The 57,671-nt window shown below is 65.7% G+C and carries 46 protein-coding genes and 2 tRNA genes (2 of these 48 running past the window's edge); 31 read left to right on the top strand and 17 right to left on the bottom strand.

Going from position 1 to position 57,671, the window contains the following annotated elements:
- From typA to ABIC50_RS04770, 6 genes are all read left to right on the top strand, one after another.
- Positions 1–877: the 3' portion of a translational GTPase TypA gene (gene typA / locus ABIC50_RS04745; protein ID WP_006752282.1), read on the top strand. The gene continues 950 nt to the left of window position 1, outside the view; only the last 877 of its 1,827 coding nucleotides appear in the window; the start codon falls outside the window, past its left edge; its stop codon occupies positions 875–877.
- 317 nt (positions 878–1,194) lie between these two features.
- Positions 1,195–4,059, top strand: a complete 2,865-nt coding sequence (locus ABIC50_RS04750) for a 2-oxoglutarate dehydrogenase E1 component (protein WP_006752281.1) — start codon at positions 1,195–1,197, stop codon at positions 4,057–4,059.
- Positions 4,060–4,194: 135 nt separating this feature from the next.
- Complete coding sequence (gene odhB, locus ABIC50_RS04755) at positions 4,195–5,472, top strand: 2-oxoglutarate dehydrogenase complex dihydrolipoyllysine-residue succinyltransferase (RefSeq protein ID WP_011656695.1); 1,278 nt, start codon at positions 4,195–4,197, stop codon at positions 5,470–5,472.
- Between the two features lie 81 nt (positions 5,473–5,553).
- The gene (gene lpdA, locus ABIC50_RS04760; RefSeq protein WP_126227628.1) at positions 5,554–6,984 is read left to right on the top strand and encodes a dihydrolipoyl dehydrogenase; all 1,431 of its coding nucleotides are present in this window, start codon (positions 5,554–5,556) and stop codon (positions 6,982–6,984) included.
- 99 nt (positions 6,985–7,083) lie between these two features.
- Complete coding sequence (zapE, locus tag ABIC50_RS04765; RefSeq protein WP_006752278.1) at positions 7,084–8,181, top strand: cell division protein ZapE; 1,098 nt, start codon at positions 7,084–7,086, stop codon at positions 8,179–8,181.
- Between the two features lie 144 nt (positions 8,182–8,325).
- On the top strand, positions 8,326–8,736 hold the full coding sequence (locus ABIC50_RS04770; protein WP_006752277.1) for a transposase: 411 nt from the start codon (positions 8,326–8,328) through the stop codon (positions 8,734–8,736).
- Positions 8,737–8,835: 99 nt separating this feature from the next.
- On the opposite strand, the gene ABIC50_RS04775 is transcribed toward ABIC50_RS04770, so the two are convergent.
- From ABIC50_RS04775 to ABIC50_RS04790, 4 genes are all read right to left on the bottom strand, one after another.
- Positions 8,836–9,297 carry a DUF2147 domain-containing protein gene (locus tag ABIC50_RS04775; protein WP_011656698.1) on the bottom strand — a complete coding sequence of 154 codons (462 nt, stop codon included), beginning with the start codon at positions 9,295–9,297 and terminating at the stop codon, positions 8,836–8,838.
- Between the two features lie 165 nt (positions 9,298–9,462).
- The gene (locus ABIC50_RS04780; protein ID WP_354161944.1) at positions 9,463–11,148 is read right to left on the bottom strand and encodes a ShlB/FhaC/HecB family hemolysin secretion/activation protein; all 1,686 of its coding nucleotides are present in this window, start codon (positions 11,146–11,148) and stop codon (positions 9,463–9,465) included.
- A 143-nt stretch (positions 11,149–11,291) separates the two neighbouring features.
- Entirely contained in the window at positions 11,292–12,563 is a 1,272-nt protein-coding gene (locus ABIC50_RS04785; RefSeq protein ID WP_354161946.1) for a collagen-like triple helix repeat-containing protein, read from the bottom strand.
- Positions 12,564–12,603: 40 nt separating this feature from the next.
- Positions 12,604–14,178 (bottom strand): collagen-like triple helix repeat-containing protein, encoded by a 1,575-nt coding sequence (locus ABIC50_RS04790; protein WP_354161949.1) that lies wholly within the window; start codon positions 14,176–14,178, stop codon positions 12,604–12,606.
- 663 nt (positions 14,179–14,841) lie between these two features.
- Between ABIC50_RS04790 and ABIC50_RS04795 the strand changes: the two genes are divergently transcribed.
- The 14 genes from ABIC50_RS04795 to ABIC50_RS04860 all read left to right on the top strand — a co-directional run bounded on the left by ABIC50_RS04795 (position 14,842) and on the right by ABIC50_RS04860 (position 28,452).
- A complete protein-coding gene (locus tag ABIC50_RS04795; protein ID WP_011656702.1) occupies positions 14,842–15,006 on the top strand; it encodes a Flp family type IVb pilin in 165 nt (54 codons plus the stop codon).
- An 80-nt stretch (positions 15,007–15,086) separates the two neighbouring features.
- A complete protein-coding gene (locus ABIC50_RS04800; RefSeq protein ID WP_105834283.1) occupies positions 15,087–15,587 on the top strand; it encodes an A24 family peptidase in 501 nt (166 codons plus the stop codon).
- A complete protein-coding gene (locus ABIC50_RS04805) occupies positions 15,584–16,054 on the top strand; it encodes a TadE/TadG family type IV pilus assembly protein (RefSeq protein ID WP_011656704.1) in 471 nt (156 codons plus the stop codon). The genes ABIC50_RS04800 and ABIC50_RS04805 overlap by 4 nt, the downstream gene beginning before the upstream one ends.
- Before the next feature lie 88 nt (positions 16,055–16,142).
- Complete coding sequence (cpaB, locus tag ABIC50_RS04810; protein ID WP_354161952.1) at positions 16,143–17,048, top strand: Flp pilus assembly protein CpaB; 906 nt, start codon at positions 16,143–16,145, stop codon at positions 17,046–17,048.
- A 64-nt stretch (positions 17,049–17,112) separates the two neighbouring features.
- Positions 17,113–18,447, top strand: coding sequence for a type II and III secretion system protein family protein (locus tag ABIC50_RS04815; RefSeq protein ID WP_126227634.1), 1,335 nt, complete (start codon positions 17,113–17,115; stop codon positions 18,445–18,447).
- Positions 18,448–18,492: 45 nt separating this feature from the next.
- A complete protein-coding gene (locus tag ABIC50_RS04820) occupies positions 18,493–19,773 on the top strand; it encodes a fimbrial protein (RefSeq protein ID WP_011656707.1) in 1,281 nt (426 codons plus the stop codon).
- A gap of 3 nt (positions 19,774–19,776) precedes the next feature.
- The gene (locus tag ABIC50_RS04825; protein ID WP_011656708.1) at positions 19,777–21,141 is read left to right on the top strand and encodes a TadA family conjugal transfer-associated ATPase; all 1,365 of its coding nucleotides are present in this window, start codon (positions 19,777–19,779) and stop codon (positions 21,139–21,141) included.
- Positions 21,134–22,117 carry a type II secretion system F family protein gene (locus tag ABIC50_RS04830; protein WP_354161955.1) on the top strand — a complete coding sequence of 328 codons (984 nt, stop codon included), beginning with the start codon at positions 21,134–21,136 and terminating at the stop codon, positions 22,115–22,117. The genes ABIC50_RS04825 and ABIC50_RS04830 overlap by 8 nt, the downstream gene beginning before the upstream one ends.
- A 4-nt stretch (positions 22,118–22,121) precedes the next feature.
- A complete protein-coding gene (locus tag ABIC50_RS04835; protein WP_175672053.1) occupies positions 22,122–23,135 on the top strand; it encodes a type II secretion system F family protein in 1,014 nt (337 codons plus the stop codon).
- Between the two features lie 24 nt (positions 23,136–23,159).
- The gene (locus ABIC50_RS04840) at positions 23,160–24,047 is read left to right on the top strand and encodes a tetratricopeptide repeat protein (protein ID WP_354161958.1); all 888 of its coding nucleotides are present in this window, start codon (positions 23,160–23,162) and stop codon (positions 24,045–24,047) included.
- Between the two features lie 23 nt (positions 24,048–24,070).
- The gene (locus ABIC50_RS04845; protein WP_126227640.1) at positions 24,071–24,403 is read left to right on the top strand and encodes a DUF3613 domain-containing protein; all 333 of its coding nucleotides are present in this window, start codon (positions 24,071–24,073) and stop codon (positions 24,401–24,403) included.
- An 11-nt stretch (positions 24,404–24,414) separates the two neighbouring features.
- Positions 24,415–26,280, top strand: a complete 1,866-nt coding sequence (locus ABIC50_RS04850) for a TadG family pilus assembly protein (protein WP_354161960.1) — start codon at positions 24,415–24,417, stop codon at positions 26,278–26,280.
- A 17-nt stretch (positions 26,281–26,297) separates the two neighbouring features.
- Positions 26,298–27,689: a sigma 54-interacting transcriptional regulator gene (locus ABIC50_RS04855; protein ID WP_011656714.1), complete on the top strand. Its 1,392-nt coding sequence runs from the start codon at positions 26,298–26,300 to the stop codon at positions 27,687–27,689.
- 55 nt (positions 27,690–27,744) lie between these two features.
- Positions 27,745–28,452, top strand: coding sequence for a DUF2968 domain-containing protein (locus ABIC50_RS04860; RefSeq protein WP_175697030.1), 708 nt, complete (start codon positions 27,745–27,747; stop codon positions 28,450–28,452).
- Positions 28,453–28,535: 83 nt separating this feature from the next.
- Here ABIC50_RS04860 and hfq read toward each other — a convergent pair whose 3' ends face one another.
- On the bottom strand, positions 28,536–29,126 hold the full coding sequence (hfq, locus tag ABIC50_RS04865; protein WP_126228807.1) for an RNA chaperone Hfq: 591 nt from the start codon (positions 29,124–29,126) through the stop codon (positions 28,536–28,538).
- Positions 29,127–29,421: 295 nt separating this feature from the next.
- Here hfq and ABIC50_RS04870 point away from each other — a divergent pair, with 295 nt between their 5' ends.
- Entirely contained in the window at positions 29,422–29,703 is a 282-nt protein-coding gene (locus ABIC50_RS04870) for a hypothetical protein (RefSeq protein ID WP_354161963.1), read from the top strand.
- A 27-nt stretch (positions 29,704–29,730) separates the two neighbouring features.
- Here ABIC50_RS04870 and ABIC50_RS04875 read toward each other — a convergent pair whose 3' ends face one another.
- The 4 genes from ABIC50_RS04875 to ABIC50_RS04890 form a co-directional block, all read right to left on the bottom strand.
- Complete coding sequence (locus tag ABIC50_RS04875; protein ID WP_354161966.1) at positions 29,731–30,654, bottom strand: DUF1571 domain-containing protein; 924 nt, start codon at positions 30,652–30,654, stop codon at positions 29,731–29,733.
- 29 nt (positions 30,655–30,683) lie between these two features.
- Positions 30,684–32,438 carry an AMP-binding protein gene (locus ABIC50_RS04880; protein WP_011656719.1) on the bottom strand — a complete coding sequence of 585 codons (1,755 nt, stop codon included), beginning with the start codon at positions 32,436–32,438 and terminating at the stop codon, positions 30,684–30,686.
- A gap of 192 nt (positions 32,439–32,630) precedes the next feature.
- On the bottom strand, positions 32,631–33,449 hold the full coding sequence (locus ABIC50_RS04885; protein WP_354161969.1) for a TetR/AcrR family transcriptional regulator: 819 nt from the start codon (positions 33,447–33,449) through the stop codon (positions 32,631–32,633).
- Positions 33,450–33,665: 216 nt separating this feature from the next.
- Complete coding sequence (locus ABIC50_RS04890) at positions 33,666–34,892, bottom strand: MFS transporter (RefSeq protein ID WP_354161972.1); 1,227 nt, start codon at positions 34,890–34,892, stop codon at positions 33,666–33,668.
- 290 nt (positions 34,893–35,182) lie between these two features.
- Between ABIC50_RS04890 and ABIC50_RS04895 the strand changes: the two genes are divergently transcribed.
- From ABIC50_RS04895 to ABIC50_RS04905, 3 genes are all read left to right on the top strand, one after another.
- A complete protein-coding gene (locus ABIC50_RS04895; protein ID WP_105834299.1) occupies positions 35,183–35,725 on the top strand; it encodes a GNAT family N-acetyltransferase in 543 nt (180 codons plus the stop codon).
- Between the two features lie 139 nt (positions 35,726–35,864).
- Positions 35,865–36,491 carry a ParB-like protein gene (locus ABIC50_RS04900; protein WP_011656723.1) on the top strand — a complete coding sequence of 209 codons (627 nt, stop codon included), beginning with the start codon at positions 35,865–35,867 and terminating at the stop codon, positions 36,489–36,491.
- 24 nt (positions 36,492–36,515) lie between these two features.
- Positions 36,516–38,234, top strand: coding sequence for a SulP family inorganic anion transporter (locus ABIC50_RS04905; RefSeq protein ID WP_354161975.1), 1,719 nt, complete (start codon positions 36,516–36,518; stop codon positions 38,232–38,234).
- A gap of 40 nt (positions 38,235–38,274) precedes the next feature.
- Here ABIC50_RS04905 and ABIC50_RS04910 read toward each other — a convergent pair whose 3' ends face one another.
- The 7 genes from ABIC50_RS04910 to ABIC50_RS04940 form a co-directional block, all read right to left on the bottom strand.
- Complete coding sequence (locus ABIC50_RS04910; protein ID WP_175728411.1) at positions 38,275–39,225, bottom strand: carbohydrate kinase family protein; 951 nt, start codon at positions 39,223–39,225, stop codon at positions 38,275–38,277.
- Between the two features lie 127 nt (positions 39,226–39,352).
- Positions 39,353–40,297, bottom strand: coding sequence for an ABC transporter substrate-binding protein (locus ABIC50_RS04915; RefSeq protein ID WP_175699900.1), 945 nt, complete (start codon positions 40,295–40,297; stop codon positions 39,353–39,355).
- An 85-nt stretch (positions 40,298–40,382) separates the two neighbouring features.
- Entirely contained in the window at positions 40,383–41,420 is a 1,038-nt protein-coding gene (locus tag ABIC50_RS04920) for an ABC transporter permease subunit (protein WP_006751041.1), read from the bottom strand.
- Positions 41,421–41,460: 40 nt separating this feature from the next.
- On the bottom strand, positions 41,461–43,014 hold the full coding sequence (locus ABIC50_RS04925; RefSeq protein ID WP_354161977.1) for a sugar ABC transporter ATP-binding protein: 1,554 nt from the start codon (positions 43,012–43,014) through the stop codon (positions 41,461–41,463).
- Positions 43,001–44,248: an ROK family protein gene (locus tag ABIC50_RS04930; protein ID WP_011656729.1), complete on the bottom strand. Its 1,248-nt coding sequence runs from the start codon at positions 44,246–44,248 to the stop codon at positions 43,001–43,003. The genes ABIC50_RS04925 and ABIC50_RS04930 overlap by 14 nt, the downstream gene beginning before the upstream one ends.
- Before the next feature lie 461 nt (positions 44,249–44,709).
- A tRNA-Leu gene (locus ABIC50_RS04935) sits at positions 44,710–44,796 on the bottom strand.
- 239 nt (positions 44,797–45,035) lie between these two features.
- Positions 45,036–45,122, bottom strand: a tRNA-Leu gene (locus ABIC50_RS04940).
- A 648-nt stretch (positions 45,123–45,770) separates the two neighbouring features.
- Here ABIC50_RS04940 and ABIC50_RS04945 point away from each other — a divergent pair.
- The gene (locus ABIC50_RS04945) at positions 45,771–48,089 is read left to right on the top strand and encodes an ATP-binding protein (RefSeq protein ID WP_354161980.1); all 2,319 of its coding nucleotides are present in this window, start codon (positions 45,771–45,773) and stop codon (positions 48,087–48,089) included.
- Between the two features lie 452 nt (positions 48,090–48,541).
- Here ABIC50_RS04945 and ABIC50_RS04950 read toward each other — a convergent pair whose 3' ends face one another.
- Positions 48,542–51,400: a glycosyl hydrolase family 18 protein gene (locus tag ABIC50_RS04950; RefSeq protein WP_354161983.1), complete on the bottom strand. Its 2,859-nt coding sequence runs from the start codon at positions 51,398–51,400 to the stop codon at positions 48,542–48,544.
- Positions 51,401–51,721: 321 nt separating this feature from the next.
- On the opposite strand from ABIC50_RS04950, the gene gbpA reads away from it, so the two are divergent.
- The 6 genes from gbpA to ABIC50_RS04980 form a co-directional block, all read left to right on the top strand.
- Positions 51,722–53,182 (top strand): N-acetylglucosamine-binding protein GbpA, encoded by a 1,461-nt coding sequence (gene gbpA / locus ABIC50_RS04955; RefSeq protein WP_011656732.1) that lies wholly within the window; start codon positions 51,722–51,724, stop codon positions 53,180–53,182.
- A gap of 271 nt (positions 53,183–53,453) precedes the next feature.
- A complete protein-coding gene (gene gspG, locus ABIC50_RS04960) occupies positions 53,454–53,894 on the top strand; it encodes a type II secretion system major pseudopilin GspG (RefSeq protein WP_354161986.1) in 441 nt (146 codons plus the stop codon).
- Complete coding sequence (locus ABIC50_RS04965; RefSeq protein WP_354161989.1) at positions 53,869–54,381, top strand: lytic transglycosylase domain-containing protein; 513 nt, start codon at positions 53,869–53,871, stop codon at positions 54,379–54,381. The genes gspG and ABIC50_RS04965 overlap by 26 nt, the downstream gene beginning before the upstream one ends.
- A gap of 2 nt (positions 54,382–54,383) precedes the next feature.
- Positions 54,384–55,565 (top strand): type II secretion system F family protein, encoded by a 1,182-nt coding sequence (locus tag ABIC50_RS04970; RefSeq protein WP_354161991.1) that lies wholly within the window; start codon positions 54,384–54,386, stop codon positions 55,563–55,565.
- Positions 55,566–55,619: 54 nt separating this feature from the next.
- Entirely contained in the window at positions 55,620–57,254 is a 1,635-nt protein-coding gene (locus ABIC50_RS04975) for a GspE/PulE family protein (RefSeq protein ID WP_354161994.1), read from the top strand.
- Positions 57,235–57,671, top strand: partial view of a hypothetical protein gene (locus tag ABIC50_RS04980; protein ID WP_354161997.1) — the 5' portion only. It continues 331 nt past the right edge of the window; 437 of the gene's 768 nt are visible here — the first part of the coding sequence; the start codon lies at positions 57,235–57,237; the stop codon falls past the right edge of the window. Before ABIC50_RS04975 ends, ABIC50_RS04980 begins: the two co-directional genes overlap by 20 nt.

Here is a 57,671-nt window from a genome sequence, read left to right on the forward strand (position 1 = left end):
GCCGCTGGCCGGCCGCGAAGGCAAGTTCGTCACGAGCCGCCAGATCCGCGATCGCCTGATGAAGGAACTGAACCACAACGTCGCGCTGCGCGTGAAGGACACGGGCGACGAAACGGTGTTCGAAGTGTCGGGCCGCGGCGAACTGCACCTGACGATTCTCGTCGAAAACATGCGCCGTGAAGGCTATGAGCTGGCCGTGTCGCGTCCGCGCGTCGTGATGCAGGAAATCGACGGCGTGCGCCACGAGCCGTACGAGCTGCTGACCGTCGACGTCGAGGACGAGCACCAGGGCGGCGTGATGGAAGAGCTCGGCCGCCGCAAGGGCGAAATGCTCGACATGGCGTCGGACGGCCGCGGCCGCACGCGTCTGGAATACAAGATCTCGGCGCGTGGCCTGATCGGCTTCCAGAGCGAATTCCTGACGCTCACGCGCGGCACGGGCCTGATGAGCCACATCTTCGACTCGTACGCACCGGTCAAGGACGGCTCGGTCTTCGAGCGCCGCAACGGCGTGCTGATTTCGCAGGACGATGGCGCGGCAGTGGCATACGCACTGTGGAAGCTGCAGGATCGCGGCCGCATGTTCGTGAAGCCGGGCGACGCGCTGTATGAGGGCATGATCATCGGCATCCACAGCCGCGACAACGACCTCGTCGTGAACCCGATCAAGGGCAAGCAGCTGACCAACGTGCGTGCGTCGGGTACCGACGAAGCCGTGCGTCTCGTGCCGCCGGTCCAGATGTCGCTCGAATACGCGGTCGAATTCATCGACGACGACGAGCTCGTCGAAGTGACGCCGCAGTCGATCCGCCTGCGCAAGCGCTTCCTGAAGGAGCACGAGCGTCGCCGCGCGAGCCGCGAAGGCGCGGTCGACTAAGCATCGATCGTTCCCGTGCATGACGAAAAAGGCTGCCTTCGGGCGGCCTTTTTTGCATCTTCGCGCGGTGCAACCGGAGCGGTTGCAAAACACTGTTCCCCGGTGTCATGGCAATCGGGCAAAACCCCGTCGTACGGTGCTTCCGGGCGCATCTCGCCGTGAACTTCGGTATCGGTTCTGTGATATGCTGCGCGCACGCAAGTTTTAGGTCCTTCCAAGCAAGACTTGATTCGCAATCCGCTAAACGGTCAGGCCGTGTCGCGGAAGGTTGAGTAACCCGCTATTTCTCGAGAAGCTCGAAGAAAGGTGAGCGTAAAATGTCAGATGTAATGAAGCAGTTTCAGCTGAACTCCTATCTGTTCGGCGGCAATGCTTCGTACGTTGAAGAACTGTACGATGCATACCTCAACAATCCGGCATCGGTGCCGGAGAACTGGCGAGAGTATTTCGACGCGCTGCAGAACGTGCCTGCAACCGACGGCTCGACCGCCAATGACGTCGCTCATTTTCCGATCGTCGAATCGTTCGCCGAGCGTGCGAAGGCCAATGCCTTCATCCCGCGCGAAAGCACCAGCAATCTGGCGACCGCGCGCAAGCAGGTCCACGTCCAGTCCCTCATCAGCGCCTATCGCTTCCTCGGCTCGCAATGGGCCAATCTGGATCCGCTGAAGCGTCGCGAACGTCCCGCCATTCCCGAGCTCGAACCCGCGTTCTACGACTTCTCCGAAGGCGACCTCGACCAGACCTACAGCGCAAGCAACCTGTATTTCGGTTTCGACCAGGCTTCGCTGCGCGACATCGTCAAGGGCTTGCGTGACACGTACTGCGGCACGATCGGCGCCGAGTTCATGTACATCAGCGATCCGGAGCAGAAGCGCTGGTGGCAGGAGCGCCTGGAATCGACCCGCGCGACGCCGGCCTTCTCGGTCGACAAGAAGAAGCACATCCTGAATCGCCTGACGGCGGCGGAAGGCCTCGAGCGCTATCTGCACACCAAGTACGTCGGCCAGAAGCGCTTCTCGCTCGAAGGCGGCGAAAGCTTCATCGCGGCGATGGATGAAGTCGTCCAGCACGCAGGCAAGAGCGGCGTGCAGGAAATCATCATCGGCATGGCGCACCGCGGCCGTCTGAACGTGCTGGTCAACACGCTGGGCAAGATGCCGGCCGACCTGTTCGCCGAATTCGAAGGCAAGCACGTCGACGACCTGCCGGCCGGCGACGTGAAGTATCACAAGGGCTTCTCGTCGGACGTGTCGACCGAAGGCGGTCCGGTCCACCTGTCGCTCGCATTCAACCCGTCGCACCTCGAAATCGTGAACCCGGTGGTCGAAGGTTCCGCGAAGGCGCGGATGGACCGTCGCGGCGACGAAGACGGCCTGCAGGTGCTGCCGGTGCAGATCCACGGCGACGCGGCCTTCGCCGGCCAGGGCGTCGTGATGGAAACGCTGAACCTCGCGCAGACGCGCGGTTACGGCACGCACGGCACGCTGCACATCGTCATCAACAACCAGATCGGCTTCACGACGTCCGACCCGCGCGACGCGCGCTCGACGCTGTACTGTACCGACGTGGTCAAGATGATCGAGGCGCCGGTGCTGCACGTGAACGGCGATGATCCGGAAGCCGTCGTGCTCGCGATCCAGATCGCGATCGACTACCGGATGCAGTTCCACAAGGATGTCGTGATCGACATCGTCTGCTTCCGCAAGCTGGGTCACAACGAGCAGGACACGCCGGCCGTCACGCAGCCGCTGATGTACAAGAAGATCGCGCAGCACCCGGGCACCCGTGCGCTGTACGCTGAGAAGCTCGTGCAGCAGGGCGTGATCACCGCCGAAGACGCCGACAACTACGTGAAGGCGTACCGCAAGGCGATGGACGACGGCCACCACACCGTCGATCCGGTCCTGTCGAACTACAAGAGCAAGTACGCGGTCGACTGGGTTCCGTTCCTGAACCGCAAGTGGACGGACGCAGCCGATACGGCCGTGCCGCTCGCCGAACTGAAGCGCCTCGGCGAACGCATCACGACGGTCCCGGAAAACTTCAAGGTTCACCCGCTCGTCGAGCGCGTGATCAACGACCGCCGCAACATGGCGCGCGGCGACCAGCCGCTCGACTGGGGCATGGGCGAACACCTCGCATTCGCGTCGCTCGTCGCATCGGGCTACTCGGTGCGCCTGACGGGCCAGGACTCGGGCCGCGGCACGTTCACACACCGTCACGCGGTGCTGCACGACCAGAACCGCGAGCGCTGGAACGACGGCACGTACGTGCCGCTGCAGAACATCGCCGAAGGTCAGGCGAAGTTCACGGTGATCGACTCGGTGCTGTCGGAAGAAGCGGTGCTGGGCTTCGAATACGGTTACTCGACCGCCGAGCCGAACACGCTCGTGTTGTGGGAAGCCCAGTTCGGCGACTTCGTCAACGGTGCGCAGGTCGTGATCGACCAGTTCATTTCGTCGGGTGAAGTGAAGTGGGGCCGCGTGTCGGGTCTGACGATGCTGCTGCCGCACGGCTACGAAGGCCAGGGTCCGGAACACTCGTCGACCCGTATCGAGCGTTTCCTGCAACTGTGTGCCGATCACAACATGCAGGTCGTTCAGCCGACGACGCCGGCGCAGATTTTCCACCTGCTGCGTCGCCAGATGATCCGTCTGTTCCGCAAGCCGCTGATCGTCGCCACGCCGAAGTCGCTGCTGCGCCACAAGGAAGCGGTGTCGGATCTGTCGGAACTCGCGAAGGGTTCGTTCCAGCCGGTGCTGGGCGAAACCGACGGCGGCATCGACGCGAAGAAGGTCAAGCGCGTGCTGGCATGCTCGGGCCGCGTGTATTACGACCTCGTCGCACATCGCCGCGAAGCGAAGGCGAACGACGTCGCGATCATCCGTATCGAGCAGCTGTATCCGTTCGCGCACAAGCAGTTCGAAGCCGAAATGAAGAAGTACGAGAACGCGACTGAAGTGGTCTGGGTGCAGGACGAGCCGCAGAACCAGGGCCCCTGGTTCTACGTCGAGCACCACCTGAAGGAAGGCATGAAGGAAGGGCAGAAGCTGGCATACAGCGGCCGTCCGGCTTCGGCCTCGCCGGCGGTTGGCTACTACGCGAAGCACTACGAGCAGCAGAAGGCACTGATCGAAGGTGCGTTCGGCCGCCTGAAGAGCGCATCGATCGCGAAATAACCGACGGAAGCGAAACGGGAAGGCGCGCGGCGCTTTCCCGTCTCTTTTGGCCCGCCGGGCGCGTCGCGCGCCGCTCCGGCCGAAGGAATCGCACGAACCTCGTCATTACCCAGATTAAGCATCCAGGAAAATCACATGGCTATCGTAGAAGTCAAAGTCCCCCAGCTTTCGGAGTCGGTGTCGGAAGCCACCATGCTGCAGTGGAAGAAGAAGCCGGGCGAAGCAGTCGCGCAGGACGAAATCCTGATCGAACTCGAGACCGACAAGGTCGTGCTCGAAGTGCCGGCACCGGCCGCGGGCGTGCTCGCGCAAGTGCTGCAGAACGACGGTGACACGGTCGTTGCCGACCAGATCATCGCGACGATCGACACCGAAGCGAAGGCAGGTGCTGCCGAAGCCGCGGCAGGCGCCGCAGAAGTGAAGCCGGCAGCAGCACCTGCTGCAGCCGCACCGGCAGCCCAGCCGGCTGCCGCTGTCGCATCGAGCTCGGCTGCCGCATCGCCGGCCGCGTCGAAGCTGCTGGCCGAGAAGGGCCTGTCGGCAGGCGACGTCGCAGGTTCGGGCCGCGACGGCCGCGTCACGAAGGGCGACGCGCTCGCAGCAGGCAGCGCACCGAAGGCGGCTCCGGCCGCTGCACCGGCGAAGACCGCCGCTGCGAAGCCGGCGCTGCCGGAAGTGAAGGTGCCGGCGTCGGCAGCGACGTGGCTGAACGACCGTCCGGAACAGCGCGTGCCGATGTCGCGCCTGCGTGCGCGTATCGCCGAGCGTCTGCTCGAGTCGCAGCAGACCAACGCGATCCTGACGACGTTCAACGAAGTGAACATGGCTCCGGTCATGGAACTGCGTAACAAGTACAAGGACAAGTTCGAGAAGGAACATGGCGTGAAGCTCGGCTTCATGTCGTTCTTCGTGAAGGCGGCCGTGCACGCGCTGAAGAAGTTCCCGCTGGTGAACGCGTCGATCGACGGTAACGACATCGTCTATCACGGCTACTTCGACATCGGTATCGCGGTTGGTTCGCCGCGCGGCCTGGTCGTGCCGATCCTGCGCAATGCGGATCAACTGAGCCTCGCCGAGATCGAGAAGAAGATCGCCGAATTCGGTCAGAAGGCGAAGGACGGCAAGCTGTCGATCGAGGAAATGACGGGCGGTACGTTCTCGATCTCGAACGGCGGCGTGTTCGGCTCGATGCTGTCGACCCCGATCATCAACCCGCCGCAGTCGGCCATCCTCGGCGTGCACGCGACGAAGGAGCGCCCGGTTGTCGAAAACGGCCAGATCGTGATCCGTCCGATCAACTACCTGGCGCTGTCGTACGACCACCGGATCATCGACGGCCGCGAAGCCGTGCTGTCGCTCGTCGCGATGAAGGATGCGCTGGAAGATCCGGCACGCCTGCTGCTCGATCTGTAAGCCGAGTCTCACTGCATTGACCCGCTTCGCACGCTCGCGCCATCGCGCGAGCGTGCGGACGTACAAGTAGAAAGGATTGTCATGTCCAAGGAATTTGACGTCGTCGTGATCGGCGCCGGCCCCGGTGGCTACATCGCCGCGATTCGCGCCGCGCAGCTCGGCAAGACCGTTGCCTGTATCGAGAAGTGGAAGAACCCGGCCGGCGCGCTGAAGCTCGGCGGCACCTGCCTGAACGTCGGCTGCATTCCGTCGAAGGCGCTGCTCGCGTCGTCGGAGGAGTTCGAGAACACGTCGCATCACCTGGCCGACCACGGCATCACGGTCGACGGGGTGAAGATCGACGTCGCGAAGATGCTCGGCCGCAAGGACGCGATCGTCGAGAAGATGACGAGCGGGATCGAGTTCCTGTTCAAGAAGAACAAGATCACCTGGCTGAAGGGCCATGGCAAGTTCACCGGCAAGACCGACGCCGGCGTGCAGATCGAAGTGAGCGGCGAAGGTGAAACCGAAGTCGTCACCGCGAAGAACGTGATCATCGCGACGGGCTCGAAGGCGCGTCACCTGCCGAACGTCCCGGTCGACAACAAGATCGTGTCGGACAACGAAGGTGCGCTGACGTTCGAGTCGGTGCCGAAGAAGCTCGCCGTGATCGGCGCGGGCGTGATCGGCCTCGAGCTCGGCTCGGTGTGGCGTCGCCTGGGTGCCGAAGTGACGGTGCTCGAAGCGCTGCCGGCGTTCCTCGGCGCGGCCGACGAAGCGCTCGCGAAGGAAGCGGCCAAGCTGTTCAAGAAGCAGGGCCTCGACATCCATCTCGGCGTGAAGATCGGTGACGTGAAGACGACCGCAGATGGCGTGTCGATCGCTTACACGGACAAGGACGGCAACGCGCAGACGCTCGACGCCGACCGCCTGATCGTGTCGGTCGGCCGCGTGCCGAACACCGACAACCTCGGCCTCGAGGCAATCGGCCTGAAGGCGAACGAGCGCGGCTTCATCGACGTGGACGACCACTGCCGTACGGCCGTGCCGAACGTCTACGCGATCGGCGACGTGGTGCGCGGCCCGATGCTCGCGCACAAGGCGGAAGACGAAGGCGTGCTGGTCGCGGAAGTGATCGACGGCCAGAAGCCGCACATCGACTACAACTGCATTCCGTGGGTGATCTACACGTACCCGGAAATCGCTTGGGTCGGCAAGACGGAGCAGCAGCTGAAGGCCGAAGGCCGCGAGATCAAGTCGGGCAAGTTCCCGTTCTCGATCAACGGTCGCGCGCTCGGCATGAACGCGCCGGACGGTTTCGTGAAGATGATCGCGGACGCGAAGACCGACGAACTGCTCGGCGTGCACGTGATCGCGGCGAACGCGTCGGACCTGATCGCCGAAGCCGTGGTGGCGATGGAGTTCAAGGCGGCGTCGGAAGACATCGCACGCATCTGCCATCCGCACCCGTCGATGTCGGAAGTGATGCGCGAAGCGGCGCTCGCCGTCGACAAGCGCTCGCTGAACAGCTGAGTGCGGTATAGCGGCGGCCGGCCCTTGGCCGGCGCGGCCGTCTCATGACGAAGGCGGGCGGGAGTTTCCCGCTCGCCTTCGTTTTTTCCGGTTTGCCCGATGAACGTCACCGAATACTACACGCGCGAATTGACCACGCGCGGCTATCAGTCCGATCCCGCCCAGCGCGCGGCCGTCGACCGCCTGCAGCACTGCTTCGACGAGTGGGTCGACTACAAGGCGCGCCGCTCGAACGCGTTCAAGAAGCTCATCAATCATCCGGACCTGCCGCGTGGTGTCTACATGTGGGGCGGCGTCGGCCGCGGCAAGAGCTTCCTGATGGACAGCTTCTACGCGGTGGTGCCCGTGCAGCGCAAGACGCGCCTGCACTTCCACGAATTCATGCGTGAAGTGCACCGCGAACTCGAGGAGCTGAAAGGGCAGGCCGATCCGCTCGACGAACTCGCGCGACGCATCGCGAAGCGCTACCGGCTGATCTGCTTCGACGAATTCCATGTATCGGACATCGCGGACGCGATGATCCTGTACCGGCTGCTCGATCGCCTGTTCAACAACGGCGTGCAGTTCGTGATGACGTCCAACTACGATCCCGACGACCTGTATCCCGATGGCCTGCATCGCGACCGCATGCTGCCGGCGATCGCGCTGATCAAGGAAAAGCTCGACGTGCTGAACGTCGACGCGGGCGTCGACTATCGCCAGCGCACGCTCGCGCAGGTGCGGATGTATCACACGCCGCTCGGCGCGGACGCCGATCGCGAACTGCGTCATGCATTCGCGAAGCTCGCCGCGGTGCCCGACGAAAGCCCGATCCTGCATATCGAGAAGCGCGAACTGAAGGCGTTGCGCAAGGCCGATGGGGTCGTCTGGTTCGATTTCGCGACGCTCTGCGGCGGCCCGCGTTCGCAGAACGACTATCTCGAGCTGGCGAGCCGTTTTCACGCGATCGTGCTGTCCGAAGTGCCGCAGATGTCGCCGCGCATGGCATCGGAGGCGCGGCGCTTCACGTGGCTCATCGACGTGCTGTACGACCACAAGGTCAAGCTGCTGATGTCGGCGGCGGTGCCGGCGGAACAGTTGTACGTCGAAGGGCCGATGGCGAACGAGTTCGCGCGCACGGTGTCGCGGATCGTCGAGATGCAGTCGAAGGAATACATTGAAACGCCGCGTCGCATCGTCGATACTTCGCTGACCTGAGCGTAGTTTTCGATAAATGACGGGCTTTAAACGTCAATTCCGGTCAAATTATCGCGATCCCCGGGTATTTTCGGACTTGTCTTATATTCATCGTTGAAGTCGGCCGATATCGTTGTGTCATGGTTCCTAAGGCTGGAGATATCCATGACACCGTATCGCGATCTGACCGACCACGAGTGGCACTGCGTCGTGCCGCTTCTGCCCGAAATGCAGCCGCGCACCGAGTTGCGCGGCCGGCCGTTGGCCAACACGCGCGCCGTCCTGAACGGCGTTCTATGGGTCATCTATAGCGGCGCGACCTGGTCCGCGATGCCGCGTCGTTACCCGTCATACCAGACATGCCATCGCCGCTTCAAGGTCTGGCACGAGACCGGCACGTTGATGCAGGTGATGCGCGAGCTGTATGGCGACGCAGGCGTGAATCTGTGCAACGAACTGTCCACGCGGATGCGCAAGCACACGCAATCGAAGGCGGCTGAGGCGCGGGGTGCCGCGGCGCCGGTGTATCGTGCACCGGGCAGCTATGCGTCGGATACGCTGAAGCACGCAGCGTGATGTCGCCCGGTTTCATTCACGCACGCACCCAAACAAAATCGGCCTGACTACATCCCAGGCCGATTTTTCATTGCGTCGCGCGTTTCGACGCGCGTCGCGTTATTGTGCGCGAACCCAGGTCTGCGACCGGCCGAGCAGCGATACGCCGATGTAGCCGCGCACGACGAGCTTCTGGCCGCCGTCTGCCAGCGACATCTTGCACTTGTAGACCTTGCCGTTTTCCGGGTCGAGAATGTTGCCGCCGTCCCAGTGGTCGCCGTCCTTCTTCATCGCCTTGATGATCGTCATGCCTTTGATGAGCTGATCCTTGCGCTCGTCCGTGCACGCGGTGCAGCGGCGATCGGGCGTGTCGTTGGCGCCGAGGCCCTTGACGACCTTGCCCGACAGCGTACCGTCGCCGTCTTCGGCGATCTGCACGAGTGCCTTCGGCTGATGCGTGTTGTCGTCGATCGTCTGCCACATGCCGACGGGGTTGTCGGCCTGCGCGTAGGTTGGGGCGGCGCAAGCGAGCAGTGCGCTTGCGACGGCCAGTGCGCGCAACGGGCGGGTCAGTTGAATCATCGTCTTCCTCCTTGTTTCATGTCGTGTTCGATTCGCCCGCACGACCGCCTGCATGGGGCGTGGCATGTTGCGAGCTTTCCCAGAATACGTGAAACGACGCGCTGCGTTTGATAGAGGGGGCTCTAATCCAAACAGCCCGCGAGACGCGCGCTGTCTGGTGACCGATCAGTTCAACTGATACGAGAACGCGGCATTCACGCGCGGGCTGCGCGATGCGCTTTCAACGGGTGCATCGCCGACCGGCTTCGCGATATTCAGGTCGAGACTGTAGTAGCGGCTGTCCGAAAACCGTACGCCGATACCGACCGACGACAAGCGGCTCGGCGATGGCGTGCCCGTATGCAGGTACACACGTGCCCTGTCATAAGCGATGTACGGCGTGATCGACTTCATGTACGTCCAGCCCGGCGTGAAGGCGCGATTGACCTCCAGCGACATCCCCCAACCCGAGTCGCCCGACGTTTCGCCGGGCTGGTAGCCGAGCGCATAGCGCGTCGAACCGAACGAGATCTGTTCGGACGTCGGCAGCGAATCGGGGCTGTACTGGCCCGTCAGCGAGACCGACGTGCCGATCTTGAACGGCCATTCGTTGGTTTGCGTGAAGGTCGCGCCGGTGCGCACGAACGTCAGCGAAATCGGGCTGTCCACCGACGTCGTGGTCGAGCCGAGCGTGATGTCCTGCGATTTCGACGCGCCGAGAATGTTGAAGCCCTTCGCGACGTTGACGCTGAGTTTCTGAACCTGCTTGGCCGACACGCTCGTATAGTCGAGCTGCATCTGCAGCACGCGGACCTGCGAGCGCGTGTCGATGCTGTTGCCGGTGATCGTGTTCTGGTAGCGGTCTTCGTTGTGCGATGCATAGCCCGACACGGTGCCGAGCAGGCTACGCTGGTTGTTCAGCAGCAACGGATAGGACGCCGAAAGACCGAGCTTCTCGTTCTTGACCGTGCGCTCGACGGTCGACGGCAGGCCCGGGTTGTCGGTCGGCTTGCCGCGATACGTGCTGGCGTCGAGGCGCGTGACCAGGCCGCTGCTGCCGACCGGCACCGCGCCGCTGAATGCGACGTAGGTCTGCTTGTCGCGTCCGGGCGGCACCAGTGCGGAAATGCTCAATTGCTCGCCAAACGACGTGAGGCCGTTCTCCGTCGCGGTGATGAGCCCCTGCACGCCCGGGTGATTGAAATCGATGCCGGTGCTGATGTTGAATGCCTTGCGGTCGACCGCGAGTTCGAGCGTCGTCGCGCCGTCGGTCGTTTGCGGCGGCGGCACGTTGGCCTTCACCGTGACGCCGGGCAGGAGACCGAAGGTGTTCACGTAGCGTTCGAACGTCGCGCGGCGCAGCGGGCGATCGGCCGTGATGTGCGCGGCGATCGCGCGGATCTTCGATTCCATCGCGCCGGGCTTGCCGGTGACCTTGGTGTCCGACACGTAGCCTTCGACGACCGTGACGCGCACGACGCCGTTCTCGAACGTCTGCGCGGGAATGAACGCGAACGACAGCGCATAGCCGCGATCCTGGTACAGCCTGGTCACGCCGTTGGCGGTTTCGATCAGCTCGCCGATCGTGATGTCCTTGCCGACGAGGGGCGTGAAGCGACGCGAGATTTCGTCGAACGGCACCGACTTCACGCCTTCGACCTGGAACGTTGTCGGTGTCACGTGTCGCGACAGCAGCTCCTGCAACTGCGGCGCCTGCGGCGCGACCTGCACGGTGACGCTCGGCCCTTTCTTCGGCGCGTTGATCTGGGGGAGGGAATCGAGCGGGTTGCCTGCTGCGCGCGTCTGTGCCTGTGCCGTGCCTGCTGCTGCGATGGCGAGCAGCATCATCCATGTATCGAATCTGGATTTCATTGTTCTTCCTCGTAGGCCTTTCTTTTCGTCTTCGTTCTAGTGCGGGCGCGACATCGTAGTGTCGCGCGCCGCGTGCCGCATGGCCGGTTGTGTTTTGTACGGCCGCGCCTCCTGCTCCGGCTGCAAAGGCGCGACCGTCCTCCTTACTTGCCGACGCTACCCAGCGTGCCCAGCAGCCCCGTGACCGGCGCGAGGAGCCCCGTCGAGCCGCCCGACGAGGCCGTCCCCGACACCCCGCCGACGAGCGACGTGACCGGCGCGAGCGGATTCGACGAAGCCCCGGATCCCGCAGCACCACCCACTGCTCCGGTGACAGTATTCAGCAAACCGGTGACCGGCGCGAGAGGGTTTGCCCCGCCTGCGCCACCCGTCGCGCCGCCGACCGCGCCCGTGAGCGAACCGAGCGGCGTCGAGCCGAGGCCGGACAGCAGGCCGCCGAGCGGGTACGTCGCGCTGGAACCCGACGACGAGCCGTTCTGAACGGTCGTGGTCGAGCCGCCGACGAGGCTCGTGATCAGGCCGGGGATCGGCGCCGCGCCGTTCGGGCCGTTCGGGTTCACGAGGCCGCCCGCGTTCGTCACGGTGTTGCCGACCGCGGTGACGAGCTGGCCGACATCGCCGACGAGCGGTTGATTCGACGTGCTACCCACTTGCTTGCCCGCCGAGCTGATCGCGCCGCCGACCTGACCGAGCAGGCCCGACACCGGTTGTCCGAGGCCCGTGGTCGTGCCGACCTGTTGCGTGACCTGACCCGCAGTGATCACCAACGGCGTGATTGCCGAGCTGAGCGGTTGCGTCACTTGCTGCACGGCACCCGACGACAGCGTCGAGCCGATCGTCGTGCCGGCGGCCGTCAGACCGTTGGCGACAGTGTCGAGCACGGTGCCGACAGGTGTCGTCACCGGGGCGAGCGGCGAGAGCTGCCCGGTGCCGAGCGCCTTGACCGTCGAGCTCAGCCCCGACACGGTGTTGCTCGTCGCGCCGACGACGTTCCCGAGGCCGGCGACCGTCGTGCCGACCGGGTCCTTGATCGTGCCGGTCTGTCCCAGCCCGTTGCTCAACGCGTCGGCGGCCGCGCCGACGATCGTGCCGGTGCTCGAGATGGTGCTGCCGACGCCCTTCGTCACGCCGTCGCCGAGGCCCGGCACGCTGATGTTGCCGACCGTGCTGCCGAGGTCGGTCGCGGTCTGGCCGACCGTGCTGACGACGCCGTTGGTGCCGGTCGCCGTACCGCTGGTGCCACTCGTGCCGCTGGTACCGCTCGTGCCGCTGGAGCCGCCGCCGTTGTTGGCGGTCGGCGGCGTGCTGACGCTGTTGCCGCCGCAGGCGGCCAGCAGGCACGCAGCGGCGAATACGGTGACGGGCATGCGCCACTGGCGCAGCGCGACTGTCGTGAAGGAACGTTGCTGGGACATGATGGACTCCTCGCTGTCTTGTCGATGAATGGATGTCTGATTACTTGCCGCGCGTGCCGCCGAGCAGGCCGCCGATCAGCGACGTGACAGGTGCGAGCAGATTCGAACCCGAGCCCGAGTTCGTGACGGCGCCCGTGGTGCCGCTCAGTGACGGTGCGCCGCTCGTGCTGGTGACCGCGGTGACCGGAGCGGCGATTGGATTGCCACCGCCCGTTGCGCTGCCGAGCGCGCCGGTGACCGTGGACAGGAGGCCCGTGACGGGCGCGAGCGGACCGCCGCTCGTGCCGCCGGCTGCGCCACCGAGTGCACCGGTAACGGTGGAGACGAGGCCGGTGACCGGAGCGAGCGGGCCGCCGCTGGTGCCGCCCGCTGCGCCGCCGAGTGCGCCGGTGACGGTGGAGACGAGGCCGGTGACCGGAGCGAGCGGTCCGCCGCTGGTGCCGCCGGCTGCGCCGCCGAGCGTGCCGGTGACGGTGGACACGAGGCCGGTGATCGGAGCGAGCGGGCCGCCGCTCGTGCCGCCCGTTGCGCCGCCGAGCGGGCCGCTGACCGTCGAGAGGAGGCCGGTGAGCGGTGCGAGCGGGTTGGTCGCGCCGCCGGTGCTGCCCGTGAGCAGCCCGCCGACTGCCTTGACGGTATTGCCGGTCGACGAGACGGTGTTGCCGAGGCCGGTCGTGACGGGGTTGCCGCCCGTCGAGGCGATCAGCGCGCCGCCCTGGTTCAGGCCGTTGCCGATCGTGCCGAGCAGCGTGTTGACCGGCGCGTCGAGGCCGGTGGCCGTCCCGATCGTCTGCGTCGTCTGGCCGACCATCGTCGTGATCGGCGTGATGGCCGAGCTGACCGTCTGCGTGATCTGCTGGATCGGGCCGGTCGACAGCGCGTTGGAGAGCGTGGTGCCACCGTTCGAGACCGCGTTGCCGACTTGCGTCACGAGGCCGCCGACGGCGCCCGTGACGGGGGCGAGCGGCGACAGCGGGCCGCTGCTGAGGCTCGTGACCAGGTTGCCCGTCTGCGTGACCGCGCCGCCGAGCTGGTTGACGACGCCGCCCGTGCTCGCGACCGTGACGCCGACCGGGTCTTTCGTCGCACCGAGCTGGCCGAGGCCGCCGCCCACGCCAGTGCCGAGCGCCGTGACCGCGCCGCCGACGTACTGGATGATGCCGCCGGCGGCCTGCGTCGTGGCCGGATCGACGCCGGGCAGCGACTGGTTCGCGACGGTGCTGCCGAGGCCCGACGCGGTTCCACCGAGACTCGTGATGACGTTGCCGCCTTGTGCGAGGACACTCCCTACCGGGTTCGCCGACACACCGGAGGTGCCGCTCGTACCGCTGGACGTTCCACTCGTCGTTCCGCTGGTGCTGCCGCTCGTCGAACCGTTCGTGCTGCCGCTGGTCGAGCCGCTGGTGCTGCCGCCGCTCGTCGAACCGGACGTGCCGCCCGAGGTGCCGCCGCCCGACGTGGAGATCGAGTCGCTGCCGCCGGAACCGGAGCCACCGCTGATGCCCTTGCTGATGGAACCCGAGCCGCCGCACGCGGAGAGGGAAAGCATGGCTGCCACGGTGGCCGCGATCATAGTCGTCCGAAGCATGCCATGAGGGATAACCTGAATGTCCATTTCGTCCTCGCATTGAAGCTGATGTTGTGTTGAGTGCTGCGAGGATTACTCTGCAACTGTCGTGCCATTTCGAGAGCCGTCGGCTCGACGATTGGCTTTAAACGACGCAATTCCTTGTCGGAAAAGGAATTTGGGGAAATTGAAAGATTGTTGAATCTGTTTAAAAGCAGTCAAATGAGAACGGTTTCGGTCGCTTCGTAACGTAACGTCTCAACATTGGCGTTACGCGTGCGGCGTAACGTTGGGCCGGTACAGGGCCCGCGGGCGGTCTGTTGTTTTACTGGTGGATTAGGCACGCACATCTAACCTATCGTAAATCCTATGTGTAAGTCGTACCGAAACGCCGTACAAATGCGTTGTGCTCTCGGAAAGTTTTTTCGACCCACCTTGAAAGAGGTTGGAACTTAAATAGGAACGGATATAGAATCCGGAGCAGATGTAAGGAAATGTACGGATTGGTACACGACGTTCGAGGAGGGGCACTATCGCGAATGTTAACTTCCATCAAATTGTGATACTCACCCCTCGGGGTGACATATAAAGAAAGCGCACCCGCTTGTCGTTACGCAGATAACGAACGGCGCGGGGCACAGGCCAGATATACGGGGATGTACAACGTATAAAAGGCCAAAAAACGTACATACAGGCACGAGGAATTAAAAAATGAAAGCACTTATCAAGCGCTTCCTCAAGGAAGAAGACGGGGTGACCGCGATCGAGTATGGGCTGATTGCGGGTTTGATTGCAGCCTTGATCATTACCAGCGTGACGACCATCGGCACGAAGATCGCGGCTCTGTTCTCCACGATTGCCAGTTCGCTGCCCTAACCATTGCGGTTCGTTGGGGGCGAGCGAGTCGCGGTCGCGGCTCGCTCGCCGTTACATCGGCATGCGCAGTCGTTCGCGATATGGCACATCTCCTCAGCACCAGCATTTTTTTTGCCTGGGCCGCTCTCGTTGCTGCCGGTGATATTCGATTTCGGCTCGTTCGGAATTCGCTTGTCATCTGCGGAGGCACTGCTGCGCTCGTCAGTTCACTGATACACGCAAATCCATTTGGTATTTCAACCGGGCAGGCATTGATCGGCATGCTGGTCGGTTTGGTCAGTTTCTTCCCGCTTTTTGCGATGCGCGTCATGGGCGCGGCGGACGTCAAGGTATTCGCGGTCCTCGGTGCGTGGTGCGGTTTGCCGATATTGCTTTGGCTGTGGGTGATTGCCAGCCTTGCCGCCGGCGTGCACGTCCTGGGATTGATGCTGCTCGCTCGCACGCCGCTCGGCGCGTTATGGGTGCGCGGATTGCCGGCAATGGCGCTCGCCGGACGGCGCTCGACACCGTACGCGGCGTGTCTCGTCGTTCCCGCGGCCATTTGGCTGGGCTATCTGGTCGTTACCTGGAGCGGGCGATGAAACGACAGTATCGACCGGCCGCGTGCTCGAGGGAGCGAGGAGCGACTGCCGTCGAATTCGCGCTGGTATTTCCGCTGTTTTTCCTGATTCTGTACGCGATCGTGACGTTCGGGCTCATTTTCGCGGTTCAGCAGAGCCTCACGCTTGCGGCGACCGAGGGCGCGCGTTCGGCACTGAACTATGTGTATGAGGCCAACGGTTCGGGCTCGCAGGCGCTGACGGACCGGGCGAGCGCGGCAAAGACAACGGCTGCCGGCCTCACTTCATGGCTGGCCCATGTCCAGATCCCCACGCCGGTATCAGGAGCCTGCAGCTACGACCCGGCGATGTATTGCGTGACAGTCACGGTGACCTATCCGTACCAGGCGCATCCGCTGGTTCCGTCGCTGCCGTTGCTGGGTCTCGTCACGCCGGCGCAGCTTACCGGCACGGCCACCGTCCAGATCAATCCGGCAACCATCCTATGAGCCGGGCAGCATACACGGCGGGTCACATGCACACAGCGGTGTCCACGCTCGAACATAACAACATCAATCTACGGCACCGACATTCACCATGGCCAACAACTTGACGAAGATCATCGCCGGGCTGCTGATCGCAATCGCAGTTCTGCTCGGGATCTATGCATGGACGCTTGGCCGCGCGCCGGCTCATCCGCCGGTTGTGGCAACGCCGACGGTCGCGACGCAATCGGTGCCGCTCGTCGTGGCCGCGCGCGTGCTGCCGGCCGGCCAGCCGATTCCCGCCGACGCATTGAAGCTCGCACAGGTGCCGATGATGCCGACTGGCGGGTTCAGCGATCCGACGGCCCTTGTCGGTCGCGTGCCGGCGAACGACATTCTTGCCGCAGCACCGGTGCTCGAAGGCGGGTTGACCTCCGGACTGGCCGACCAGGTGGCGCTTGGTGAGCGTGCCGTCGCCGTGAAGGTCGACGAATCGAACGCGGTCGGCAACCGGCTGCGGCCCGGCAACTTTGTCGACGTGTTCCTGAATCTGCGGCGTGACGGATCCGGCGGCGCCCAGGTGAATTCGGAGATTCCCGCTACGCAGGCGCGCCTGCTGCTGTCGAGGGTCCGTGTGCTGTCGTTCGGCGATGCGACTTCCGATCGGGACGGCGGTGGCGGACCGAGCGGCGCGGTGCGGACCGCGGTGCTCGCCGTGCCGACCGCACAGGTCGATGCGCTCACGCTCGCCGAGGCAAGCGGTCGTCTGACGCTCGCGCTGCGCAATCCGCGCGACACCGACATCGCGACACAGACGGTCGCGGTTCGTACGGGGGGCGGGGGCGCGACGCCGTCGGCGCAGGCCGCGAGCGGCGTATGGCTGGACGACCTGTCGGGTGGGCGTGCGCGTGCTGCGCCCCGCGCGCCGGTTGTCCCGCGCGCGCCGGTGATGGCCCGGGGGAGCGGCAGCAGTATCGAAGTCATTCGTGGCGGGCGTGCCGAAACGGTTGCCTATTGACATCAACATACGATCATCGACAGCAGCTACGGAACAGAGAAGGCCGCGCGACGGCACCGACACAATGACAAACAAACTGATTGCATACGCGATTGCTATCTGGGCCATGACCTTTGGTGTCCTGACGGAGGCTGCCGGTACGAACGCGTCGATTGACCTTGCGGTCGGCTCGCAACGACAGGTCGCTGCCGGCCGCACGCTGCAACGGATCGCGGTTGGCGACCCCGCCGTCGTCGACGTGCTGGTCATGAAGGGAAGCCATGCCGGATCCGTGCTGCTGGTTGCGAAGGCACCGGGTTCGACGAACGTGTTGTTGTGGGAGCGGGGCCGCGACGAGCCGACGGTGTGGAACGTCAATGTCGTCGATGCGGCCGCCCAGGCGGCACTGGATGGTTCGGGGCCGAAGGTCAAGGGATACGGCGGAGCCGCGGTCCTGTCAGGCTCCTCGGCGTCGCTCGACGCGCATGAACGGGCTGTGGCCGTCGGCAAGCGGATGGGCGGCAAGGACGGCACGGTAATCGATGCGTCGACGGTCGGTAACCGGAGCGTCGTGCAGGTCGATGTGCGCGTCGTCGAATTCAGCCGCTCGGTGCTGAAGGAAGCGGGGCTGAACTTCTTCAAGCAGAGCAACGGATTCGCGTTCGGTGCGTTTTCGCCGGGCGGTCTTCAGTCCGTGACGGGCGGCGCGACGTCGGCCTTCGCGGCGACGGGCGGCATTCCGATCGCGTCGGCGTTCAACCTGGTCGTGAATTCCGCCGGTCGCGGCATTTTCGGCAATATTTCGATTCTCGAAGCGAACAACCTGGCCCGCGTGCTTGCGCAGCCGACGCTGGTGGCGCTGTCGGGGCAGAGCGCGAGTTTTCTCGCGGGCGGTGAAATTCCGGTACCGGTGCCGCAGGCACTCGGCTCGACGGCGATCGACTGGAAGCAGTACGGCGTTGGTCTCACGCTGACGCCGACCGTGCTGAGCCAGCACCGGATCGCGCTCAAGGTCGCGCCCGAATCGAGCCAGCTCGACTTTCAGCACGGCGTGACGATCAACAGCGTGTCGGTGCCGGCCATCACGACCCGGCGCGCGGATACGACGGTCGAACTGGGTGATGGCGAGAGCTTCGTGATCGGCGGCCTGATCGACCGCGAAACGATGTCGAACATCAGCAAGGTGCCGGTCCTGGGCGATCTGCCGATCATCGGTGCGTTCTTCAAATCGTTGAATTACCAGCAGAACGACAAGGAGTTGGTGATCATCGTGACACCGCATCTGGTGGCGCCGATCGCGAAGGGCGCACCGCTGCCGGCGACGCCGGGTGAGCTGTCCGAGCAGCGCGACGGGCCTGTCTGGCGCTCGTATCTTGGCGGTATCGCGTCGCCGGATGCCGCGCCGGGATTTTCGAAATGACCGCACGGCGCGGCATCGCGCGATACGGATTCGGGGGTATTCAACATGAACGCGAGAACCCTTTCATTGGCTGAGCCCGCCGTGACTGATTATTTTGTATGCGCATCCCACCAGGACGAGCATCTGCGCTGGCTGCGGGATACGCTCGTCTCGGCCGGCATGGTGGAAGCGGTATCGCTGGAGCCCGGCGCGCTGGCCCAGCGCATCCTCGGGCTCAACCCGGCGATCGTCTTCATCGATTTTTCCCGTGCCCAGGCCGAAGCGAGTGCTGCCGCGGCGGCGGTGCGTCTTGCACATCCGAGCCTGCCGGTGGTCGCGCTCGGTACGTTGGCGCAGCCGGAAAGCGCGCTCGCGGCGCTCCGGGCCGGCGTGCGCGATTTCATCGACGTTTCTGGCAGCGCGGAAGACGCATTGCGTATCACGCGCGGACTGCTCGAGCACGCCGGCGCGGAACCGGCCAATCGCCACGGCAAGCTGGTCGCGCTGCTCGGTGCGCGCGCCGGGATGGGCGTGAGTACGCTCGCATCGAATCTCGCCGTATGGCTGCACAAGCGCGGCGCTGCCGGCATCGTCGCCGGCGACGCGCCTGCCTTCGGTGTTGCCACGCCGCATGCCCGGCAAACGGCACTCGTGGATCTGGGTCTGCCGGCGGGCGATAGCGCACTCTTTCTCAACACGCGTTGCGAATTCCATTTTGTCGAGGCCGTGCGCAACCTGCGCCGCATCGACCGGACCTTCGTCAACACGGCCCTCGCACGACACGCGAGCGGCGTCGCGTTGACGACGCTGCCGCCGAACCTCGCCGATTTGCGTGACGTGTCGTACGCGGCCTGCGTCGGCCTGCTGAACCGGCTGCGCGCCTTCTTCGATCAGCAGATTGTCGATCTGGGCGGCTTTACCAACCTGGAGTTCGTCGCGCAGATCGCGGCGGTTGCCGACGAGGCGTGGCTGGTCTGCGATCAGGGCGTCGCATCGATCGTCTCCGCGGTCGATCTGCTCGAGGGGCTGCGCGATGCGGGGATGGACCTCGGCAAGATGCGTCTCGTTGTCAACCAGTACGACGCGGCACTGAGCCTGACGCCGGCCCAGATCGCAGACCGGCTCGGCATCGCGTTGCTGGCGACGCTGCCTGCGCGGCGCGTGTCGATCGGGCAGGCGGCCAACCAAGGGCGACTCATCGTCGACATGGCCGAGCGCGACCCGTATGTGCGTGCGCTCGAGCCGCTCGCGGAGCGACTGGCGGGCACGGTGGCGCCGGCAAAGAGCGCCGCTTCGGGCCTGTCCGTGCTCAAGCGTTTCATTCAACCTTCGTCCAAGCGTTCGTAAGCGATGGCACACGACATTCAATTTGCCGACGGCGCCGCGCCGTTCTCCCAGTCGCAGCAGTTCCATGACATCAAGAATGCCGCGCACGAACATTTGCTGACGCGCATCGAGGAACTGGGGGCCGAATTCGGTCGTTGGTCGCGCCAGGCAATCAATCAGTTCGTCGACCTGGAAATCGACAGCTTCGTGCGTTTGCGGCGCATCCCGCTCAACGAGAACGAGGTCAGGACGATTGCCGAGGCGCTGACCAAGGAGCTTGCCGGGTTCGGGCCGATCGAGGACTTGCTCGCCGATCCGCATGTCGAGGACATCCTGATCAACGGCTACAACGACATCTACGTGTCGCGCCACGGGATCCTGGCCAAGCTGCCGATCCGCTTTACCGATAACGCGCACCTGCTGCGTATCGTGCGACGCATCCTTGCGCCGATCGGCCGACGCCTGGACGAATCGAATCCGATGGTCGATGCGCGCCTGCCGGACGGCGGGCGTGTCAACGTGGTGATCGAGCCGCTGTCGATCGACGGGCCGGTCGTGTCGATCCGGAAATTCCGCAAGGATCCGCTCAAGCCGGCCGATCTGCTCGGCAACGGCACGTTCAATGCGGAGCTCGGTGCGCTGCTCGAGGCGGCGGTCGAGGCACGCTGCAACATCCTCGTGTCGGGCGGCACGAGCTCGGGCAAGACTTCGCTGCTCAATGCGCTCGCGTTCCACATTCCCGAGCCGGAGCGCGTCGTGACGATCGAGGATACGGCCGAACTGTCGCTGAATCACCCGCATGTCGTGCGCCTCGAAAGCCGGCCCGGTGGCTTCGACGGGACCGGCGTCGTGTCGATTCGCGATTTGCTGCGCAATACGTTGCGGATGCGCCCGGACCGGATCATCGTGGGCGAAGTGCGCGGCGGCGAGGTGCTCGAAATGCTGCAGGCCATGAACACGGGCCACGACGGCTCGATGGGAACCGTGCATGCGAGTTCGCCGCGCGAGTGCCTCTATCGTCTCGAGATGCTGGCCGGCTTCGCCGGGTTCCAGGGCACCGAGTCGAGCCTGCGCCGGCAGATCGCGAACGCGATCGACTTCATCGTGCAGATCGGCCGTCTGTCCAACGGCCGGCGCCGGATCCTGTCGATTACCGAGGTAACCGGCCTGTCGGACAACATCATCGCGACGCAGGAACTGTATCGCTACGAGGCGCGCGTGACGCCCGAAGGCGAAGAAGTCGACACCTGGGAATCGCTCGGCATTCATCCGCACTCGCCGAAGCTCGCCCGCTTCCGTCAGACGCTGCAGGGCGGCTTCGGCGGTAGCGGCGGCGGTGGCGGGTTCGGCGGCGGATTCGGCCGCGGCGGCGGGGGTTTCAATGTATAGCGTGCTGGCAATGGCGCTTCTGCTCGTGGCCGCCGCGCTGATGCTGTGGCGGCACGGCGAGATGAAGCGCGATCGCGCCGACGTGCAGCGCTTCATCGACAGCCGGATCGAACCCGGCGCGCGAGCGGGCGGTGTGCGTCAGCAGCAAGCCCGGCCGGCGTCTGCAGGGGCGGCAGCGCCCGCCGCGGCGCGCGCGTCAGCCGGCGTACCCGCTTCGCAATGGGCACGCTGGCGCGCAGTCGCGACCGAGTATTTCGCCAACGTGGCAAGCCGTGCGGGAATCGAGGACGCGCGCGGCAAGGCGCTGCTTGCGCTGCTGGCGTTGACCGGGGCGGCGTTTGCCGCCGGGGATCGGGGCGGCTGGCTCGGCGGCATCGCCGCGCTCGTCTGCGGCGCCGCGCTGCTCGTGTTCTGGCTGGTGTCGCGCATACATCGGCGGCGCCAGATGATCGTTCGTCAGTTGCCGTCGTTTCTGGACGGCATCGTGCGGCTGGTGACGCTGGGCAATAGCGTGCCGGCCGCGTTCCAGGCCGCGCTGCAGACCACCGAGGCGCCGTTGCGCGGCTGCCTGGACCATGTGTCGAGGATGCTGCGGACGGGCGTCGAGATCGACCGCGCGATGATGCATATCGCGAACGTGTACCACACGAAGGAGTTCGAACTGGTCGGGTCGGTGCTGCGGCTGTCGGTGCGGTACGGCGGTCGCGCGGACATCATGCTCGACCGGATGTCGACGTTCATGCGCGACCTCGAACAGGCCGAGCGGGAACTGGAGGCGATGTCGTCGGAAACGCGTTTGTCTGCATGGGTGCTCGTCATGCTGCCGATCGCGATCGGTAGCTTCGTCATCGCGACCAATCCGCTCTATCTCCAGTCGATGTGGAACGATTACACCGGTCGCCAGTTGCTGGTCCTCGCTTTCATGCTGCAGGCAGCGGGCGGGATCTGGCTTTATCACATGGCCAAACTCAGGTGACGGCATGACAGCCAATCAACTTGGTTCGCTCGCACTGGTGCTTGGGGCGCTGGGCATCCTGTTGCTGGCGCTGCTCGCGATCCGCAGCGCGAATGCGCAATCGCGCAGCGGCCGGACACTGACCGACGCACTCGAGCGGCGGCTTGCAGCGCTGGCGGCCGCGAGCGGGCGGGCGGCCCAGGACGCGGACGAATCGTTGCGGAAGGAGCCGGACGCGCGGCAGGCACCCGGTCAGCCGTCGCGACTCGCGCAAATGCAGGCGCGTCTGTCGGTGTTCGGGATGCGCTGGCTGGATACCGGTATCGGTCGGCTGGTCGTGGCCGAAGAGGATCGGCTGCTGCTCGAGCAATGCGGTTTTGTCGATACGCGCACGCGCGGCTTGTTCCTGAGTGCGCGGATCGCCTGCTCGATCGTCATTCCACTCGCATACATCGGCGTGGTCGGGCCGCATGTGAGTGGCACGCAGTGGTGGCTGGGCGTGGGTATTTCGTTCATCGTCGGATTCATGGTGCCGAAGCTCTACCTGCGGCGCCGTGCCGCGAAACGTCGACAAGCGGTGACCGACGAGTTGCCGCTGCTGGTCGACATGCTGCGTCTGCTTCAAGGAGTCGGTCTGTCGCTCGACCAGAGTATTCAGGTCGTCACGAACGACTTCAAGGGCATGATGCCCGTGCTCTCGTCGGAAATGGAAATCGCCCAACGGCAGTTCGCGGCGGGGCGAACACGCGAGCAGTCGTTGCAGCGGTTGTCGTCGGGCTTTGAAAACGAGGATCTGCGCGCCATCGTGCGATTGCTGATACAGGTCGACAAGCATGGCGGCGCGGTCCAGGAGCCGCTCAAGCAGTTCGGCGAGCGCTTGCGCGAGGCCCGTCGCGCGATGCTGCGCGAGCGCATCGGTCGATTGACGGTGAAGATGACGGGCGTGATGATCGTGACGCTTCTGCCCGCGCTGCTGATCGTGACGGCCGGGCCGGGGATGATTTCGGTGCTGCGTGCGCTGAACCAGGCGCAGCACTGATGCAGGGAAGGGAAAGGACGGAAAATGAAACGCATCGATGAAGTCGCGAAAGTGGCCGGCATGGTGGCGATGGCGGGCCTGCTCTGCGCGTGTTCGGCGTTCAAGGAAAGCGGGTACGGTGTTGGCCCGCAAGCCGAGCGTGCGGCATTGATGGACGCCGCGGCCCAGAAACAGTCAGCACCCGATACGCCCGGCATGTATCTGGGCCTGATCGAGCGGATCCAGTCGCAAGGACTGTATTACGCGTCGCTCGCGCATATCGATGCGTACGAGAAGCAGTACGGTGCGTCACCGCAGACCATCCTTCTGCGCGCCGATGCGTTGCGCATGACCGACCAGCCGGCCGCGAGCACGGCTGTCTATACGCAACTGCTCAACACGCCGCTGGCGGCGCGCGGGTATCGCGGGCTGGGGCTGATCGCCGGTGCGGCGGGCGATTTTCCGCGCGCCGCGCAGGCATTGGCGCAGGCGACGGTGCTGGCACCGACCGATGCCGCGACGCTGTCGGATCTCGCCTACGCAAAATTGCGCGGCGGCGATATCGACGGTGCGCGCATCCCGCTGATGAAGGCGGCTGAACTCGACCAGAACAATCCAAAGATCATCAGCAACCTGGTGCTGTACCTGCTCGCGTCCGGCCGTACGCGCGACGCGCAGCGGCTCATGGCACAGCAGAAGCTGTCGGCCGACGTGCGCAACGACATCCGCGGCGACGCGATGAAAATCACGGCGGCAGCGCGTGCGTGGCGCCGCGCGGCACCGCCGCCGGCCTCGGTCGCGACGGTGACGCCGGCCGGCTCGGGCAGCGTGGTCGACGTGTCGGGCGCCGATGTCTCGCGGCGGCCGTCGCCCGTCGCAAACATTCAGGGATTCGATCCCACCGCGCCGCTGCTGCAACGGTTCGCACAATGACAAAGCATTCGGGGGGAAGTGACATGACTAACGACAAACGTTTCAAGCGCAGCCATGTATGGCTGCATCGCGGCATCACAGTGGTTGCATTGCTGGGGGCGACGACTGCGGCACATTGCGCGGAATCGATGTCGTCGGCGGCCGAAGTCGGCCATGCGACCGACGCGCTACTCGCGCTGCAGCGGGACAACCGTGCGGCCGGACCGGCGTTGCCGATGTTGGGCGATACCGCGTCGCTCAGTTACCAGCGCTATCTCGATTCGTTCAAGCACAAGATTCCGGAGTCGATGGGGTCGCCGGTCAACGCGAACGGCAGCGGCGGGGCCGGCGGACAGCATTCCATGCAATCGTATTGAGCGGGACGGTAATGATCGCGGCTCGCCATTCATCGAATCGAGTGACCGGACGGGGGCGCGCCGCGCCGCGGCGACAGCGCGGCGCGGTCGTCGTCATGGCGTCCGTATGGATACTGCTGGCGATGGTCATTCTCGGTTCGGTCGACATCGGCAACGTCTTCCTGGCCCGCCGCGACATGCAGCGCGTCGCCGATCTCGCGGCGCTGGCGGCGGTCCAGCGGCTGGACGATGCGTGTGCGAACGTGACGAGCGTGGCCACGAGCAACGCATCGACGAACGGCTTTTCCGTCGGCGGCACCACGACCCTGTCGGCCGATTGCGGCTATTGGGCACCGACGGCCACCGGGACGTCGAGCAGTTTCTATTCGTCGAAGACATCGGTTCCCATGCTCACCCAGCTGAATGCGGTCCGGGTCACGATTTCCAAGTCGATGCCGTATTTCTTCTTCGGACCGACGCGTACCGTGATCGCCACGTCGACCGCAAAGGCGACCAACATCGACACGTTCTCGATCGGCGCGACGCTGGCCGCCGTCGGTGGAGTCGGCTGCTCGGGTGTGCCGACCGGCAATCCCGGTCTGGTGAATGCGCTGCTGGGCGCGCTGCTGCAAGGCCAGGGCGGTACGCCGCTGACGCTCAATCTTGCGTCCTATCAGGGCCTTGCCTGCGCGAACGTCAAGCTGGGTGATATCGCCGTCGCACTGCAGTCGCTGTCGGTGGGCAACGGGACGATGGGCGGGCTGGTGAATGCGCAGGCATCGGTCGGCACGCTGCTCAAGGCGACGGTGGCGGCAGTCGGGAAGACCACCACCCTCGGCACCGCTCTGCAGTCGAGTGCTACCGGCGCACTGAACAACATCCTCAACCTGAGCCTGCTCAGCAATACCAGCATCAACGTCGCGCGCCTGACCGGACAGGGTGCCACGTCGCTGCTCACGCTCGGCCTCGCGAATGCGGAGGCGGCGGCCGACGCGACCGTGAACGTGCTCGATCTCGTGATGGCGATGGCGCAGATCTCGCAGAGCGGCAAGCCGGGCGTCGTAATCGGCGCGAATGTGCCGCTTGCGCTGCCGAACGGTACTTCCGTATCGATCGCGCAGTTGCAGGTGCAGGTCATCAGTCCGCCGACCATCGCGGTGGGCGAAGGCGGGAAGGACGCGACCGGCGCGTGGCGCACGGTCGCGACGAATGCGCAGATCGGCGTCTATCTCCTCGTCGACCTCGGTGTGAATCCGCTGCCGGTCGTGGCGTCCGCGAACGTGTATCTGCCGCTTTACGTGCAACTCGGCGCGGGCAGCGCAACGCTGTTGTCGACCAATTGCCGGACCTCGCCGAATTCGGCCACGATCAGCGCGCAACCGAGCGTCGCGAATCTATGTATCGGCCAGCCGCCGCTCAGCGGCAACCTGCTCAACCTGCCGGCGACCTACAGCTGCTCGACGCCCGCCAAGGTGCTAGACGTGCAGGTACTGGCGGGCGCGGTCGAGGTGTCCGCGACCGTCTCCAACGTGTCGGTGGCTCTGGCCGGCAACACGGCGACCAATACGTTTTACGGACGCGGCGGAAGCGATCCGTCCTACTACTGGACCACCAACACGAATGCGCTGGGTTCGGCCGTGAGCAATGCATTGGCGGGTCTGAGCTCGGCCACGATCACACCGAAAGTGGAGCTGCTGTTCGGATTCGTCACCGTCCCGATCACAGCGGATTTTGTTCCGAAACTGCTAGGGGTCCTGACCGGTGTTTTGAGCCCGCTGTTGAGCGCGCTGGACGGTATCATCGATCCACTGCTCGATCTGCTTGGCGTCCAGCTCGGTGCCGCCACGGTACATCAGATGTCGCTGACCTGCGGCGCTGCGCAAACTGTCAGTAATTAGAGAAGCAAGACCACCCGATGAGAAACACGCCCGCAATCGCAGAACTCGATCTGTACGTCTGGGAAGGCAAGGCGGACATTGTCGACCGCGTTGCCCGCTGCATGGCGAGCTTCGACGTCGAAGTGATCCGCGCCGACAATGCGGAAATCTCGCCGGAGCGCGCCGCATTGCGGCCATCGCTCGCGATCATCAGCGTGACGATGATCGAAACCGGCGCGGCGTTCCTGCGCGACTGGCAAGCCAACATCGGCATGCCGGTCGTCTGGGTCGGTGCGGCGCGCGACCACGACGCATCGCAGTATCCGCCCGACTATTCGCACATTCTGCCGCTCGACTTCACCTGCGCCGAACTGCGCGGGATGATCGGCAAGCTCGTCACGCAGCTGCGCGCGCACGCGGCCGAAACGCTGCAGCCGTCCGAACTCGTCGCGCACTCGGAGTCGATGCAGGCGCTGCTGCACGAAGTCGACACGTTCGCCGACTGCGACACCAACGTGCTGCTGCACGGCGAAACCGGCGTCGGCAAGGAGCGCATCGCGCAATTGCTCCACCAGAAGCATTCGCGCTATCGCAACGGCGAATTCGTGCCGGTCAACTGCGGCGCGATCCCCGACGGCCTGTTCGAATCGCTGTTCTTCGGGCATGCGAAAGGTTCGTTCACCGGCGCGGTTGTCGCGCATAAAGGCTATTTCGAACAGGCGGCGGGCGGCACGCTGTTCCTCGACGAAGTCGGTGACCTGCCGTTGTACCAGCAGGTCAAGCTGTTGCGCGTGCTCGAGGACGGCGCCGTGCTGCGGGTCGGCGCGACGTCGCCGATCAAGGTCGATTTTCGTCTGGTCGCGGCCAGCAACAAGAAGCTGCCGCAGCTCGTGAAGGACGGCCTGTTCCGCGCGGATCTTTACTATCGGCTCGCGGTGATCGAGCTGAGCATTCCGTCGCTGGAAGAGCGGGGCGCGGTCGACAAGATCGCGCTGTTCAAGTCGTTCGTCGCGGAAGTGGTGGGCGACGAGCGGCTCGCGCAGCTGTCCGATCTGCCTTACTGGCTCGCGGATGCGGTGGCTGACAGCTATTTCCCCGGTAACGTGCGCGAACTGCGCAACCTCGCGGAGCGCGTCGGCGTGACGGTGCGGCAGACGGGCGGCTGGGACGCGGCGCGGCTGCAGCGGCTGGTCGCCCATGCGCGCAACTCGGCGCAGCCGGTGCCGGTGGAAAGCGCGGCGGAAGTCTTCGTCGACCGAAGCAAGTGGGACATGAACGAGCGCAGCCGGGTGATCGCGGCGCTCGACGCAAACGGCTGGCGGCGCCAGGATACGGCGCTGCAGCTCGGCATCAGCCGCAAGGTGTTGTGGGAAAAGATGCGTAAATATCAGATATTCGACGAAGAGCCCGAGACCCGCGAAAGCGAATAATTAATGAGATAAAATCGCGCTGCATTACAACGATACGGGCGGGGAATAAAAATTCATGAGCCATATGACGGGGTTGGCGCGGGCGTGTGTGTTGCTCGCGATGATGGGAGGCGTGCAGGGCGCGTACGCGCAGGGGCTGGCAGGCAATGGAGCGCCGGCCGTACAGCAGGCATCGGCGCCGGTGGCGGCGATTCCGGTGCTGGATCAGCAGGTGCAAACGTCGGTGCAGCCGCAGGCGGGCGAGACGACCGGGCCGAGCACGGTTGACGAGCTGCAGCGCCAGATCCAGGCGCATTCGCTGACGGAAATGCGCACGAGCTATAACGGCAGCTACGGCGCGAGCCTGCTGTTCAGCGTGAAGGACGGTGCCTATTTCGTCGCGCTGTTCCAGCAGAAGGCGTTCTGGCGCGTGATCAAGAGTTACGACGAAACGCGGGCGGAAGCGATCTATCGCGATTTCTCGCATCAGGCGGAACGGCTGGCCGTCAACGAATTGCGTGCGGCGAAGCTGGAATCGCAGAAGGCCCAGACGGACCGGCAGATCGCGCTCACGCAGGAGCGGGCGCGGCGTCTGCAGGCCGACATCTCCATCGCACGCGAGCAGCAGGCTGCGGTCGTGGATCGCCAGAAGAGCGTCCGCAATGAAACGGCGGCGCTGCAGGCGCAACAGGCGGAGCTTCAGTCGCAGCTGCGTGCATTGCAGCAGCAGGTGCGTTCGCTGCAGCGCGAGGCCAACGCGGGCTTGCCGGCGACCGCACACTGAGCGGTCGCGGTACGGCCGGTGCGGCGACATGCCGCGCCGGCTCACCAGGAAAAAGGGCAAGCCGGTTGGCTTGCCCTTTTGTCTTACTGGCCGTCCGGCACGATTCGCCGGCGGCGCGTGACGATCACCGGCCCGTTGCCGCCGCGGGTATCGGACGGCGACGTGTTGCCCGATGCATCGCCGGCGTCGCGCGGCGCGCTGTAGCCTTCACGCGGCTCGCGCGGCGCGCCGTAACCTTCGCGGGGCGCGCCATAACCCTCGCGCGGTTCGCGGGAGCCATAGCCTTCGCGCGGTTCACGGGAGCCGTAGCCTTCACGCGGCTCGCGCGAGCCGTAGCCGCCGTCGCCGCGCGATTCGCGGGAGCCGCCGTGCGAGCCGTACGGGCTGTGACCGCCGCCTTCGCGGCCGCCCGGCCGACCGCCGGTGCGCGGGCCGCGGGGGCCGCCGCCGCCCGGGCGCGAGCCGCCCGTATCGAGCTGGATCGTGGAAATCGCACGCTTGTAGATGCCTTGCAGACCCACGGGGGTGCGCAGCATCACCAGGTACTGGTCGAACGACTCGATACACCCCGTCAGACGAATGCCGTTGACGAGATAGATTTCAACACGCTTACGTTCCTTGCGCGCCGAATTGATGAAGTCGTTTTGCGGATGGGATTCTGCGGGATTGGCCATTGAGGTGCGGCAGGAGCCTGCGTCAGAGAATATGTTGTGCGTGTGGATGGCGTGGTCGCCCACCAGGTGTTTGGCGGGATTTTACCCTGTTCGTTCCAGCAGCGCGCGCTCGTGATTGTGTCGAACCGTAACCCACTATAGACGTTCCAGCGCGTTTTCGCGATTCGGCCAAATGGCTAATGCCGTTTCGTTACGTCGCGTTACGACTCTCGCAGCGGCGTAGCACCTGGCCCGGCGCAGCCGGCTTATCTTCATCGCGCGTGCCGGGCAGGCCGGCGGATCAGGGAACGGAAACATGAACAAGAGGGGATGGGCGGTATCGATCGGGAGCGTGGCGCTGCTCGCTTCCGCCAGTGCAATGGCGCACGTCGACCTGTCGGTGGGCGTCGGCGTGCCGGTCGCGCCGGTCTATGTCGAGCCGGCGCCGGTCTATGTGGCGCCGCAGCCGGCGGTGGTCGCGTATCCGGGCTACGGATACGGTTACGACGGCGACGAGGACGACGACCGTTTCCGGAAATGGCGCAAGCACTATTACAAGCATTGGCACAAGCATCATCACGACGATGACGACGACTGAGCGCGACCTGCGGCGCGCCGTCGGCGCTCAGAACGCGTAATCCGGGTTTTTCGGGTCGAACGCGGATTCGTCGAGCGTGGCCGGCGCGATCTTCTCGATGATGATCCGCTCGAAGATCCTGCCGTCGTTGTCATACGATTCGACGGTGCGGAAGTAGGGCGCGTGCAGGTCGAGCCCGAGCGTTTCCTTCTTCGCGTAAAACTGCGGCCGGCCGGTCGGCGTCTCGTAAGTGAGCGCGACGACGCGCACCCCGCCGATCGTCTTCGCTTCCACCTGCGTCGGCCGCTGCACGCCGGCTTCCTGGTATTTCTTCCCTTCGGTCAGGTACAGGTTCGTGATGAACTCGGTGCCGAGATCCTTCACCTGGTGATTCGACTGCGCGCGTGCGAGTGCGCCGTCGAGCGCCGTCCACAACGGAATCTTGCCGAGCAGGCCGCCGAGATGGCCGTACATCTCGTCCTTGCGCTGGGTCGTGTCGTAGATCGTCTCCTGGCCCGCATGCGCGCCGCCCGGCAGCCATTTCGCATAGACCCGCAGCGGCTCGCGGGTGGTCTTCACGAGCATGCGATCGGGCGTGTCGGACCATTTCCCGCTGATGCGCTCCTGCCGCACCATCGTGAACTGGTACGACGGATAACCGTTGGGACCGTTGCGGATATAGAGCGGCACGGCGAGCGGATCGAGCGCCTTGAACAGCGTCGTCAGCGTCGCATCGTCGAGTTGGGCGAGCGTGCCGCGCTGGGCGGCCATGCGCAGCCAGCGCGCCTGCTGCGCGGGCGGCTCGTGCGTGACCTTCGCCAGCTCCGCCGGCAGCGCGGCCGCCTGGGTCGCGCTCGCGGCATCGGCCGTTTCCTGCGCATGCAGGCCCGGCTGCGCGAGCAACAGCATGCAGGCGACCGCGGCGGCGGCATGCGTAGCACGCGTCGCGCGGCGCTTGTTTCCTTCGTTCATCGACAGTGTCTCCCGGAGCGATGCGTCGTTCAGCCTTGTTTCGCTGCCTTGATCCTGGCGAGCTCCTCGTCGCGCAGCGCGCGGCGCAGGATCTTGCCGACGTTGGTCTGCGGCAGCGCGTCGCGGAACTCGACGAACTTCGGCATCTTGTAGCCGGTCAGGTTCTTGCGGCAGTGCGCGAGCACGTCGTCGACGGTCAGCGTCGGGTCGCGGCGCACGACGAAGACCTTGATCCGTTCGCCCTGGACTTCGTCCGGGATACCGATGGCCGCGGCTTCGCTGATGCCCGGATGCATCACCAGCACTTCCTCGATCTCGTTCGGATACACGTTGAAGCCCGACACGAGGATCATGTCCTTCTTGCGGTCGATGAGGCGGATGAAGCCGCGCTCGTCCATCACGCCGATGTCGCCGGTGGCGAGCCAGCCGTCGGCGTCGATCACCTTCGCGGTCTCGTCGGGCCGCTGCCAGTAGCCGCGCATCACCTGCGGCCCGTGCACGCACAGCTCGCCGGGCTCGCCGACGGCGGCCCAGGTGCCGTCCTCGCGGCGAAAGCGCACGAGCGTCGACGGCGCGGGCAGGCCGATGGAGCCGCTGAATTCGCCCATGTCGTTCAGGTTCACAGGATTCATCGTGACGATCGGCGAGCATTCGGTGAGCCCGTAGCCTTCGACGACCGGCCGGCCCGTGACCTGCTGGAAGCGCTCCGCGACCGCGCGCTGCATCGCCATCCCGCCCGCCATCGCGAGCTTGAGCTGCGAGAAGTCGCGCTTGCGGAATTCCTCGTTGTCGAGGAACGCGTTGTAGAGCGTGTTGATGCCGGTGATCCCGGTAAACGTTTCGTTGCGGATGATCTTCATCACCATCTTCATGTCGCGCGGGTTCGCGATCAGGATGTTGCGCCCGCCGAGCCCCATGAAGATGAACGCGTTCACCGTCAGCGAATAGATGTGATAGAGCGGCAGCGGCGTCAGCACGGTCTCGACGTCGCCCGACACCTGATCGGCGATCCACGCCTTGGCCTGCAGCAGATTCGCGATCAGGTTGCCGTGCGTGAGCATCGCGCCTTTCGCGACGCCGGTCGTGCCGCCGGTGTATTGCAGGAACGCGAGATCGTCGCGCGTCGTCGGCACCGGCTGCGGTTTGCCGCGTGCGCCGAGCGCGAGGGCGGAGCGCAGCCGGATCGCCTGCGGCAGGCTGTAGTCAGGCACCAGCTTCTTCACGTGCTTCAGCACGAAGTTGATCAGGCGTCCCTTCGCATTGAAACCGTCGGCGAGCAGGTCGCCGAGCGCGGTGACGACGATGTTCTTCACCTGCGTTTCCGGCAGCGCTTCCTGCAGCGTGCGCGCGAAGTTCTCGAACACGACGATCGTCTGCGCGCCGCTGTCCTTCAATTGGTGCGCGAGTTCGCGCGCGGTATAGAGCGGATTGACGTTGACGACGATCGCGCCGGCCTTCAGCGTGCCGAACAGCGCGACCGGGTACTGGAACGTGTTCGGCAGCATGATCGCGACGCGGTCGCCCGGCTTTACGCCCATGCTTTGCAGATACGACGCGAACGCGTCGACTTTCTGCGCGAGCGTGCGGTAAGTCATCGATGCGCCTGCGCTCACGTACGCGACCCGCTCGGCGAAGCGCGTCGTGCATTCGTCGAAGAACTGCACGAGCGACGTGTATTGCGTGACGTCGATCTCGTGCGGCACGCCGGGCGGATACGACGCGTACCAGACGCCGTCGCTGTTCGGCGGGAGCTGGGTCGTTGCGGTTGCTGCGGACGAGGACATGATGTGTCTCCAATGCTGTGCGGTGGACGAGCGTCGGCGCTTTGGCGCGTTGCGCCCGTCTCATGCTTTTCGTCGACGAAAGCCGGCCAGCCTTGGCTCCCGCCGCATGACATTCGTACGGCCCGGGCCCGCGCATCAACGCCGGCCCGGGCCGCCCAAATCGTGAATCGCCGCCTGCGCGGCGTGACGCAATCAGCTCGCCGAATGGGCGGTCGCCGTGTCGGCCGCGGCCGTACCCGGCGACAGCCCGAATGCTTCGCTCGCGCCCGCATCGTCGAGCACGGCCGCGAAGATCGACAACTGCGTGCTGTCGGGCATCGGCGCCTTCAGCGCGGCGACGATCAGCGACGACAGCCGCGCGATCATCTGCACGTCGTTCATCGTGCGGCGTTGCGAGAATTCGTCGATCAGGCTTTCGGTTTCGGCGCCGGCGAGCGCACCGGACAGCGCGCCGATCGCGAAGTGCAGCCGCCAGCCGAGCTCCGTGCGCGGCAGATGCGGCAGCGCGCGCTGGAACGCATCGAAGAAGCGGCCCGCGACGCTCGCATAGTGCGCGGTCAGGAAGTTGCGCACGAACGGCGACGGGTCGGTGTACGCGCGGCCGATCAGTCGAAGGAACGCGGGGCCGCCGCGATCGGGGTCGCGCGACGCCTTCAGCGCCGGAATGAACATCGCGCCGAGCACGTGCTCGCTGGTGATGTGGGCACCGAGCTGCGCATCGAAGCGGTCGAGGATGCCGAGGCGCTCCTGGTTGAGCTGGTCGAGCCGACGCGACAGCATCGCGTGGATCAACGCTTCCTTGCTGCCGAAGTGGTAGTTGACCGCGGCGAGGTTCACGGCCGCGCGCGACGTGATCTGCCGCATCGACATCGCTTCGAAGCCATGCTCGATGAACAGGTCCTCGGCCGCATCGAGGATGCGCGCCTTCGTGCCGCCGGCCTGCCGATTGCCGGGTGCCCGCGTCCCGGACGGCCGTCCCGCGGACAATCGCCCCTCCTGAGTTACTGCCATGTCCCGCCTCCCTATGCCGGTCGCGCGGCCGCGAACAGGTGATTTGATTATGTAATTCAAACAGCCGTTTTTATTAAGATAAAAAAACGCAGGCGGCGCGGGCAAGCAGGGAATCTGGACAAATTCCTCTAGTTCGATGTGCGGTTGCGGGATACATCGCATGCGGCCCCGGCGGGACGGGGCGCACGCGATGATGCAATGCGGCAACGCGCGGGCTCAGCCGACGGTGGTACGCGTATTGACCGATTGCGTCATGTCGATGCCGCGGCGTTCGCGGCTGAAGATGATCAGCACGGCGATCACGACGGCGACGGTTCCGGCGACGAGCGCGAGCGCGAGCGCAAAACTGTAGTTATTGCCTTGCGAAACCGCGAGCGATGCCTGCATCGTCGCGTTACCCGACGCGAGCAGGTTGCCAAGTTGATAGACGACGCCGGGGAAGGTCGCGCGGATCTCGTCGGGCGAGATCTCGTTCAGGTGGACGGGAATCACGCCCCACGCACCCTGCACCGAGATCTGCATCAGGAACGCGCCGGCGGCGAGCGCGACCGGGCCGCTCGAGAACGCCCACAGCGGCAGCACAGGCAGCGCGATCAGCGCCGCGATGAAGATCGCGCGCCGGCGGCCGATCCGCTCCGAGATCGCGCCGAACGACAGGCCGCCGACGATCGCACCGAGGTTCAGCACGATCGTGATCCACGACACGGTGTGCGGATCGAAGTGATGCTGTTCGCGCAGGAAGGTCGGGTAGAGATCCTGCGTGCCGTGCGAGAAGAAGTTGAAAGCGGTCATCAGCACGATCGCGTAGATCGTGAGCTTCCAGTTCTGCTGCAGCGTCGCGCCGAGGCTCGGCCGCTGACGTTTTTCCATCTGCTTCCAGGCCGGCGACTCGGGCACGTGCGCGCGCACGTACAGCACGAGCAGCGCGGGCAGCACGCCGACCATGAACATTCCGCGCCAGCCGATGTATTGGTAGAGCAGGCCGAACACGACGGACGCGAGCAGATAGCCGCTCGGATAACCGGCCTGCAGCAAGCCCGACACGAAGCCGCGCGCATGGGTCGGCACGGTTTCCATCGTCAGCGCGGAGCCGACGCCCCATTCGCCGCCCATCGCGATGCCGAACAGCGCGCGCAGCACCAGCAACGCGGTCAGGCTCGGCGCGAAGCCCGACGCGAGTTCGAACAGCGAATAGCACGCGATGTTGACCATCAGCGTCGGGCGGCGGCCGAAGCGGTCGGCGAGCCGGCCGAAGATCAGCGCACCGATCGGGCGCATCGCGAGCGTCAGCGTGAGCGCGAACGCGACGGCGGGGATCGTCGACGCGAATTCGGCGGCGATGTCCTTCAGCACGAAGACCATCAGGAAAAAATCGAACGCGTCGAGCGTCCACCCGAGGTAGGCGGCGATCGTGACGTTGCGTTGTTCGCGGGTCCAGCTCATGTCCGAGATCTCCTCGTTGGGCTTCTTGCGCTCACGATCTGATGGCGGATGCCGGCCCGGCTGGCGCGCGGCGCGGGGGCATGGGTCGAGTGTAGGCGGCGACGCCGTCCGATGTGGCGCGCGATAACCGTGAATCGGGAATAATCCCTACGAAATGATCTGTTGAGCAAGCGGAAACGATGGCGTGCGAGACAAGCGTCAGGCGTCTGTATTATTCCGGAAGGCTTTTTGTAGCAGTGATGTAATGCGTGATGCGCACGACGCGCATCGCCCTCGAATCAGGAGTCCCGATGACCGAACCTTCCGTGGCCGCATTGCCTGTGCTCGAGACCGAGCGGTTGTGGCTGCGCCCGCGCGTGCTGGCCGATCTCGACGCGAGCATCGAGATGGATCGCGATCCGGAGGTCACGCGCTACATCGCGGGCCCGTGGCACGACCCGGACGAACATCGCCGCTTCGTCACGCACCGGATCACGCGCGACTATCCGCCGGGCCTCGGCTACTGGTCGATCTTTGAGAAGGCCGCGCCCGACACGTTCATCGGCTGGATCCTGCTGATTCCCGACTATGCGAACGGCGCGCGCGACGTCGAGATCGGCTGGCGGCTCGTGCGCGCGGCGTGGGGCCGCGGCATCGCGTGCGAGGCCGCCGCGGCCGTCGTGCGTCATGCGTTCGACACCGTGCGGCTGCCGCGCGTGATCGCCGATATCGCGGAGGCGAACACGGGCTCGCTGAACGTCGCACGCAAGCTCGGGATGCGGCGCGTGGGCGTCGTGGAGGACGGGATTCCGTACGTGCGGCATCGTCTCGAGCGCGACGACCTGCGAGCATGACGCGGTGACGCGATGCGGTGCGATGGCGACGCCGGTTTGTTGGCCAAGGTCAAGCGCAGGCTTATCCTCGTCGCGAGGGATTAGCAGTTCGCACGATCAGGAGTATCGTTGCCGGAAATTCCCAACATGGGGTACGACCATGGCACTCGGCAACGACGTTCATCTCATTCCCGTGCGGCTCGACGCCTTGCGTCCGACGCAAATGACGGTCGGCTATCGCGAAGTGAAAGCGAAGCGCAGGCACTGGAAAGCGCTCGACAAGCGTGCGCGCAAGGCCGCGATCGACTCGCACTGGTTTCCGGCCGTCCTCGGCCCGGGCGGCCTTTACTACATCACCGATCATCACCATCTCGGCCTCGCGCTGATCGAGGAAGGGCAGACGCGCGTGAACGCGATGCTGCTGAAGGATCTGTCGTGGCTCGAGGACACGATCTTCTGGCGGATGATGGAGCACAACCAGTGGGTGCATCCGTTCGGGCCGGACGGCTCGCGTCGCGACTACGCGAATCTGCCGAAGGTGCTGACGGGGCTCGAGGACGATCCGTACCGGAGCCTCGCCGGCGAACTGCGCACGGCGGGCGGCTATGCGAAGGATGCGACGCCGTTCAGCGAATTCCTGTGGGCCGACTACCTGCGCCAGCACGTGACGCTCGACCAGATCCGCAAGAACTTTTCGAAGGCGCTGGACCTCTCGCTGCGCCGCGCACACGACCAGGACGCGCGCTATCTGCCCGGCTGGTCGGGTGTCATCGCCGCCAAACCCTGACACGCGCACGACGCCTACCGCCTCATGACGACCGCCTCGCCCCGTCCGGATGCCGGCCCGCAGCATCCCGAGCATTTCGCCGCGCTCGATGCGGCAACGCCGCGGCCCACGCGGCGCATCGGCCTTGACGCGCTGGCCGGTCTGTCGATCGCCGGGCTGCTGATTCCGGAGGCGGTCGCGTATGCGGGGCTCGCCAACCTGCCGCCGCAGGCCGGTCTGATCGCGCTGCTGTCGGGGCTCGTGGTGTATGCGCTGACCGGCAGCAGCCGCTTTGCGATCGTGTCGTCGACGTCGTCGTCGGCGGCCGTGCTCGCGGCGACCGTGCTGGCCGAATCGGGGATGGCGCTCGCCGCGCAACTCGCGCTGGCGGCCGCACTCGTCGCGATGACCGGCGTGCTGTTCATCCTGGCGGGCGCGGCACGGCTCGGCGGCATGTCGGATTTCATCGCGCGGCCGGTGCTGCGCGGGTTCACGTTCGGACTCGCGCTGACGATCGTCCTCAAGCAACTGCCGAAGATCCTCGCGATTTCCGTGCAGCACAGCGATGCGCCGCATGTTGCGCTCGACCTCGTCGCCGGTGCGCCGCGTGCGAACCTCGCGAGCGTCGCGCTCGGCGGGAGCGCGCTTGCGCTGCTGTTCGTGCTCGGGCGCAGCAAGCGGGTGCCGGCCACGCTCGTCGTGATCGTGCTGTCGATCGCGGCCGGCTATATGGTCGACTGGCAGCGCTACGGGATCGCGATCGTCGGTCATATCGATTTCCAGCACCTCGCATTCGGGCTGCCGCAACTCGACCGCAACGCATGGATGCAGACGGTCGAGCTTGCTTTCGCGCTGATGCTGATCCTGTACGCGGAGTCGTACGGATCGATCCGCAACTTCGCGCTGAAGCACGGCGACAGCGTGTCGCCGAACCGCGACCTCGTCGCGCTCGGCTGCGCGAACCTCGTGTCGGGGCTGCTGCACGGGATGCCGGTCGGCGCCGGCTATTCGGCGACAGCGGCGAACGAGGCGGCCGGCGCGCAATCGCGTTTGTCGAGCCTGTGGGCCGCCGGCGTAGTCGCGCTGATCGTGTGGCTGCTGCTGCCGCAGCTCGCGCGCACGCCGGAGCCCGTGCTCGCGGCGATCGTGATCTTCGCGGTCAGCCATTCGCTGCATCCGTCGGTGTTCCGGCCGTACTGGGTCTGGCATCGCGATCGCCTCGTCGTGGCCGCCGCGCTGCTCGCCGTGCTCGTGCTCGGCGTGCTGCACGGGCTGCTCGCGGCAATCGGCGTGAGCCTGCTGCTGACGCTGCGCAAGTTGTCGGAGCCGAACGTCAGCGTGCTCGGCCGGCTGCGCGACGGGCACGACTTCGTCGACGTCGCGAATCACGCCGATGCGAAGCCGATACCCGGTGTGCTGATCGTGCGGCCCGAAGCTCAGCTGTTCTTCGCGAACGCCGACCGGATGCTCAATCGCGTGCGCGCGCTGCTGAAGGCCGCGCCCGATACGCATACCGTGATGCTGAGTCTCGAGGAAACGCCGGACGTCGACGGCACGACGATCGAGTCGTTGCGCACGTTCGCGGCCGAATGCGCGGCACGCGGGCTGCAGTTCGCGATCGTGCGGCTCAAGGAGCACGCGCTGCATGCGCTCAGTCGCGCGACCGACGACACGCTGCGTGACGCGGCGATGTCGGAGCTGAGCGTCGACGAGAGCCTGCAACTGCTGCAGGCGCGCGGCCATGCCGGGAAGGCCGGCGCGTAAGCCTGCCAGGCACGCGCGCCGGTTGGCGTTTCGGTGCCGCCTAGTGCGATAGCGCGGCGTCGGCCGGTTCGGCGCTCGCGCGGCTGGCGATGACGTCGGCGACTTCGGCAGCCGTCGGCGCATACGCGCCCGCATGCGCGCAGGCGACCGCCGCGCAGGCTGCCGCGTAGCGCAGGTGGTCGGCGGCCGATGCGCCGGGATGCATGAGCTGGCTGGCGAGCCAGCCGCCGATGCTGGCGTCGCCGCAGCCGACGGTGTCGGCGACCTCGGTCGCGAACGCCGGCTGGAACAGCGCGGTGTCGCGGTGCAGGAGCTGCATGCCGGCCGCGCCGCGCGTGACGAGCACGGTCGCGTCGGGCGCCCAGGCGCGCAATTGCGCGAGCGCGGCGGCTTCGTCGAGTTCGGGAAACAGGCCGCGCAAGTCCTCATCGGATACCTTGATCCAGTCGGCGAGACCGGCCAGCGTGCGCAGCGTGTCGCGATACGACGGCGCGGCCATCGGCGCGCGATAGTTCGGATCGAACGAGATCCGCTTGCCGGCTGCGCGGGCAGCCCGCACGACTTCGATCAGGCGCGGCGCGAGCGGCTCGCGCACGACGCCGAGCGAGCCCACGTGCACGATCTCGGCCGCGTCGAGCGCGCCAGCGGGCAGGTCGGCCGGATCGAACGCGAGGTCGGCGCTGTTCTCGCCGATGAAGAAATAGTCGGGCGGCTGTTTCGACACGACCATCGCGAGCAGCGGCGGGCAATCGACCTGTCGGATGAAGCGCAGGTCGAGCCCCGCATCGGCGCTGCGGCGCATCAGTTCGTCGCCGAAGATATCGCGGCTGACCGTGCCGGCGAACGCGGTCGGCACGCCGAGCCGCGCGCCGACGCGCGCGACGTTCCAGCACGAGCCGCCGGCGACGCTGCGCCAGTGCTGCGCGTCGTCGCGGATGAAATCGGTCAGCGCTTCGCCGAATACGATCAGGCGTGGGAACGTCGTCGTCATGTCGAAATCTCGTGCCGCGGCGTGTCGCGCGGCGGTGCGGCGGTTGAGGTGGACGGACGGGCAGGGCGCGCGTCGCACGCGGCAACGCGGCCCGGCGCCGCCCGCGGTCGCGGGTCGCGCAGCGCGATCAGCGCGGGCTGGTCCAGCCCTTGTAGCCCTTCACGTTGTCGCGCGTGACGAGCGTCGGCTCGATCAGGATCATCGGATTGGCCGGCTTCTGGCCGTTCATGATGCCGTAGCCGACGTTGACGGCCTGCTGCGCCATCGCCCACGGATCCTGGCTCGACGATGCCTGCACGAGCGTGTTGGACTTGAGCGCCACCTCGATGTCGGGCGCGCCGTCGACCGACGTGATCACGATGTTCGGGCGGTTCAGCTGTTTCGCCGCGAGATCGCTGCCGATCGCCTGCGGGTCGTTGATCGTGAACACGCCGTCGAGCTTCGGAAAGCGCGTCAGGTAGCCCTGCATCGAGTTCATCCCGCCTTCGCGCGAGCCCTTGCCGTCCTGGTCGCTCGACAGCAGCTTGATGCCCGGATTCTTCGCGAGCACCGCCTTGCAGCCGTTCACGCGATCGATCACGGCCGACACCTGCGGGCCGTTCTCGATGATCACGTTACCCTTGCCGTTGAGCTTCTTCGCGAGATAGTCGCACGCCAGCTCGCCGGCCTTCACGTTGTTGGTCTGCACGGTCGCGTTCGCGCCGGCTGCCGCGACGTCCACCGCGACGACCGTGATGCCGGCCGCCTGCGCCTTCTTCACCGCCGGCTCGATCGCCTTCGGATCGGTCGCGTTGAGCAGGATCATGTCGACGTGTGCGGAGATGAAGTTGTCGATCTGCGTGAACTGCTTGTTCAGGTCGTAGTCGGCCGACACCGCGGTTACTTTCGCGTTCGGGTTCAGCTGTTTCGCGCGCGCTTCGGCGCCTTTCACGATCGTGACGAAGTACGGATTGCCGAGCGATCCGACCGTGACGCCGATCGATTTCAGAGGCTTGTCGGCTGCGTGGGCGGCGGCAGTGCCGAATGCGAGCGTGCAGGCGACGGCGGTCAGGGCGGCTTTGTGCTTGAACATGTCGTTGTGTCTCCGGAAGGTCCGTTGGCGGACGGGCGCAGGAGGACCTGCCTGCGCCCTGATGGTTAATGGTGAGGACTGCGTGTCAGGTGCGGGCCGAGTCGCGCTGGCGATATCGGTCGAGCGCGACCGCGCCGATGATCACGAGCCCCTTGATGATGTACTGCCAGATGTCCGACACGCCGAGCAGCACGAGGCCGTTGGTCAGTACCGCGATGATCAGCGCGCCGATCAGCGTGCCGACGATCGAGCCGACGCCGCCGACGAAGCTCGTGCCGCCGAGGATCACCGCGGCAATCGCGTCGAGTTCGTACGATTGGCCGAGCTGCAGGCCGTTGGCCGCATAGAGCCGCGCGGACGACATCACCGCGCCGAGACCGGCGAGCAGGCCCGACGCCGCATAGACGAACAGCTGGATCGCCCGCACGTTGATGCCCGACAGCCGCGCGGCTTCCGGATTGCCGCCGACCGAATAGATCCGCATGCCGAGCACCGTGCGGCGCAGGATGAACCACGACAGCGCGATCACCGCGCAGGCGATCACGACGAGCCACGGCACGCCGAGGATCGTGCCGTTGCCGATGAACGCGAACGGCAGTTGCGGGTTGAAGATCGTCGTGTCGTTGCCGATCAGCCGGGCGACCCCGCGCACGGCCGTCATCGCGCCGAGCGTGACGATGAACGGCGGCAGGCGCAGGAACGAGATCAGGCCGCCGTTGATCGCGCCGAACACGAGGCCGACGGCGAGCGCGATCGGCACCCCCAGCCAGCCCCAGCCGGGGATGGTCGACGCGAGCAGCGCGGCGACGGCCGACGCAGCGAGTACCGAGCCGACCGACAGGTCGATGCCGCCCGTCAGGATCACGAAGGTCATGCCGGCCGCGAGCACGATGTTGATCGATGCCTGCTGCGTGACGATCGACAGGTTCTGCAGCGTGAAGAAGCCGTCGGTCAGGAATCCGAAGCCGATGCACAGAACCAGCAGCACCGGCAGCATGCCGGCGGTGCGCATCAGCGACTGCATGCGTGCGCGATGATCGGCGCCGCGCATCAGCGGCGTACGGGTGGCCACCGGATGGGCCGTCGCGGAAGCGAGGTTCCGCTGCTTGGTCGGGTTGATCATTTCGGTACCTTGAATGAAGAAGGAAATGAAGGGGCCGTGGTCAGTGCGCGTCGGCGAGTTCGGCCTGCGAGCCGGTCGCGAGCGCGATGATCGCTTCCTGCGTGATGGGCGTGTGCGTGTGGCCGCCGAGTTCGCCGGCGATCTCGCCTTCGCGCATCACGAGCACGCGATCGGCGACACCGATGATTTCCGGCAGTTCGCTCGAGATCACGATTACGCCGACGCCCGCGCGGGCCAGTTCGTTGATGATCCGGTAGATCTCGGATTTCGCGCCGATGTCGACGCCGCGCGTCGGTTCGTCGAGAATCAGCACGCGCGGCTTCGTTTCGAGCAGGCGCGACAGCAGTACTTTCTGCTGGTTGCCGCCCGACAGCGCGCCGACGTTGACGTTGGCGTTCGGCACGCGGATCGACAGCGAGCTGATCGCGTCGCGTGCACGTTGCGCACCGCGTGCGAGATCGAGCGCGCCGAGCCGCGCATCGCGGTTGCACACGGAGATATTGATGTTGTCGCGTACGCTCATGTCGAGGAACAGGCCCTGGCGCTTGCGGTCTTCCGTCAGGTAGACGAGGCCGGCGTCGATCGCATCGCGCGGCGAGTGCGCGCCGAACGCGCGGTCGCCGAGCTTCACGTCGCCGCGCGTGCGCGGTTCCGCGCCGAAGATCAGCCGCGCCAGTTCGGTGCGGCCCGCGCCGACGAGCCCGGCGATGCCGAGCACCTCGCCGGCATGCAGGTCGAGGCTGCAGCCGCGCACGCGCTCGGCGTCGGCGATGTCGCGCACCGACAGCAGCAGATGGCCGGGGTCGTACGGCGCATGTTCCTTCTTGTAGAACCCGGAGATGTCGCGGCCCACCATCATCGCGACGAGCCGCTCGGCCGACAGCGATTCGCGCTCGAGCGTGCCGACGTACGAGCCGTCGCGCAGCACCGACACGCGGTCGGACAGTTCATAGATTTCCGCCATCCGGTGGCTGATGTAGATGATCGCGAGACCTTCCTCGCGCAGCTGGCGGATCAGGCCGAACAGATGCTCGGTCTCGCGCGACGACAGCGGCGTCGTCGGTTCGTCCATCACGAGGATGCGCGCGCGGGTGTGCACGGCGCGCGCGATCTCGACGAGCTGCTGCTCGGCGATCGACAGCGTGCCGACCAGCGTGTCCGGACCGAACGGCGCACCGAGGCGGGCGAGCACGTCCTCGCAGCCGCGCGCCATCGCCGCGCGGTCGATGGTGCCCCAGCGCCGGTTGCCGCGCCGCAGTTCGCGGCCGACGTAGATGTTTTCCGCGACGGTCAGGTTCGGCGCGAGGCACAGCTCCTGGTAGATCACTGCGACGCCCGCATCGCGCGCGGCGAGCGGGCCGTCGACGTCGATGCGCTCGCCGTCGATCAGGATCTCGCCGCCGGCGTCGGCGCGGTACGCACCGGACAGGATCTTCATCAGCGTCGACTTGCCTGCGCCGTTCTCGCCCATCAGCGAATGGATTTCGCCCGGATAGACGGTCAGGCTGACGTTGTCGAGCGCGCGCACGGCCGGGAACGTCTTGCTGATCCGGCGCATCTCGAGCAGCGGCCGGGACGACTCAGAACGCGACATGGTTGACCTCCTGCGATTCGGTGCGGGCGCCCTTGAGGATGCCGGCCCGCGGGGAGAAGTTGAAGAACATCGGCAGCGTCGCGGCGCCGATCGCGCCGGCGTCGGCGCCGAACGTGCCGCGCACGAGCGTCGGCGTGCCGCGCGCTTCGGGCGCGGTGGCGACGAGGGCCGCGCGCAGGCGGGTCGTCACCGCGTCGAGCAGGCCGGCGTCGGTATCGGCGTCGAGCACCACCACCGGCGCATCGACGACGCACAGCACCGCGCGCAATGCCGGTGCGAGCGCGTCGACGCAGTCGTCGATCCACTCGTCGACCGCCGGCAGGCCGCGCGCGATGCAGGCCTCGAGGTCGGCGCGATTCTCGACCGTCTCGCCGTGATGGCGCAGGTGGCGCACGAGCGCATGCAGCGACGCGCGGGCGAGCAGGATGTCCCACGGGCCGCGCGGCGGCGGTGCGGACGCCAGCCGGCTCGGCGGCACGGGAATCACGGCGATGTCGCCGGCATTGCCGGTCACGCCGCGCAGGCAGTCGCCGTCGACCGCGATGCCGCCGCCGATCGCGGGGCCGATGAACAGGTAGACGAAGTCGTCGCACTGTCGGCCGTACCCGTAGAACAGCTCGGCGATCGCGGCGGCGTTACCGTCGTTTTCGCCGAACACGGGCAGCGACAGCATGCGCCCGAGATCGCTCGCGAAATCGACGTCTTCCCATGCGCGGAACGTGTCGGGTGCGAGGCCGAGCTCGCGCATCCACGCGCCGAGGTTGTACGGCTGCGCGACGCCGACGCCCGTGAGGCGTGCGCGGTCATGCGCGGGGAGCAGATCCTGCATCGCATCGATGTCGCGCCGCACGATGTCGAGCACGTCGGCGGGCGGGGGAAGCAGCGTGTCGTGCGAGCGGCGGCCGAGCACGTCGCCCGCGAAATTGACGAGCGCCGTCTCGATGCGCATCCGGTCGAGATGGACGCCGATGCCGAACGCACCGCGCGGATCGAGACGGATCAGCGAGGCCGGCTGGCCGCGCTGGCCCTCGGTGCGGCCGGCGAATTCGATCAGCTTCGCGTCGGCGAGCGACGCGATGATGCTGCCGACCGCCGTGCCCGTCATGCTCGCGAGACGCGCAAGGTCGGCCTTTGACGCGCTGCCCGCCCGGCGCAGCGTCTTCAACAGCAGGCGCTCGTTGTAACGGCGCACGTTGGCCGAGTTGCTTCCCTGGCCGATGTGCGGGCTTCTCATGGCGTCTCCTTCCATGGGCGCGTCGTCTGTCGACGCATTAAATAAATCACGTTGATTTATTTAACCGCGTGAGCGACGGCATGTCAGCCTAGGGAAATCCCGGCCTCGGTCGGAGAGGCAGGCGGGGCGGGGGTTTGGGGGCGTGGCAGGTTTTCATCGTGCGTGGTTGCGGGTTGCGACGAGGCGCAGAATTGGGCTGCTGGCCGACCTCGCGCTCCTGCTCAGCGCACCGTTTCAGCGCGATTGCGGCGAATCGTTTGCTTGGCGTCAATGACGCGTGGGCGTTCGTCGCAAAGGCCGACGAGGTTTGTCCTTGCGCGAAGATGACGAGGGAGGAGATGCGGTACGCCCGGCGCGCGCAATGGGGAGGGGCGGGTGAGTCGCGATGTGAACGCGATATCGCGCTTGCGGAAGCTGAAATGAAAAAAGGCCGGCTAGAAGCCGACCTTTTCAAAAACAGATGGTGCCCAGGAGAGGACTCGAACCTCCACGATGTTGCCACCGCTAGGACCTGAACCTAGTGCGTCTACCAATTCCGCCACCTGGGCACGTTTTGCAGTAGTTGCCTGCTGCAAAGAAGCGAAATTATAGCGCGTCTGAAGGATCTGTCAACGGGTTGCGAGCAAAATTATTTGATGACTTGGCCCGGACGTTGGGCGAGGGCGGCAACGCATCGCCGATGCGTCGTGAAGTCGGAGCTGAGCAGACGCCGCCTCAAGCGCGCGGTTCAATCCGGCGCCGAAAATGAAAAAAGGCCGGCTAGAAGCCGACCTTTTCAAAAAACAGTTGGTGCCCAGGAGAGGACTCGAACCTCCACGATGTTGCCACCGCTAGGACCTGAACCTAGTGCGTCTACCAATTCCGCCACCTGGGCACGTTTCGCTTACTGCGATGCGAAGACCGTTATTGTAGCGTGTTCGAACCGGCTGTCAACACAATTTCATCGGACGCGATGATAAATGTTCGCCCCTCGTCGTACGGTACCTCACGCGTCGACGAGATGCGACTGCGCCCGTTCTGCTGCAAAATGCGGGCGCGCTGCATCTGCACCGTATCGACGCGAACCGGCAAGGGGGCCCGCGGTCCGGCTGCACGGAGCGCAGAGGCAGATTTCGCGGTCCGTCCAGCTTCTGAGAAAGGATCCCCATGGACGAGACAATGGAATCGCGCAGCGCAACGAAATGATTGCGGTCATCGCCAACACGCTGAACGAAGTCCTCTAGGACAAGTACTGAAACTCGCATAGGACAAGTCCTAAAAATGGATCATTTTTATTGGGACAAGGGTTAATTCAGCTTGCCACCTGACACCGATCAAGACTATTCGAGCAACATGGCGGCCTGGCAACCGGCGGCCGAATCCGGTGCGGTTGCATCTTGAGGCCCCGAGCCGACCCGAACCGGAGTAGCGTGGCGGGATCGAGCGCGCGACGAAGAAAGCAGCCGATTTGCCACGCCCAGTCAGGGCATGCGCGGACGCAGCGAACTCGGGCGAATAAAACAATAAACAGGAATGCCATCCCATGTCTGACTGGCCCAATCGTGTCTGGCGAGGTGTGACGTCCGTGCGGCCCACTGCGTGGCTGTTCACCGCCGGCGTTGCGTTGCTGGCGGCGCTCAGCTGTACGCCTGCCGCCGAGATGCTGCTGTCGCCGATCGACCGGTTGTACTGGAATCTGGTCGCGACCCGCGTCGATTACGGCGCGCGCGACGATGTCGTTGTCGTCTCGATCGACAAGAAAACGATCGCCGAACTGGGCGGCGGGGCGAGCTATGCACGCACGTCCCATGCGCAGGTGCTCGATCGTCTCGGCGACGCATCGAGCGTCGTGCTCGACATGACGATGTTCGGCTCGACGCCCGGCGACGATGCGCTCGCGGCCGCGATCACGCGACAAGGGCGCGTCGTGCTGCCTGCCCACGTGTCGCCGGAGGCCACGCGTGCCGACACCGTGCTGCTGCCCGCGCGGCAGTTGCGCGGCGCGGCGGCGGCCGTCGGCCAGCGCAGCGTCGTGCTCGGCAGCGATCATCTGGTGCAAGGCATCGTGCCGTACGTGCGGGCGGACAATTCGGACGACGAATTCCCGCACGTCGCGCTGCAGGCGATTCGCGTTGCGGGCGCATCGCTGCCGGCCGGCGACGTGCGTCTCCAGGTGCAGGATCACGTATCCAAGATGGGGCGCGTTGCAGCTCACTCGCTCGCGCTGTTCCTGCCGGCCCGCTTCGACCTCGACCGCTATTCGTATGTCGACGTGCTGAAGGGGCGCATCCCGGAGTCGGCGTGGCGCGGCCGCATCGTGTTCATCGGCGACACGATGTCGGATCTTTCCGGCGTGTACGACCTGTCGACTTTGGAAGGCGGACGGCTGCGGCGCGTCGAAGTCGACGCGATGGTGACGCAGGCGCTGCTCGACGGCCACATCCTGTGGCGCGAGCCGGTGGCGGTGCAGGTTGTCGTCAGCATCGCGGTCGCGACGGGGATGCTGCTGATCTGCATGCTGGTGCCGGGCTGGCGCATGTACGCATTCGCGATCGGGGGGCTGGCGATGTTCGTCGCCGTCGAACTGGTGCTGCTCGTGCGTTGGTCATGCTGGACGCCGCTCGGGCCGTTGCTTGCCGTATGCGTATTGATTTTCGCGGTGTGCGGCTGGCGGCGCGCCGGCAGCGTGCGGACATTCCTGTTGAACGAATACGGGATGCTGCGCGGGCTTGCCGGCCAGCACGCGTTCATCGGCTTGCCGCACGCGGCAGGCGTCGATGCCGCGATGCCGACGACGGACGAAGTCGAGATTGCGATGCAGAGCATTCGCGCGTGGCAGACGGCCTATGTCGACATGATTGAAACGCTGCCTTATCCCATCTTCGTCGAACAGCACGGCAAGCTGTTGATGTGCAACGCGCGCGGACGGGCGATGCTGCAGACGCTCGACGCGGACGGCGATGCGGCCGCAGGGCGCGTGCTGGCGATCGCGCGCGGCGAAGTGCTGACCGCGAAGGCGACCGGCAAGATCCACTCGGCCGAGCTGGTGCTGAACGGGCGCACGCAGATGATGATGGTGACGCCGTTTGGCGATGGCGACCGGCACAGTTCGACGGCGAGCATGATCTGTCTCGTCGATATCCACAACATCAAGGCGGCGGTCGAAAACGACCGGCTGACGCTGCGGCACATGGCGCACGACCTGCGCAACCCGCTTTCGACGGTGCTGTCGCTGCTCGAGGCGCGCAACGAGGCCGACGGCGCGACCGACGAGGATTTCCTGGCGGACCTGCACAAGCTCGTCGACTACAGCCTGCGCGTCGCGCAGGATTTCACGCAGTTGTCGCGCGCCGAACACCTCGATACGCGTGCGTATGTGCCGGTGTCGGCGAACGATCTGGCGGCGGAAGCGGTCGATCAGATCTGGCACAGCGCGAACGGTAAGCGAATCCGCGTCGAGGGGCCGCATTACGACGGCGACGACGTGTTCGTGCTCGGCAATCGCGACATGCTGTTGCGCGCACTGACCAACCTGCTCGACAACGCGATCAAGTACTCGGCCGAGGAGACGGCCGTCGACGTCTGGATCGACGCCGACGACCGGCAGGTGTCGGTGGCCGTGCAGGATCAGGGGTGCGGCATCCCGGCCGACGCGATGCCGAGGCTGTTCGAACCGTTCTTCCAGGTTGACGGCACGTATCGTGACGCCAGCCGCGGGGTCGGCCTCGGGCTCCCGTTCGTGAAGGCGGTGATCGAGCGCCACGGCGGATCGGTCGACGTGACGTCGACGCCGGGGCAGGGCAGCCGCTTCACCGTGCGTTTGCCGAGGACCGTTGCGGTAACGACGCTCGACGACGCGTGACCGGCGGAGGCCCAGCGCGGCGGAACGGGTGCGCAATTCGTTGAAGTCGGAAAGGGATTGAAGCCAGCGTGATGAAAGGCCGGGCCCGGTATTGCACGGGCCCGGCCTTTTTGCGTTGGAGCGCGGTGCAGGGCAGATATCGGCGTCGGCGCGTTGCACGTGACGACGCGCGGGATGCGGGCCGGTCGCGGCGCGATGACGGCCCGCCAGCCCGACCTTTCAGGCGATCGAGCGCACCATGTGGCGCGTTTTGCATGCATGCATGCATGCATGCAGGCCTGGCGCCGCGCAGACGCAGACCGGGACATCTATCTCCGCGAAGTAAACGAAAACGCCCTCGCACGAGGCGAGGGCGATACCGGCATTGGCCGTTGTGCGTCACGAGACGCGGGTTTCACATCGACCGGGGCGCCGCGATGGCGCCGCCGGCCGGCTCGGGCCTGCTCTTGCGCTTACTCGTTGTGCGCCTCCCATGCCTGGTCCCACGCAGTACCCTTGCCAGGCTCGTAAGCCCAGGCCGCCATCGAGCACCAGTTGGTGTACGGGAATGGCTTGCAGCGGTACAGCTTGCCGTTGTTGGAGACGATATCGCCGGCGTTGTACTTCGTGCCTTCCTTGTACTGCGGATGATCGCCGCCACCGTTGCCACCTTCGCCGCCGCCGTTGCCATTGCCGCCTCCGTTGCCGCCTTCGTCGTCACCGTAAAGCGTCCACGCGTCGCTCCATGCGAAGCCCTTGCCCGGTTCGTACGCCGTCGGCGCGCCGGAGCACCAGCCGCTGTTCGGGAACGGCTTGCACTGGTACAGCTTGCCGAGGTTCGACACGATGTCGCCGGCGTTGTACTGCGTACCGGCCTTGTACGCCGGATACTCGCCGCCACCGTTGCCACCGTTGCCGCCTTCGCCACCACCCGCATCCTTCGCCTTGACGAGGACGGTGTGCTTCGCCGTGCTCGACAGCTTGCCGTCGCTGACCGTGACCGCGAACGTGAACGACTGGTCCTTCGCGAGTTCGGGCGCGGTGAAGCTCAGCGTCGCGCCGGCCGGCTTCGCGTCGATGCCGGCCGGGACGCTCCACTTGAAGCTCAGCTTGTCGCCGTCCGGGTCGGTCGATTTCGCGGCCGACAGCGTCACGGCCTGGCCGGCTTGCGCCGTTGCCGGGCCGCCGAGCTGCGCGACCGGCGGACGGTTTTCTGCGGGCGGCGGTTCAACCGTCGCATCCGCCTGAGCGGTGACGACGACCTGCGCCGTGTCCTTCAGGCCGGCCGGATCGGTGACCGTCACGCGGAACGTGTATTTCGTGTCCTGCTTGACTGACGGAACGTCGGCGCTCGCCTTCGCGCTCGTCGCATTGGCCAGCTTCAGCGGATCGCCGCCGACCTGTTCCCACTGGAAGCTCAGCTTGTCGCCGTCGGGATCGCGCGACTTCGACGCGTCGAGCGTCACCGTCTGCGGCCCGGTGACCGTCATGTCGGCGCCCGCGTTCGCGACCGGCGGATGGTTCTCCGCACCGCCGCCGCCTTCGTCGCCGTGGCCGAGGCCCTGATGCATCGCATTCAGGATGTCGCCGTTGTCCGCGTCGATTTCCCACGAGAACAGGCCGCCCAGTTGATGGGCGCGCACGTAGTCGCCCTTCGCGAGGACCGAACGCTCGTCGTCGAACGTGAGGAGTTCGCCGGTACTCTTGTTGAATACGTACGGCGCTTCGGCCGTCTGGTCATAGTGATACTCGTAGCCGTTGATGCCGGCGTTGTTCGGCCCGATCATCTCCGCCTTGACCTTCTTGTAGTCGAGGATGCCCGGTTCCCACTGGCCCTTGTGCGGCCCCGTCGCCGTGCCGGTGAACGGATTGCCGTCGGCATAGCCGTGCACGCCGTTCCAGCCGCGGGCATACGCCGCCGCGCCGACGACGAGTTTCTTCGGATCGACGCCCTGCGCGAGCAGCGCCTTGATCGAGTTGTGCGTCGTGTACGCGGTGTCCGGCTTCCAGTCCGGCGCGTACAGCGCGGTTTGATGACCCAGATCCGTCAGACTGAACGCACCGTAGAAGTCGTACGTCATGTCGAAAATGTAGTCCATGTACTTCGTGGCTTCCTTGTAGTTCACCACGTCGATCTTGTCCTTGCCCGCGCCGATCGCCGACGTCAGCTCGTACTTCCGGCCGGTTTCCTGCGACAGCTTGTCGAGCATCTGCCGCAGTTCCTTCATCAACGTCACGTAGAGCGGGCCATCCTTCACCGGATCGCCGAGCGACGGGTTCACGCCCTTGCCGCCGGGGAATTCCCAGTCGATGTCGACGCCGTCGAAGAACTTCCAGGTGCGCAGCAACTGTTCGGTCGAGTCGACGAACACCTTGCGCTTCGCCGGATCGTGCATCTGGAAGAACGGGTCGGACAGCGTCCAGCCGCCGATCGACGGCAGGATCTTCAGGTTCGGGTTGCGCTTCTTCGCGGCCATCATCTGGCCGAGCACGCCCTTGAGCTTCGAGTTCGCGGTCTGGCCCGGCAATACCTTGGCCATCTCGCCATACGTGTCATGGATCGCGACGCTGTAGTCCGGTAGTCCCTTGCAGCTCTGCTGCAGCGTGTTGAACGAGCCCGGCAGGTCCTTCGCGAGCGACGCGTTCACGTCCGCGCCGCCGCAGATCGGGACGAATCCATACAGCATGTGCGTGAGGTTCTCGACCGGTACGTTGTCGACGTTGAACTTGCGGTCGTAGATCGACCACGTCGCGAAGTACGTGCCGACCACCGAACCGGACGTGTTCGCATACGGCTTGTGGTTCTTGCTCGCGTTGTTCGGCAGATCGTCCGCGAGCTCGGAAATCGTGTCGAACACGACCACGTCGAGCGGCGCGCTGTCGGTCGATGCGCCGTTGGCGTCGATCACGCGCACCTGCATCTTCTTGACGCCCGGCGTCTTCACGTTCGCGATCACCTCGCCGCTTTGCGTGCCGCCGGGCGTCATCTTGACCTCGGAAGCGGGATCGACGACGCCGTTGACCACCGCGACCGCCTTCACGGCGGTGCCGTTGCTCCAGATGTCGAACGGCAGCGGCACGTCGACCTTCTTGTTCAGCTTGACGAGGTCCTTGTACGGCGCAACGCCTGCCTTCTGCAGATCGATTTCGACGAAGCCATGCGGCTGCGACGTGATTTCGTACTGCTTCAGGCTGGGCTTGCCGGGTGCGGCGAGCGCCGCGTTCGCGAAGCTCAGTGCGCTGGCTGCCGCGAGCGCCGCATAGGCAACGTGCGCACGACGCTGCGAACGGCGCCGGATCACGATGTTGGGAGTGCGTTTATGCGATTTCAATTTGAAAGCCATCCATCTTGTGTTGAAAGAGAGTGCCGGGGAAGCGAGCGCATTCTTTTTTACGGACGGAATAGCGGCAATGAATCTCAACGCAATCTAAATGCGGGCCGCGTGAAGGCAGTGCACGAAGAATCGCGCGCAGGGCGGCAGGGGCGACGGATTCTTGAGAGATCGTTTAGGAAGGTACGACGATGCGCGGGGCGTGGCGATACTGCGCTCAGCGTTTCGTCAGCCACACATGCGTCACGCAAATTCCGGCGGTCGCATCGCGATGCGTCGAACGAAAAAGCCACCCTTAAACTTTCAACCCAACGGAATCAGATGAGAACCCGAACAGCGAACAAGACGCTCTTTACCCTGTCGCCGCTCGTGGCCTGCGCGTCGATGTTCTTCGCCCAGGCCGCATTCGCGCATGGCTACCTGTCGGAGCCGCCGTCGCGCAGTCTGCTGTGCAGCTCGAAAGCGGGCAAGATCGAAAACTTCAATTGCGGTTCGGTCACCTATGAACCGCAAAGCGTCGAAGGCAAGCAAGGCTTCCCGGCAGCCGGCGCGCCGGACGGCCAGATCGCGAGCGGCGGTGTGACGCAGTTCAGCGAACTCGACGAGCAGACCGTCGATCGCTGGAAGATCACCGACATCAAGCCGGGTGCGCAGAAATTCAAGTGGACGTTCACCGCGCCGCACGTGACGAAGGAATTCAAGTATTACCTGACGAAGCAGGGCTGGAACCCGAACGCGAAGCTCACGCGCGAGCAGTTCGACCTGACGCCGTTCTGCACGATCGACGGCGGGATGAAGAAAGCCGACGAAATCGGCCCGCACAACTGCACGATTCCGTCGGACAAGAAGGGCCATCACGTGATGCTGACGACGTGGCACGTCGGCGACACGGCCGGCATGTTCTACAACGTCGCCGACCTGAACATCACCGACGACGGCGGCGCGACCGATCCGGGCAAGCCGAGCTGGTCGAACGTCGGCAGCATCGCGCCGACGATGGACCTGAAGGTCGGTGACAAGGTCATGAACCGCGTGTTCAAGTCGGGCGGCGAAGTGCCGTCGATGAAGACGACGGTGACGATCGGCTCCGCGCAGCAAGGCGAGCGCAACATGTGGCCGATGCTGCTCGCGAAGGAAATCAACCGCACGCAGGCGGCGAACCTGATCGCCGGCGTCGAGCGCGACGGCCGCATCGAGCCGTCGCTCGGCAAGAACGACGTGTTCTCGAAGAGCACCAGCGGCATCGTACGCACCGAGACGACGATCGATCACCAGCCGGAAGGCGGCATCGACGAAGGCTTCAGCATCTCGAACAACGGTGAATTCAAGATCCAGAACGGCAAGGCGACCGCGAAGTTCTTCCTGAAGTTCAACCACGCGAAGGACACGAACGTCACCGTCAAGGTCTACGACGCGTCGAACTCGCTGGTCGGATCGAAGTCGTCGACGATGCGCATGCAGGGCGACGTGAACGTCGACATCGCGAACGCGAAGGCGGGTAACCACACGGCCGTGGCGACGTCGCAGATCGACGGCGGCACGCTGAAGCAGGAAACCACGACGTTCAAGCTGACCGGCGAATCGGGCGGCGGCGAAGGCGCGCAATGCCAGGCCGAATGGAAGCAGGGCACGGCGTATACGGGCGGCGCGAAGGTGCAGCACAACGGCCGCACGTTCGAAGCGCGCTGGTGGACGCAGAACGAGGCGCCGGGCGATCCGGCGTCGACCGGCGCCGACCATACCGGCAAGGTGTGGAAGGAGCTGGGCGCCTGCAGCAAGTAACGACCTGACAAGGAGATGACGCGAGCCGCACGCAGCAATGCGTGCGGCTCTTTCATTTGCGGCTGGCGCGCGAACCGGCGGATTGAAGCACGCGTTGATATTTCGTTGATGAAAGTGGTGGCGTTTTCCTTCCCCCCGGAAAATGACGTCATCGATCGGCGCTTTCCTTCAATCGAATCCGCATCCCCGAAAGCGCCTCATTCACCTGCCGTCTGCAACACGACGGCCCCCGGCCGCGACGCCGCCGGGATCTCTACAGAGGGCAAACGACGTGAAACCGAACTATCGGAAATGGACGAAACGCCGTGGCCAGCAGGGCTTCACGCTGCTGGAGCTGCTGGTCGTGCTGCTGATCATCGCGCTGCTGGCCGGCTATGTCGGTCCGAAGCTGTTCTCGCAGGTCGACAAGGCAAAGGTCAAGTCGACGCAAGCGCAGATGAAGACGCTGGGCGACGCGGTCACGCAATTCCGGCTCGATACGGGCAATTACCCGAGCGCCGACGAAGGACTCGATGCGCTGGTCGTGCAGCCGCAAGGCGCCGACGGCTGGAACGGTCCGTATCTCGCGAAGGCCGTGCCGAAGGACGGCTGGGGCCGCGCGTACCAATGGAATGTGCCGGGCCGTGAAGGCGAGGCGGATATCGTGTCGCTCGGGCGGGACGGTCGGGTCGGCGGGAGCGGCATCGATGCGGACCTCGTCTACGGCATGTAAGGGCCTGCGTCGCTGGATCGCGGTGGTGGCGCTGTTCGCCACCTGTGCATCCGGCGCCGTGGCCAAGGACTGCTGGACCCGGGCGGGCGAGCGGCATGGCATCGATCCGCTGCTGCTGGTCGCGATCGCGAAGGTTGAATCCGCGCTGAATCCGCGCGCAATGAACTGGAACCGGAACGGCACTTACGACATCGGGCTGATGCAGATCAACAGTTCGCATCTGCCGCGTCTCGTGAAGGTCGGCGTGACGCACAAGCGGCTGATCAACGAACCCTGCACGTCGATCGACACCGGCGCGTCGATTCTCGCCGGATTCATCGACCGGCACGGCTACACGTGGAACGCGGTCGGCGCGTATAACGCCGGCTCGTCGGAGAAACGCGTGCCGGCACGCAAGGCTTATGCGACCAAGGTCTGGCGCGAGTACCGCGCGTTGACGAGCGATCGCGACGCGAGCCTCGCGATGCTCGACGAATGGCGGAGGTAGCCATGCAGGCATTTCGGGTACGCGTGCTCGCCGACGGCAAGATCGCCCAGCAGACGATCGAAGCCGCGAGCGAGACGGAGGTACGCGCACGGCTCGCGGAGAGGGGCGGCGTCGTGCTCGAGGTCCGGCGCGACAAACGTATCGGGCGCCGCCGTGCGCCGAAGTTTGCGCTCGCGCTGTTCCTGCAGGAGTTGTCGACGCTGCTCGACGCCGGCCTCGTGCTGTTCGAGGCGCTGGAAGCGTTGCGCGACAAGGCGGATTCGGGCAAGGACGCGAAGTACGTGATCGACCGGCTCCTCGCGGTGATGGTCGAGGGGCAGCCGTTGTCGAAGGCGCTCGCGCGGCAGCCGGCGATTTTTCCGCCGCTGCTGGTAGCGACGGTCGAATCGTCGGAGGGCAGCGGTCAGTTGCCGGTGGTCCTGAAGCGTTACCAGCAGTACGAAGTGCGAATCGAACAGGTCCGCAAGCGCGTCACCGGCGCGCTGATCTATCCGGCCGTCGTGATCGGCGTCGGCATCGCGATCCTGCTGTTCATGGCGTTCTTCGTGATTCCGCGCTTCGCGGTGGTGTTCGAGTCGCTGGCCACGCTGCCGCCGACCGCGCACGCGATGCTCTGGTGGGCGAACCTGCTGCGCGAGAACGGGATGGCGGTCGGGCTCGCGGTCGCGGCGTCGTTCGTCGGCGCGGTGCTGGCGATCCGCTCCGCGGCGTTCAAGCGCACCGCGCAGCGGCTGATGTGGCGCGCGCCGAAAGTGCGCGACGTCTGCGCGCTGTTCGCGCTCACGCGCTTTTACCGAACGGTCGGCCTGCTGATCGCGGGCGGCACGCCGGTGATCGTCGCGCTGGAGCTGTCCGGCAAGGTGCTCCCCGGGCATTTCCGTGCGCGGCTCGCGGCGGCGCTGATCGACATGCGCGCAGGGCGGCCGGTCGCGGCCGTGCTCGCCGCGCATGCACTGACGACGTCGGTCGCCGAGCGGCTGTTGCGCGTGGGCGAACAGAGCGGCGACCTCGGCGGGATGTGCGAGCACATCGCGCAGTTTCACGACGGCGCGCTCGATCGCGCGATCGAGATGCTCAGCAAGGTGTTCGAACCGGTGCTGATGCTCGCGGTGGGCGCGACGATCGGCGCGGTGGTCCTGCTGCTTTACATGCCGATCTTCGAATTGGCGGGCAGCGTCGGATAGCGATCCGCACTGTCAACGCGTTCGCGATCCCGCTGTTCAACAGGAGAAAACTCAATGAAAACGGAACACATCGTTCAACGCTGGCAGTCGGAATCCCAAGCATCGGGCGTTGGCTTCGCGCAATACGTGGATGGCCTGCTGGGCGCCGATCCGACGCGGCTCGCACAAGCGGCCGCCTGCCTTGGCATCGGCGCAGTCGACGCCGATACGCTGCGCGCGGCGCCGACGCGCTTCGACCTGCTGCCGCTGCATGACGCGCTGACCTGGCGCGTGCTGCCGGTCGAGCTCGACGGCGCGCCGTGCGTCGTCGTCGCCGATCCGTTCGCCCGCCACGTGCGCGACGAGCTGCTTGCGCGGTTCGGCGCGCGGCCGGTCCAACTGGCCATGAGTGTGCCGGGCGAAGTCGAGCGGCTGCTCGGCGACATCGAGTCGAGCGAGCGGCTGATGGACGACGTGACGATCGATACGCAGGGCGATTCGCTCGCACAGGCGATCGAGTCGATCTCGCTTGCGAGCATCGCGAAGGACGAGAGCCCGATCATCAGGCTCGTCAACACGACGCTCTACGACGCGCTGCAGAGCCGCGCCAGCGATATTCATCTCGAAGCGGTGCCGGACGGTCTGTCGATCCGTTACCGGATCGACGGCGTGCTGCAGTCGATCCGCCACATTCCCGGGCTCGAGGCGGCCGCGCAGACGCTGTCGCGCCTGAAGGTGCTCGCCGCGCTCGACATCGCGGAGAAGCGCGTGCCGCAGGACGGCCGTTTCAAGGTCGTGATGCAGGGCCGCGAGATCGATTTCCGCGTGTCGATCATTCCCGGCACCTATGGCGAAAACGCGGTGATGCGCGTGCTCGACAAGTCGCAGCGCGGCGACAGCGTGAGCCTCGACGTGCTCGGCTTCGACGCGCAGACGGCGCGGCGCGTGCGTGCGCTCGCGCACCGGCCTTACGGTCTGATGCTCGTGACGGGGCCGACCGGCAGCGGCAAGTCGACGACGCTGTACGCGGTGCTGTCGGAAGTCAACACGGGCGACGACAAGATCATCACGATCGAGGACCCGGTCGAATACGAGCTGAAGGGCGTGCTGCAGATCCCGGTGAACGAACGCAAGGGCCTCACGTTCGCGCGCGGGCTGCGCTCGATCCTGCGGCACGACCCGGACACGGTGATGGTCGGCGAGATCCGCGACGAGGAGACCGCGTCGATCGCAGTGCAATCGGCGCTCACCGGCCACCGCGTGCTGTCGACCGTGCATGCGACCGACGGGTTCAGCGTGATCGACCGCTTCATCTACATGGGCGTCGAGCCGTCGACGTTTCTCGAAGCGCTGAACGGCGTCGTGTCGCAGCGCCTGGTGCGGCGGATCTGCGCGCGCTGCGGCGGCACGGCGGCGGACGGCGCCGACCTGAGCGGCGCGGCGCCCGACGAACTGAAGCGCGTGGTCACGCCCGGCACGGGCTGCGAGACCTGCCGCGGCACCGGCTATCACGGCCGGATCGGACTCGCGGAAGTGCTGACGCTCGATGCGGCGATGAAGGCCGCGCTGCTCGAACGCTCGATCGAGAAGCGTGCGCAGGCCCTCGCCGGCAACGCCGACTACCGGTCGATGCGCGACGCGGGGCTTGCGGCAGTTCGCGCGCGGCTGACGACGTTCCAGGAGGTGCAACGTGCGATCGCCGTGGAATAACGTCATCGCGGTGCTCGACGCCGACACGCTGCGCGTGTGGACGAACGACGGCTGGCGCGCGCGGCGCGCCGGCGAGCCGCACGTCGTCGTCGCACACGACGGCCTGCCCGCCGAAGCGCTGGCACAGGTGCTCGGCGGCCTGCCGAAAGCGCGCGTGCCGATGCGCAATCGCGTGCATGTCGTCGTCGGCCATCCGTGGACGCATGGCGTCGTGCTGCCGTGGCAGGACGGGCTGGTGTCGGACGCCGCGTGGGACGCCTATGCGCGCGCGCTGTTCGCCGCCCGCGCGCAGCGCGGCGCGCTGCGGATCCGTATCGAAGCCGGGCCGCGCGGTCGCGCGCGCCTGGCGGTGGCGGCCTGCGATACGTTGCTCGCGGCGCTCGCGGCAGTCACGCGCGCGGCCGGCTGGCGGCTCGT

The organism is Burkholderia sp. 567 (genome assembly GCF_040545115.1).
Lineage (GTDB): Bacteria > Pseudomonadota > Gammaproteobacteria > Burkholderiales > Burkholderiaceae > Burkholderia > Burkholderia ambifaria.

Coding starts and splice junctions, on each gene's coding strand:
- ABIC50_RS04750 (WP_006752281.1), top strand. CDS start 1,195: ATGTCAGATGTAATGAAGCAGTTTCAGCTGAACTCCTATCTGTTCGGC.
- odhB (WP_011656695.1), top strand. CDS start 4,195: ATGGCTATCGTAGAAGTCAAAGTCCCCCAGCTTTCGGAGTCGGTGTCG.
- lpdA (WP_126227628.1), top strand. CDS start 5,554: ATGTCCAAGGAATTTGACGTCGTCGTGATCGGCGCCGGCCCCGGTGGC.
- zapE (WP_006752278.1), top strand. CDS start 7,084: ATGAACGTCACCGAATACTACACGCGCGAATTGACCACGCGCGGCTAT.
- ABIC50_RS04770 (WP_006752277.1), top strand. CDS start 8,326: ATGACACCGTATCGCGATCTGACCGACCACGAGTGGCACTGCGTCGTG.
- ABIC50_RS04775 (WP_011656698.1), bottom strand. CDS start 9,297: ATGATTCAACTGACCCGCCCGTTGCGCGCACTGGCCGTCGCAAGCGCA.
- ABIC50_RS04780 (WP_354161944.1), bottom strand. CDS start 11,148: ATGAAATCCAGATTCGATACATGGATGATGCTGCTCGCCATCGCAGCA.
- ABIC50_RS04785 (WP_354161946.1), bottom strand. CDS start 12,563: ATGTCCCAGCAACGTTCCTTCACGACAGTCGCGCTGCGCCAGTGGCGC.
- ABIC50_RS04790 (WP_354161949.1), bottom strand. CDS start 14,178: ATGGACATTCAGGTTATCCCTCATGGCATGCTTCGGACGACTATGATC.
- ABIC50_RS04795 (WP_011656702.1), top strand. CDS start 14,842: ATGAAAGCACTTATCAAGCGCTTCCTCAAGGAAGAAGACGGGGTGACC.
- ABIC50_RS04800 (WP_105834283.1), top strand. CDS start 15,087: ATGGCACATCTCCTCAGCACCAGCATTTTTTTTGCCTGGGCCGCTCTC.
- ABIC50_RS04805 (WP_011656704.1), top strand. CDS start 15,584: ATGAAACGACAGTATCGACCGGCCGCGTGCTCGAGGGAGCGAGGAGCG.
- cpaB (WP_354161952.1), top strand. CDS start 16,143: ATGGCCAACAACTTGACGAAGATCATCGCCGGGCTGCTGATCGCAATC.
- ABIC50_RS04815 (WP_126227634.1), top strand. CDS start 17,113: ATGACAAACAAACTGATTGCATACGCGATTGCTATCTGGGCCATGACC.
- ABIC50_RS04820 (WP_011656707.1), top strand. CDS start 18,493: ATGAACGCGAGAACCCTTTCATTGGCTGAGCCCGCCGTGACTGATTAT.
- ABIC50_RS04825 (WP_011656708.1), top strand. CDS start 19,777: ATGGCACACGACATTCAATTTGCCGACGGCGCCGCGCCGTTCTCCCAG.
- ABIC50_RS04830 (WP_354161955.1), top strand. CDS start 21,134: ATGTATAGCGTGCTGGCAATGGCGCTTCTGCTCGTGGCCGCCGCGCTG.
- ABIC50_RS04835 (WP_175672053.1), top strand. CDS start 22,122: ATGACAGCCAATCAACTTGGTTCGCTCGCACTGGTGCTTGGGGCGCTG.
- ABIC50_RS04840 (WP_354161958.1), top strand. CDS start 23,160: ATGAAACGCATCGATGAAGTCGCGAAAGTGGCCGGCATGGTGGCGATG.
- ABIC50_RS04845 (WP_126227640.1), top strand. CDS start 24,071: ATGACTAACGACAAACGTTTCAAGCGCAGCCATGTATGGCTGCATCGC.
- ABIC50_RS04850 (WP_354161960.1), top strand. CDS start 24,415: ATGATCGCGGCTCGCCATTCATCGAATCGAGTGACCGGACGGGGGCGC.
- ABIC50_RS04855 (WP_011656714.1), top strand. CDS start 26,298: ATGAGAAACACGCCCGCAATCGCAGAACTCGATCTGTACGTCTGGGAA.
- ABIC50_RS04860 (WP_175697030.1), top strand. CDS start 27,745: ATGAGCCATATGACGGGGTTGGCGCGGGCGTGTGTGTTGCTCGCGATG.
- hfq (WP_126228807.1), bottom strand. CDS start 29,126: ATGGCCAATCCCGCAGAATCCCATCCGCAAAACGACTTCATCAATTCG.
- ABIC50_RS04870 (WP_354161963.1), top strand. CDS start 29,422: ATGAACAAGAGGGGATGGGCGGTATCGATCGGGAGCGTGGCGCTGCTC.
- ABIC50_RS04875 (WP_354161966.1), bottom strand. CDS start 30,654: ATGAACGAAGGAAACAAGCGCCGCGCGACGCGTGCTACGCATGCCGCC.
- ABIC50_RS04880 (WP_011656719.1), bottom strand. CDS start 32,438: ATGTCCTCGTCCGCAGCAACCGCAACGACCCAGCTCCCGCCGAACAGC.
- ABIC50_RS04885 (WP_354161969.1), bottom strand. CDS start 33,449: ATGGCAGTAACTCAGGAGGGGCGATTGTCCGCGGGACGGCCGTCCGGG.
- ABIC50_RS04890 (WP_354161972.1), bottom strand. CDS start 34,892: ATGAGCTGGACCCGCGAACAACGCAACGTCACGATCGCCGCCTACCTC.
- ABIC50_RS04895 (WP_105834299.1), top strand. CDS start 35,183: ATGACCGAACCTTCCGTGGCCGCATTGCCTGTGCTCGAGACCGAGCGG.
- ABIC50_RS04900 (WP_011656723.1), top strand. CDS start 35,865: ATGGCACTCGGCAACGACGTTCATCTCATTCCCGTGCGGCTCGACGCC.
- ABIC50_RS04905 (WP_354161975.1), top strand. CDS start 36,516: ATGACGACCGCCTCGCCCCGTCCGGATGCCGGCCCGCAGCATCCCGAG.
- ABIC50_RS04910 (WP_175728411.1), bottom strand. CDS start 39,225: ATGACGACGACGTTCCCACGCCTGATCGTATTCGGCGAAGCGCTGACC.
- ABIC50_RS04915 (WP_175699900.1), bottom strand. CDS start 40,297: ATGTTCAAGCACAAAGCCGCCCTGACCGCCGTCGCCTGCACGCTCGCA.
- ABIC50_RS04920 (WP_006751041.1), bottom strand. CDS start 41,420: ATGATCAACCCGACCAAGCAGCGGAACCTCGCTTCCGCGACGGCCCAT.
- ABIC50_RS04925 (WP_354161977.1), bottom strand. CDS start 43,014: ATGTCGCGTTCTGAGTCGTCCCGGCCGCTGCTCGAGATGCGCCGGATC.
- ABIC50_RS04930 (WP_011656729.1), bottom strand. CDS start 44,248: ATGAGAAGCCCGCACATCGGCCAGGGAAGCAACTCGGCCAACGTGCGC.
- ABIC50_RS04945 (WP_354161980.1), top strand. CDS start 45,771: ATGTCTGACTGGCCCAATCGTGTCTGGCGAGGTGTGACGTCCGTGCGG.
- gbpA (WP_011656732.1), top strand. CDS start 51,722: ATGAGAACCCGAACAGCGAACAAGACGCTCTTTACCCTGTCGCCGCTC.
- ABIC50_RS04965 (WP_354161989.1), top strand. CDS start 53,869: ATGCGGACCTCGTCTACGGCATGTAAGGGCCTGCGTCGCTGGATCGCG.
- ABIC50_RS04970 (WP_354161991.1), top strand. CDS start 54,384: ATGCAGGCATTTCGGGTACGCGTGCTCGCCGACGGCAAGATCGCCCAG.
- ABIC50_RS04975 (WP_354161994.1), top strand. CDS start 55,620: ATGAAAACGGAACACATCGTTCAACGCTGGCAGTCGGAATCCCAAGCA.